Genomic DNA, 57,091 nt, shown 5'->3' with positions numbered 1-57,091 from the left:
CCAGCGTGCGGCCCCAGAGCTCCAGGACCTGCTCGACGACGCCGGTGCGGATCCCTCGGCGCTCGACGAAGTCCACGGCCTTCTCGAAGTACTCCCGCTGGACCTCCAGGGCGGAGGCCTCACGGCCGCTGGCCAGGCGCACCTTGCGCTGGCCAGTGATGTCGTGGCTGACCTCGCGGATCGCCCGGATCGGGTTCTCCAGGGTCAGGTCGCGCATCACGGTGCCCGCCTCGATCATGCGCAGAACGAGATCGGTCGCTCCGACCTTCAGCAGCATGGTCGTCTCGGACATGTTCGAGTCGCCGACGATGACATGCAGGCGGCGGTAGCGCTCGGCGTCGGCGTGCGGCTCGTCGCGGGTGTTGATGATCGGGCGCGAGCGGGTGGTGGCGGAGCTGACGCCCTCCCAGATGTGCTCGGCGCGCTGGCTGACGCAGTAGACCGCGCCGCGCGGGGTCTGCAGCACCTTGCCCGCGCCACACAGCAGCTGACGGGTCACCAGGAACGGGATGAGGATGTCCGCGAGCCGGGAGAACTCTCCGTGGCGGGCGACGAGATAGTTCTCGTGGCAGCCGTAGGAGTTTCCCGCCGAGTCGGTGTTGTTCTTGAAGAGATAGACGTCGCCCGCGATTCCCTCCTCGTGCAGGCGGCGTTCGGCGTCGACGAGCAGGCCTTCGAGAATGCGCTCGCCGGCCTTGTCGTGGGTGACCAGCTCGGTCACGTTGTCGCATTCGGGAGTTGCATATTCCGGATGCGAACCCACGTCGAGGTAGAGGCGGGCGCCGTTCCGCAGGAAGACATTGCTGCTGCGGCCCCATGAGACAACACGGCGGAAGAGGTAGCGCGCCACTTCGTCAGGTGACAGTCGGCGCTGTCCCCTGAACGTGCACGTGACGCCGTACTCGTTCTCCAGCCCGAAAATGCGGCGGTCCATGTCTGAACATTACGCCTCACGGCCTGAGCTGAAACCGGGTTCGGCAGCACCGTTTCGATCATTTTCCGATGAGCCCGGGATTGCGACCGCGATGCCCTTGCTGCGGGCGGGAACTGCCAGGACCCGCTGAGTGGTCATCAGAACCAGGAGTGCGGCAATGCCTCCGGCTCCCGCGACGGCAAAACTCCAAGAGGTTCCGCCGAGCTCGACGGCCGGGCCCGCGACGGCCGTTCCGACCGCCGCGCCGACGCCGAAGGTGGTGACGAGCCAGGAGAAGGACTCGGTGACCGTGCCGCTGGGGGCGTGCCGGTCGACGACGATGAAGGCGCAGGCGATCGCGGGTGCGAGGAAGACACCGGAGACCGCGGCAAGCACCGTCATGGCGACGACACCGGGCGTGAGCGCGAGCGGCAGATAGCCGAGGGCGAGCAGGGCGACGATGGCACGCAGCCGGCGCTCGGGGACTCCGGCCCACTGCCGCGCGCCGTACACCGTGCCGCCGATGAGGGCGCCGAGGCCCAGTGCCGCCATCAGCCAGCCGTACACCGACTCCTGACCTTGGTCGTCCGCGTACGCGATTGCGGCCACGGTGATCGAGCCGAGCGCGAGGCCGACGAAGAAGAGGGCCCCGAGGAGCGCGAGCAGCCCGGGCGAGCGCAGGGCGCCCAGCCAGTGGGCCTCGCGGGGTGCGGAGCGCCAGCCTCGGGAGGGCTCCGAGAGGACGACGGAGAGCGCGCCGAGGACGCCGATGACGTTGATGACGAGGAGGGCGGCTCCCGCCGACCAGAGCGAGACGAGCAGCGTCACCAGCAGGGGGCCGACGGTGAACATCACTTCCTGGGCGACGGCGTCCATGGCGTAGGCCCGGTGCACCCGGTCCTCGCGGCCGAGGACGCTGGGCCACAGGGCCCGCAGGCCGCCTTCGAGCGGTGGTGTGAACACGCCCGCGACCGCGACGGCCGCGTACGCGAGCGGCAGCGCGCCGATCCCGACGGCGGCCAGCAGCGCCATGCCGATGGCCGAGACGACGGCGGCGGGGAACTGGACGCGGGGCTGCCCGTGCAGGTCGACCGCCCGACCGAGGAGGGGCTGGCCTATCGCGGTGGCTATGCCGTACACGGCGGCGAGCCCGCCGGCGAGGCTGTAGCTGCCGCCCTCGGCGCGGGTGAACAGGACGATCGCCACGGGCGCGGTGGCGTTGGGCAGCCGCCCGATGAGCGTGCCGGTGAGCAGCCGCGCGGCGTGCGGCGCCTTGAGGATGTCCCGGTAGCCGGCGGTTCCCTCGGCCATGCTCTGCTCCTCTTCCCCCGGCTTTCCACGGGTCCGACCCGAGGTTTTACGTATAACGTGTTCCGTCATACGTACCATGTCGGCAGTCCGCGGGTCCACCGCGGACGCACGGCGAGCGGCAAGGGCTGAGGACGGCATCGATGGCACACGGGTTCACCCAGCCCGGCGGCGTGCGCCCCACCAGTCGGGATGTCGCCAGGGTTGCCGGGGTTTCGCAGGCCACGGTTTCCCTCGTCCTCGGTGAGAAGTGGCGCGGGCGCGTCTCCGAGCGGACCGCCGGGATGGTGCGGGACGCCGCCCGCGAGCTCGGCTACCGGCCCAATCTCGCCGCGCGGAATCTGCGGCTCGGGCGGACCAGGACCGCGCTGCTCGTGGTGCCCGCGCTCACCAATGAGTTCTTCGCCCGCGTCTACTCCGGCGCTGCGACCGTCGCCGCCGAGCACGGCTTCGGCGTGGTGCTCTACCCGTCCCCCGAGGGCGTCGGACCCGCCAAGGACCCCTTCGCCTCGGCGCGGGCCGCGCTCGACGGCGTGATCGCCTCCTCGATGGCCGCCGAGGCGCTGACCGCCATCCGCGGCACGGATCTCCCGCTCGTGATGCTCGACAGCGACCCGGCGGATCCCGGCGCGGCCGCTCACGTCAACCTCGACATCGCCGACGGCATGCGGCAGATGACGGACCATCTGCTGTCCCTCGGCCATCGCCGCTTTGTCCATCTCGCGTCGGCCATCAGCTCCTGGACCTTCGATGTACGGGCCCGGGCACTGCACGAGGCACTGCGCACCGTTCCCGGCGCGGTGGTGCGGACCGTCTCCGCGCCCCTGGAAGTCAACGGCGCGCGCGAGGCCGCCGAGCGGGCGCTGGCCGCCCCCGGACCCCGGCCCACCGCGATCATCTGCGACGACGACATCATGGGCGCCGGAGCCTGCAAGGCCGTACGCCGGGTGGGCCTGCGGGTGCCCGAGGACGTGTCCGTCACCGGCTTCGACGACCTCGCACTCGCCACCGCCGTGGAGCCCGAGCTCACCACACTCAGCCTGCCCGCGGAACGCGTGGGCGAGCGGGGCATGGCGGCCCTGCTCGCCGTTCTCGAGGGCCGCCGCCCCGAGGAGGGCGATCTCCCGGTCCGCCTGGTCGTACGCGGCTCCTCGGCCCCCGCCCGGATCGTGTGAACCCGAACGTCCGGGGTCGTGAGAACCCGTACGTATGGTCCTGACCCAGCGGCCTTGAGACCGCGCCGTCCGCCGTGGAACGATCACGATCATGATGAGTACGGCGGAGAGCCCGATCGACGCGACGCTGATCGGGACGGCCCCCGCGGCGGGCTCCGTGACACCGCTCCTGGACGGGCGGCTTTCCGTCAGGACGGACGAAGGGCTGGAGATACACGACGCGGACACCTTCCTCTCCGGCACCCTCGCACCCACCCGGAGCCTGCGCCTGCCGCCGTACTGCGCGGCGGCCCCGCTGCCCGGCGGCAGCGCGGTCGTCGCCGAGGGCAGCAGGATCCGCGCACTCGGTCCCGACGGAGCCACCCGCTGGGAGCTGTCGCACGCCCGCTGGCACGGCGCACACCGCGACCCCCGCCCGCCCGGCAGGCCCGCCGTGAGCCCGGACGGGGCCCTCGTCAGCGTCCTCGTGCCCACGCCGACCATGAACGAGCGCGCCGCGATACTGATCTGCGACAACCCGCCACGGCGCCGTTATGGCCGGGACACGCTGCTCCTGCTCGACGCGGCAACCGGCGACATCCGGGCCCGGCGCCCCATCGGAGCGGTCTCCTCGGACGTGACACAGCGGTGGCATCCGGACGGCTCACTGCTCGCCCTCTCCTGCTGGACGGCCTGGTACAGCTGGTCGACGTGGTGGATCGAGCCCCGCCACGACGGGCTGCACATCCGCGGCGGCACCACGATGCGCGAGGTGATCGACTTCCTGCCGGACCAGGGCCGGGTCCTCACCCTGCGACGCGCCGAGGGCATCGCGCACAACGACGACCGCGACGAGCTCGCCTCGCACGATGTGGCCGCCGACGACCCGGCCGGTCTTTTCGACCTCGGGGAGCTGGCGACCGACCGCGACAACGACGAGGTCGCCGGCGCGTTCCTGATCGACGCGGATCATGTCCTGGTCACCGGCCGGATCTATCTGCCCGGGCGGCCGGTCTCGATCCGTCACTGGCTGTGCGATACAGCGACGCTCCGCCCCCTGGGACGGCTGCGGTACCCGGTGGCGGTCGGGGGCGATGTGACCCCGCTCGGCGACGGAAGCTGGCTCACCCGGGACCGCGAACGCCTCCACCACTGGGCGCTCCCCTGAGCACAGAGGAACCGGACAGACGGCTGCGCCCCGGCCCGCACGGGCGGTCTGGGGCGCAGTCGCGCGTGTGGCGGAAACTCCGGCGGGGCTACTCCCCGCCCTCTTCAGTCTCCTCGGTCTCCTCCGTGTCCGACGGCGCGTCCGTCGGGGTCGACGCGGCACCGTCCGCCTCCAGCAGCCGGGCCAGCTGCCTGCCGACGATGCGCTTGAACTTCCGCTGCTGCGGTCGCGTCCGGTCCAGGACCGCGACTTCCAGGCGATCCGCGGGGATCTCCCGCTCGCTGCCGTTGGACTGGTTGGACAGGGCCTGTACCGCCAGTTTCAGCGCCTCCGCCAGCGACATCCCTTCGCGGTGACGCTGATCGAGATAGGTGCTGATCTGTTCGGCATTGCCGCCGACCGCGACCGAGCCGTGCTCGTCCACGATCGATCCGTCGTGCGGCAGGCGGTAGATCTGGTCGCCCTCGGGAGTCGCACCGACCTCGGCGACGACCAGCTCCACCTCGTACGGCTTCTCGGCCGCACTGGAGAAGATGGTGCCCAGCGTCTGGGCATAGACATTGGCGAGCCCACGGGCCGTCACATCGTCACGGTCGTAGGTGTATCCACGCAGATCGGCATAGCGCACGCCACCGATCCGCAGGTTCTCGTACTCGTTGTACTTACCGGCCGCGGCGAAGCCGATCCGGTCGTAGATCTCACTGAATTTGTGCAGCGCACGGGACGGGTTCTCGCCGACGAACACGATGCCGTCGGTGTACTGCAGCACAACGAGGCTGCGACCACGGGCGATGCCCTTGCGGGCGTATTCCGCCCGGTCGGCCATGGCCTGCTGGGGTGAGACGTAGAACGGCGTCGACACCGGTTATCCGTCCCTTTCTGTCAGTGGCATGTGTTCCGAAGAGGGGGTCATCAGAGCAGCGCGGCGCGGGGGCCGTCGGGCTGTTCGAGGCGGCGCTCCAGGATCGAGCGGGCGATCTCGGAGGACTCGGCCTCGGTGAGCTTGCGGAAGCCCTCGTCGGTGATGACCGTAACGATCGGATAGATCCGCCGGGCCACATCGGGTCCGCCGGTCGCCGAGTCGTCGTCGGCCGCGTCGTACAGCGCCTGGATGACCAGGGTGGTGGCCTGCTGCTCCGTCAGGTCCTCGCGGTAGAGCTTCTTCATGGCCCCGCGGGCGAAGATCGAGCCGGAGCCGGTGGCGGCGAATCCGTGCTCCTCGGAGCGGCCGCCCGTGACGTCGTACGAGAAGATGCGGCCCTTCTCGCGGTCGACGTCGTAGCCGGCGAAGAGAGGCACCACGGCCAGGCCCTGCATGGCCATGCCGAGGTTGCTGCGGATCATGGTGGAGAGCCGGTTCGCCTTGCCCTCCAGGGAGAGTTGGGCGCCTTCCACCTTCTCGAAGTGCTCCAGCTCCAGTTGGAACAGCTTGACCATCTCCACCGCGAGGCCGGCGGTGCCGGCGATGCCCACGGCCGAGTACTCGTCTGCCGGGAAGACCTTCTCGATGTCGCGCTGGGCGATCATGTTGCCCATGGTCGCCCGCCGGTCACCGGCCAGCACCACACCGCCGGGGAACGTCGTCGCGACGATGGTCGTGCCGTGCGGTGCCTCGATGGCACCCTGCACGGGCGGCAGGACCCGCCTTCCGGGCAGCATCTCCGGGGAGTGCTGACCAAGGAAGTCCATGAACGAAGAGGAGCCCGGTGTCAGGAAGGCAGCTGGTAGACGCCCGGTGCTACGAGTGTTGGCTTCCACGCGTTTCCTTCCACATATGCGGCTGCACGCCTTATGGCATCCGGCCGATCCTTGAACTGCCCCAGTGCGGCATTGCAGCTGAAGCACAGTACGCCTCGGACCCTACCCGTCTCGTGGTCGTGATCCACATGCTCGGCCGGAGCAGCAAGGCAGATCACGCAGACACCGCCTTGCTCGTCGATGAGTTGAGTCAACTCAGCCTCAGTAATGCCGTACTTGCGCTTCAGGTGACCCGCCCGCCCCTCGACGGCCTTGCACGCTTTGCAGCGTGTCGACAGGCCATCGGAGGCGGTCGCGTTGCGATGCCAATCGCTGTGAGGCTTCACCTCGCCACACCCGTGGCAGCGCTTGAACCCGGAGGGCACGGCAGGGTTCTTGAGCTCACGGCGCTCTTGCCGCTTCCGCTGATCCCACTGCTTCGCGTACTCACGAGCGCACGACCGGCAGGAGTCCTGCAAGCCGTCACGTCGTCCCCGGTGCCGCCCGAAGGCGTCGCGCGCCAGGAACTTCTCGCAGCGAGAGCACCACTTCAGATCCTCGCGGTCCATAGCGAGACCTACTGTCCACCCTTCTGAACGAAAGACCTCACGAAATCCTCGGCATTCTCTTCGAGGACGTCGTCAATCTCGTCCAGTACGGAGTCGACGTCGTCCGACAGCTTCTCCTGGCGCTCCTTGAGGTCCTCGGAGGCCTGCGCGTCCTGCGCCTGCTCCTCGACCTCCTCAGTGGAACGCGTCGCCTTCTGCTGTCCGCCGCCGGTGTCCTTGGTCGCCATATCCCTCACCCCGCTCGGTTTGCCCTGACGTGAGTTCGTTCGGTCAAGATCAGACCCTACAAGCAGGGTCCGACATCGGCCCCGCACTTTCCTCAACGTCCGGGGACCACCTCGATGATTCCCGGACCTGAGCCATTTCAGCCGCCGGACAGCACCCGGACCAGGTCTTCCGCGGTCCGGCACCGGTCAAGGAGCTCCTTGACGTGATTACGCGTTCCGCGTAGCGGTTCGAGGGTTGGCACCCGCTGCAGCGAGTCACGGCCGGGCAGATCGAAGATCACCGAGTCCCACGAGGCCGCGGCGACGTCGTCCGCGTACTGCTCCAGACAGCGACCGCGGAAGTACGCCCTGGTGTCCTCGGGGGGCTTTGTCCCGGCCCGTACGACGTCCGGCTCGTCCAGGAGCCGCTTCATCTTTCCGCGGGCGGCCAGCCGGTTGTACAGGCCCTTCTCGGGGCGTACGTCGGCGTACTGGAGGTCCACCAGGTGCAGCCGCGCCGCGTCCCACTCCAGGCCGTCGCGCCTGCGGTAGCCCTCCATGAGCTCCTTCTTGGCGATCCAGTCCAGTTCCCCGGCGAGGCTCATCGGGTCGTTCTCGAGCCGGTTGAGGGTGTCCTCCCAGCGGATCAGGACGTCCTTGGTCTGCTCGTCGGCGTCCGCGCCGAAGCGCTCCTCGACGTACTTGCGGGCCAGCTCGAAGTACTCCATCTGAAGCTGCACTGCGGTGAGTGTCCGGCCGCTGCGCAGCGTGACCAGCCGCTTGAGGGTCGGATCGTGCGAGACCTGGTGCAGGGTGCGCACCGGCTGCTCGACCGCCAGGTCCACCGCGATGAAGCCGTCCTCGATCATCGAAAGCACCAGGGCCGTGGTGCCCAGCTTCAGGTACGTGGAGATCTCCGACAGGTTCGCGTCGCCGATGATCACATGGAGCCTGCGATACTTCTCGGCGTCGGAGTGGGGCTCGTCCCGAGTGTTGATGATGGGCCGCTTCAGCGTGGTCTCGAGCCCGACCTCGACCTCGAAATAGTCGGCGCGCTGGCTGATCTGGAAGCCGTGTTCATGGCCGTCCTGGCCGATTCCGACCCGTCCGGCGCCGGTGACGACCTGGCGGGAGACGAAGAACGGCGTCAGGTGGCGCACGATGTCCGAGAAGGCGGTCTCCCGCTTCATCAGGTAGTTCTCGTGCGTGCCGTAGGACGCGCCCTTGTTGTCGGTGTTGTTCTTGTACAGGTGGATCGGCTGGGCGCCGGGGAGCTGGGCCGCGCGCTCGGCGGCCTCCGCCATGATCCGCTCGCCGGCCTTGTCCCACAGCACGGCGTCGCGCGGGTTGGTGACCTCGGGCGAGCTGTACTCCGGGTGCGCATGGTCGACGTACAGCCGGGCACCGTTGGTGAGGATCACATTGGCCAGGCCGATGTCCTCGTCGGTGAGCTGACTGGAGTCGGCGGCCTCGCGGGCGAGGTCGAAGCCGCGGGCGTCCCGCAGCGGATTCTCCTCCTCGAAGTCCCAGCGGGCGCGCCGCGCCCTGTGCATCGCCGCCGCGTAGGCGTTGACGATCTGGGACGAGGTGAGCATGGCATTGGCGTTCGGGTGGCCCGGGACGGAGATGCCGTACTCCGTCTCGATGCCCATTACTCGCCGTACGGTCATGCGGCCCTCCTTGCCCGGCGGCGCTCCCCTCCGGGAACGGCGCTCAAGTACCGCTGTAGCTCCGGTGCGTGTGCGGTGCCCGTCCCCGCACTGCGCGACTCGGCGGTACCGACGAGCCTAGAACGCCTCTGCGCTGGTGGGGAGATCAATTTCGTCATTGCTCCGGTATGGCTGGACCTGTCGGAAAAGCATTCGGCTGCGGATGCCCGGCCGGGCATCCGCAGCCGGTCTGCGTTCTACAGGTACTGACCGGTGTTCGCCACCGTGTCGATGGAACGTCCGGTGTCCGCGCCCTGTTTTCCGGTGACAAGGGTGCGGATGAAGACGATCCGCTCGCCCTTCTTTCCGGAGATCCGGGCCCAGTCGTCCGGGTTGGTGGTGTTCGGCAGGTCCTCGTTCTCCTTGAACTCGTCCACGCATGCCTGGAGGAGATGGGAGACCCGAAGGCCCTTCTGGTTGTGGTCGAGGAAGGCCTTGATGGCCATTTTCTTGGCCCGGTCGACGATGTTCTGAATCATCGCGCCGGAGTTGAAGTCCTTGAAGTACAGGACTTCCTTGTCGCCATTGGCGTACGTGACCTCGAGGAAGCGGTTTTCCTCGGACTCGGCGTACATCTGCTCGACGACGGACTGGATCATCGCGTGAGCGGCGGCGTCCTTGGAGCCGCTGTGCTCGGCGAGGTCGTCGGCGTGCAGCGGCAGCGAGGACGTCAGGTACTTGGCGAAGATGTCCTTCGCGGCCTCCGCGTCCGGACGCTCGATCTTGATCTTCACATCGAGTCGGCCGGGGCGCAGGATCGCGGGGTCGATCATGTCCTCGCGGTTGGAGGCGCCGATGACGATGACGTTCTCCAGGCCCTCCACGCCGTCGATCTCGGCGAGCAGCTGCGGGACGATGGTGTTCTCCACGTCCGAGCTGACGCCGGAACCACGGGTGCGGAAGAGGGATTCCATCTCGTCGAAGAAGACGATGACGGGGGTGCCCTCGCTCGCCTTCTCCCGGGCACGCTGGAAGACGAGGCGGATGTGCCGCTCGGTCTCACCGACGTACTTGTTGAGGAGCTCGGGGCCCTTGATGTTGAGGAAGTAGCTCTTCCCCGCGGGCTGGCCGGTCACCTCGGCGACCTTCTTGGCAAGGGAGTTGGCGACGGCCTTGGCGATCAGCGTCTTGCCGCATCCGGGCGGGCCGTAGAGCAGGATGCCCTTCGGCGGCCGCAGTTCGTGCTCCTTGAAGAGGTCCGGGTAGAGGTACGGAAGCTCGACCGCGTCACGGATCATCTCGATCTGGCTGCCCAGACCGCCGATCTTGGTGTAGTCGACGTCCGGGACCTCTTCGAGGACGAGCTCTTCGACCTCGCTCTTGGGGATCACTTCGTAGACGTAGCCGGAGCGGGACTCGAGCAGCAGGGCGTCGCCGGGGCGGATGGTGGTGTCCAGCAGCGTGTCCGCGAGCCTCACCACCCTTTCCTCGTCGGTGTGCCCGATCACCAGGGCGCGCTCGCCGTCCTCGAGGATCTCCTTGAGGGTGACGATGTCCCCGGCGCGCTCGAACTCCATGGCCTCGACCACGTTGAGCGCCTCGTTGAGCATGACTTCCTGGCCGCGCCGGAGCTCTTCGAGCTCGACGCTGGGACTGACGTTCACCCGGAGCTTGCGGCCCCCGGTGAAGATGTCGCACGTGCCGTCCTCGTTCGCCTGCAGGAAGACACCGAAGCCGGCCGGCGGCTGTGCGAGCCGGTCGACCTCCTCCTTGAGGGCCACGATCTGGTCGCGGGCCTCACGGAGCGTGTTGGCGAGCCGCTCATTCTGTGCGGAGACGCCGGCCAGGTTTGTCTGGAGCTCGACGATCCGCTCTTCGAGAATCCTCGTATGACGCGGAGAGTCGGCGAGCTTGCGGCGCAGGACGGCGATTTCCTGCTCGAGATAGGCAACCTGACCGGCGGGGTCTTCAGACCCCCGCCCCGGCCGGATGCCGCGGTTGATGTCGTCGTCGTGGGCTGCCACGGTCCTCACCTCCTCCAAGGGGAGCTGGACGCTTCCTGACCCTACCTGGGTGGGTGATGATTGAAACCCCTAGATCACAAAGACGGTAGAGGTGTGTCCGATCTTCACCCTTGCGCTCTCCCTCACGCCAGGGGAATACCCACCCATCAACATCGGAAAGCGGGCGGAGGTATCGTCGAAGTGTTCAACACCCGTCAGGGCTGGCGCGACTTGCTTCATTTTGCTACACCCGGCGAAGGAAACGGCAGGAGAGATGACCGTGCAGCACGAGGTCCCCACGGAAGCCGTCGGCGAGGCCCTTGAGGTCTGGATCGACCAGGACCTCTGTACCGGAGACGGGATCTGCGCGCAGTACGCCCCCGAGGTCTTCGAGCTGGACATCGACGGGCTCGCCTACGTGAAGAGCACCGACGACGAACTGCTCCAGAACCCGGGCGCCACAACGCCCGTGCCGCTGCCGTTGCTGAGCGATGTCGTGGACTCCGCGAAGGAGTGCCCGGGCGATTGCATCCATGTCCGCCGCGTTTCGGACAGGGTCGAGGTCTTCGGACCCGACGCAGAGTGACGGATCACATACCGCGTGCTGTGGGCTGGGCGGTACGGACGAACTTCCCGCCCTGCCACTGCCACTTGACCTTCTCGAGCTGGTCGGGGCAGCAGCTCGGCACGTCCGGCGAGGAGTAGCCGAGCAGGGTCGCCGTAATCGCGCCGTCACGTACAGCGAAGTCCTTGACGCTGAGCTTCTGCGCGGGCTCCACGAGGGTCGCGACGACGCGCGGGCCCGTACCCCGGCCCTGGGTCAGTACGTAGACGCCGCTCGGCGGGGTGCCGGAGCCCGCGTCGCAGCGGGCCACCGCCACGGTTTCGAGGCTGCCGTCGCCGTCCAGGTCGCCCGAGGCTTTCTTGGTCACCACGCTCTTCGCGCCGCCGCACTCCAGTGGAAGCCGCACTCCCGCCGGATCGGGCGCGGGGGCAGGCGCAGCGGCCGTTCCGGTGTTCTGCGGGCCTGCCTGGGGGGCGGCCTGGGCCGTGGGCTGCAGCAGTCCGGCGGCGGCCACGACCCCGGCCATCGCCGTCGCGGTGGCGAGCCAGTGCACCGGGCGGGCGTGCGTGTGCGCGAGGTCCGGGACGGCGGAGGTCTGCACGCGGGATGTCTCCTGGGAAGGCGGAACCGGCGGGGATTGGCCTGCATCGTGCCATACGTCACAGCGGGTGCGGAACAGCGGGGTCCGAGTGTGTAGGTCAAGAAAGTGTGTAGGTCGGGAAAGCGGTCAACACGAAGACGCCGCCGCCGAGTTCCCCAGGGTGCCTGGGGAACTCGGCGGCGGCGTCAGTACATTGTGCGGGCGTCAGCCCGATTTGGGGCGTTCCGTCAGCCCTTGTTGGGGCCTTCGTAGTCCTCGCCGTACGCGCCCTTGGCGGGGCGGCGGCGGCGCATCGGGGGCTCCACACCGTCCGCGAGACGGCGGGCCGTGACGAGGAATCCGGTGTGGCCGATCATCCGGTGGTCCGGGCGGACGGCCAGACCTTCGACGTGCCAGTTGCGGATCATCGACTCCCAGGGCTGAGGCTCGGCGAAGCAGCCGATCTCGCGGATGGACTCGACGGTGCGCGCGAGCTGGGTGGTGGTCGCGACGTAGCAGCAGAGGATGCCGCCGGGGACGAGGGCCTTGGAGACGGCCTCCAGGCACTCCCAGGGCGCGAGCATGTCCAGGATCACGCGGTCGACGTCGGCGTCCGTCAGGTTGTCCTGGAGATCGCCCACGGTGAGCTGCCAGGCCGGGTGCGGGCCGCCGAAGTAGCGCTCCACATTCTGTTGGGCGATCTCGGCGAAGTCCTGGCGGCGCTCGTAGGAGTGCAGCATGCCGTGGTCGCCGATGGCTCGCAGCAGGAAGGCGCTGAGCGAGCCGGAGCCCACGCCCGCCTCGACGACGCGGGCGCCGGCGAAGATGTCGGCGAAGGCCAGGATCTGCCCCGCGTCCTTGGGGTAGACCACGGCGGCGCCGCGGGGCATGGACAGGACATAGTCGGGGAGCAGGGGGCGCAGCGCGAGGTAGGCGACGTTTCCCGTGGTACGGACAACACTGCCCTCGGGAGCGCCGATCAGCTCGTCGTGCGGGAAGGAACCCTTGTGGGTGTGGAAATTCTTCCCGGCCTCGAGCGTGAACGTGTAGTGGCGTCCCTTGGGGTCGGTGAGCTGGACCTGGTCCCCGACCTTGAAGGGCCCGCGTCGGCGGGCGGCACCGGTCGGTTCGGACATGTGACCAGCCTACCGGCCCGGAACGGACCCGTTCACCACGGCGAGCCCCGGCGGGCCCGGCGCCCCGGAGGCGATCCGAGCCCCCAGGTCCTGTCCGGCCGATCCTGCCGGGCTCGCGTGCCCTGGCACGGCACCTCGCTGCGTTGTCGTCAGTCGCCTACGCTCCGCGTCGGCTCCATCCTCCGCCTTGCGATGCACCACGCCAGACCCCGCTCCCTGATCCGGCCTGATCGACCGGACAGGACCTAGGAAGAGGCGGGCCGGGCCATCGCGGCGACAAAGGCGCGCTCGACGTCCGCAGTGGAAAGGACGCCGTAGATCGCGCCCGACTCCTCGACCACCAGGTACTCCGTCGCCGGCGAGGCCCGGAGCTTGTCCAAAAGCGCCTCGCCGGCCAGCTCCGCCGAGACCTTCATGCCCTCGGTGAGCTCCTGGGCGAGGCCGCTGACCGCGACCCAGGGGCGGCGGTGTTCCGGGACGCCGACGATGGCCGTCTCGCGCACCAGGGCCGTCGGGTCGCCGTGGCCGTCGACGACGACCAGCGCGCGGGCGCCCGCCTCGTTGGCGCGGCGCAGGGCCTCGGAGAGCGGGGTGTCGGACTCGACCGGGACGGCGCGCCTGGTGAGCGTCCGGGCTTCGAGCTCGGGGAGGTGTTCGCGCAGCCGGGCCATGCGCAGGCTGTTGCCCGCCCCGGTCCAGATGATCGCGGCGAGGATCGCGGCGAGCAGCGCGTCCGTGACCGTCTCCATGCCGCCGATGTCCTCGGTGGCATTGCCAAGGGCGCCGGTGTGGGTGAGGAGCGGCAGGCCGATGAGGACGGCGACGGCGAGCGCCCGGCCCACCCAGGCCGCGGCGACGGTGCCCGACATCGGCTTCCCGGTGATCTTCCACACGACGGCGCGCAGCATGCGGCCGCCGTCGAGCGGCAGACCGGGCAGCAGATTGAACGCGGCGACGATCAGGTTGGAGATCATCAGCCCGGCGAGCAGCACCCCGGGGACCGTACCGGGATCGACGGCCTGCATCCCGAGGTAGAAGAGACCGGCCAGGACGAGGGAGAGCAGCGGTCCGACGAAGGCCAGGACGAACTCGCGACCGGGGGTCTCGGACTCCTTCTCGATCTCGGACACACCGCCGAAGAACTGCAGCTGGATTCGGCGTACCGGAAGTTTGAAGCGCAGCGCCGCGACGGTGTGGGCGAGTTCGTGGACCAGTACGGAGGCGTAGAAGGCGACCGCGAAGAAGAGCGAGACGAGATAGCGCGTACCGCCGAGCTCGGGGAGCACACGGTCGAGCTGACCGCCGAAGACCCAGGTGATGAGCGCGGCGACGATGAACCAGCTCGGGGCGACATAGACGGGCACACCGAAGGGACGGCCCATGAGAATGCCACCGCCGGGGCCGTCGGAACGCCGCGGCTTGCTGCCCTCGGGGTCCGTTCCTCCCGCACCGGACTGCGCCCGCTCACGCTTGCCGCTCGTGTCGTCCTCGTCCACGGGTCCCCTTTTTGTCGCGAATGTGTCGCGAATGCTTCGCTCGCTCGATCATGCTGTTTCGAGGGTCTGACGTCGATGGTATTCCGCTCGCTGTCAGTGGCGGGCCGTAGGGTCTGCGTCATGAGTACGAGTCAGCAGCCCACATCGCTGTCGCCCTCGCGTGCGAGCGACTTCATGCAGTGTCCCCTGCTGTACCGGTTCCGGGTGATCGACAAGCTGCCGGAGAAGCCCAGCGAGGCGGCTACCCGCGGGACGCTGGTGCATGCGGTGCTGGAGCGGCTCTTCGACGCCCCGGCGGCGGAGCGGACGGCTCCGCGTGCCAGGGCCCTGATCCCGGGTCAGTGGGACCGGCTGCTGGAGACGAAACCGGAGCTGGGCGAGCTGTTCGCGCAGGACGCCGAGGGCGAGCGGCTGACCCGTTGGCTCGGCGAGGCGGAGCAGTTGGTGGAGCGGTGGTTCTCGCTGGAGGACCCGACCCGCCTGGAGCCGGCCGAGCGGGAGCTGTTCGTCGAGACGGAGCTGGAGTCGGGGCTGCGGCTGCGCGGTGTCATCGACCGGGTCGATGTGGCGCCCACCGGCGAGGTCCGGATCGTCGACTACAAGACGGGCAAGGCCCCGCGCCCCGAGTACAGCGAGGGCGCGCTGTTCCAGATGAAGTTCTACGCCCTGGTGATCTGGCGGCTGAAGAACGTGGTGCCGCGCCGCCTCCAGCTCGTCTATCTGGGCAGCGGAGAGGTGCTGACGTACGACCCGGCCCCGGCGGACCTGGAGCGCGTGGAGCGCAAGCTGCTGGCGCTCTGGGACGCGATCAGGCTGGCCACCGAGACGGGCGACTGGCGGCCGCGGCCGACGAAGCTGTGCGGCTGGTGCGACCACCAGGCGGTCTGTCCGGAATTCGGCGGCACTCCCCCGGTTTATCCGCTGAGCATCTCCCCGACCGCTTCGGCAGAGGATGGTCAGGGCAGAATGGGCCCGGTCTAACTAAGGAGTACCCGTGGCTATCCGCGTCCTACTGGTCGACGACCAACCGCTGCTGCGCACCGGCTTCCGGATGATCCTGGAGGCGGAGCAGGACATCGCGGTGGTCGGCGAGGCCGGGGACGGTCTGCAGGCCCTCGACCAGGTGCGTGCGCTGCAGCCCGATGTGGTGCTGATGGACATCCGGATGCCCCGTATGGACGGCGTCGAGGCGACCCGTCAGATCACCGGTCCCGGGCGGGACGGCCCGGCGAAGGTGCTGGTGCTGACCACCTTCGACCTCGATGAGTACGTGGTGGAGGCGCTGCGGGCCGGGGCGAGCGGCTTCCTGCTGAAGGACGCGCCCGCCAATGAGCTGGTCCAGGCGATCCGGGTGGTCGCGGCGGGCGAGGCGATGCTCGCGCCGAGCATCACCCGCAGGCTTCTCGACAAGTACGCGGACCATCTGCCCTCGGGCGAGGAGCCGGTCCCGGACACGCTGCACACGCTGACCGAGCGCGAGGTGGAGGTGCTCAAGCTGGTCGCGCGGGGGCTGTCCAATGCCGAGATCGCGGCCGATCTTTTCGTCAGTGAGACCACTGTCAAGACGCATGTCGGCCATGTGCTGACGAAGCTGGGCCTGCGGGACCGGGTGCAGGCGGCGGTGTACGCGTACGAGAGCGGTCTGGTGCGCCCCGGCGCGCAGTAGTCCTCCGGACGGAGCACGCGAAAAGCGGCGGCGGGCATCGGCCCGCCGCCGCTTGTTCATGGCCCGCAGCTCACGCGGTGCCGCGGCCCAGCTCCCACAGCTGAAGGTCCGAGCTGGAGTTGACCACCCGCTCGACGCCGGTGACACCGGTCCGCGCCGCGACGTACTGCTTGCCCTGCCACAGCGGCAGGAAAGGCACGTCGTTGGCGACGATCTCCTGTATCTGCGTGAAGGCCTGGGACGCGGAGGTGCGGTCGGCGGCCTTCCGCGACTGCGGGATGAGTTCCCGCGCCTCGGTGCTCACGTACGGGGTGTTGAGGAAGTTGCCCTTGTCCAGGAACGGCGCGATGAAGCTGTCCGGGTCCGGGAAGTCGGGGAACCAGCCCATTCCGTAGACCGCGTACTCACCGCGCTTCTGGGCGGGGACGAATTTCGACCACTCGGTGCCCTCGATGGTGACGTCGAAGAGCTTGGTGGCGTTCAGCTGCTGCTTGAGCGCCTCGAACTCCTTGGCCGTACCGGCACCGTAGTGGTCGGTCGTGTAGTGGAGCTTCAGCTTCACCGGGGTGGTGATGTCGGCCTTGCGCAGCAGCTCCGCGGCCTTCTTCTGGTTCGGCTCGCCGTACTTGTTGTAGAAGGAGTTGGTGTGCGCCCCGATGCTCGCCGGGATGAGCGAGTAGAGCGGCTCGGCGGTGGAGCCGTACACCTTGCCCGCGATGTGGCCACGGTCGACGACAGCGGCCATGGCCTGGCGGACGGCCTTGTCCTTCACCGACGGGTCGTTGGTGTTGAAGGCGAGGTAGCGGATCTCCAGGCCCGGCATCTCGGTGAGCTCGATGCCTTCCTTCGGGCTCTCGGACATGCTCTTGATCTGCTCGGGCGACATCGCCCGGGTCATCATGTCGATGTCGCCGGACTCGAGCGCCTTGCCCATCGAGTCGGCGTCCGCGAAGGACCGCAGCTCAACCTTGTCGTTACGAAGCTTGATGTCACCCAAGTAGTTGGGGTTCTTGTTGAAGGTGACCTTGGCGACGTGGCCGTCCTTGGTCTCGGCCTTCATGGTGTACGGGCCGGAGCCGTCGACCTGGAAGCCCTCGCGGAGCTTCTTGCCCTCGTACTTCTCCTTGCTGACGATGGCGGCGACGGGGGTCGAGAGCTTGTACGGGAAGGTCGCGTCCGGCGTGGCGAGGTGGAAGACCACCTCGTCGCCGTTGGCCTCGATCGTGTCGATGTTCGCCAGGAGGGAGGCCACGCCACTGTCGGCGTTGATGTCCAGCACACGCTGGATGGAGAACTTCACGTCCTCGGCGGTGATGGCACTGCCGTCGGCGAACTTCAGCCCGCTGCGCAGCTTGCAGCGGTAGCTCTCGCTGACCTTGTCCGTGAAGTCGCACGACTGGGCCGCTTCGGGCACCGGTGCGCCGCCGCCGCGCGGGGCGTGCAGCAGCGTCTGGAAGGTCTGCCGCAGGACGCTCCACGAACCGGTGTCGTACGCGTAGGCGGGGTCGAGCGGCGCGGGCGCGTCGTCGGTGGCGATGAACTGGTCCGTGGTGCCCACGACAATGGCGTCGCCGCCGGCGGACCCGCCTTGTGCCCCGCCGCAGGCGACAAGCACGGGCGCGAGCAGGCCGACCAAGGCCGGCAGCACCAAAGTCTTACGGTTCATCCTGGACGTTCTCCTCATCCGGCACTGGGATACAGCGATGTCTTCGGGAGCCTCCGTCGCGGCCGCCCGTTCGGAGCGGTGCGATCGGGTCGGGGAAACAGAGCGATCGGCACTGAGTTCCCCATGACTGGGTGGCGCCGAGACACATCGATGATGCGACGAAGTTCTCGCGACGAGATTAGTCGGCAACGCCAGGAAAGCGTGACCGGGCCCGAGTTGGGGGCGTATTCGCTCAGTGATCGGTTATGCCTGTGAGTGGATGCCCCACGGTGGAATGATTCGTGCACATCTCCACCAATGCGGACACAATGGCGCGTCCCGCACCCCACGGATGGGGTGTGGAGTGGTCCGGACCAACATCACCCCGGGCACCCACAGTGACGAACGTCACGTCGTGAATTCCGCACCAACCGCGCCCGATAACCGTCCGCCCTCGTCACGGAAAAGGCACGCTCGACTGCCCAGAGTTTCCACTGCATTCGAGAAACACGGACAGTACAGGCATCAGTTCATCGCGGTGATGAGCGTGCGCAGAAAACCAAGGTCCACTTCTTCGAGCGACCGTACGACCAGGCGCCCGTCGGCCGGCGCGATCGGGTGCACGGACGGCACGGCCACCACCCGACAGCCCGCTGCCTCGGCGGAGGCGACACCGGTGGCCGTGTCCTCGATGACCGCGCATCTCGCGGGCTCGGCCCGTAGTCCGCGCGCGGCCAGCAGATAGGGGTCGGGGTGCGGCTTCGTGCGCGGCACCTCGTCGCCCGCGACCGACAGTGCGAAGTTGTGCCGGCCCAGCGAGGCGAGGACGCGGTCGATGATGCGGCGATGGGAGGCGGAGACCAGCGCGGTGGGCACATTGTGCCTGGCCAGCTCGGCGAGCAGCCGTTCGGCGCCCGGCATCATGGGCACACCGCGCCCGATCCGGTCCTCGAAGCGGTCATTGAGCAGCACGGTCAGCTCGGCGAGCGTGATGTCCGCGCCGGTCGCCTCGATGAGGTAGGCGGCACTGCGCGTCATGGGGCCGCCGACCACTACCTCCCGCCATGCCTCGTCGAGATCGTGGCCGAGGTCCGCGAAGACCTCCACCTCCGCGTCCCACCAGAAGCCTTCGGTGTCCACAAGGGTGCCGTCCATGTCGAGAAACACGGCCTGAAGGGCAGAGCCTTCCGCCGAACGGGTCAGGGACGCGGGGACCGTACTGGTCATCCGGCACACCTCCACTAGGGACGAGAAGGCCGGCCGCCTCCCAAGTGGGGAAGGCAACCGGCCTGCACTGGACCGACCAGTGTACGTCTCGGGCGGCTAACGTGCGTTGAAGTACTTCGCCTCGGGGTGGTGGATCACGATCGCGTCGGTGGACTGCTCGGGGTGGAGCTGGAACTCCTCCGAGAGCTGGACGCCGATCCGCTCGGGCTCCAGCAGCTCGGCGATCTTCGCCCGGTCCTCCAGGTCCGGGCACGCTCCGTAACCGAGCGAGAAGCGCGCACCCCGGTACTTCAGGGCGAACATGTCCTCCACATCGGCCGGGTCCTCGCCGCCGAAGCCGAGCTCGGCACGCACACGGGCGTGCCAGTACTCGGCCAGCGCCTCCGCCAACTGCACGGACAGGCCGTGCAGTTCGAGGTAGTCGCGGTACGAGTCCGACTCGAAGAGCTCTGCCGTGGCTTCACCGATCTTCGAGCCGACGGTGACGACCTGAAGCCCGACGACGTCCCGCTCGCCGGACTCCTCGGGGCGGAAGAAGTCGGCGAGGCACAGACGGCGGCCGCGGCGCTGGCGGGGGAAGGAGAAGCGGGTGCGCTCGGAGCCGTCCTCGTTCAGCAGGATCAGGTCGTCGCCCTTGGACACGCAGGGGAAGTAGCCGTAGACGACGGCCGCCTCCAGCAGGTTCCGGGTGTGCAGCTGGTCCAGCCAGCCTCGCAGCCGCGGCCGTCCCTCGGTCTCGACGAGCTCCTCGTACGTCGGTCCGTCGCCGACGCGTGCCTGCTTGAGGCCCCACTGGCCCTTGAACAGCGCGCCCTCGTCCAGCCAGGACGCGTACTCCTTGAGCTGGATGCCCTTGATCACCCGGGTGCCCCAGAACGGCGGCTCGGGGACCGGGTTGTCGATGGCGACGTCGGAGCGCACGGCGCCCTCTTCCGGGCGCTCCTCGACCACGGCGTTCGTGGTGGCGCGGACCCGGCGCTGCTTGAGCTCGGGCAGGACCGCCCCGGGGACGCCGCGCTTCACCGCGATCAGCGCGTCCATCAGGCGCAGGCCCTCGAAGGCGTCGCGCGCGTAGCGAACCTCGCCCTCGTAGATCTCATGCAGGTCCTGCTCGACATACGCCCTGGTCAGCGCGGCTCCGCCGAGGATGACCGGGTAGTCGGCGGCCATCTTGCGCTGGTTGAGCTCCTCCAGGTTCTCCTTCATGATCACCGTGGACTTCACCAGCAGGCCGGACATGCCGATCACATCGGCGCGGTGTTCCTCGGCCGCCTCCAGGATCGCCGAGACCGGCTGCTTGATGCCCAGGTTGACGACGTTGTAGCCGTTGTTGGAGAGGATGATGTCGACGAGGTTCTTGCCGATGTCGTGGACGTCGCCACGGACGGTCGCCAGGACGATGGTGCCCTTGCCCTCCGCATCGGACTTCTCCATGTGCGGTTCGAGAAAGGCGACCGCGTTCTTCATGACCTCGGCGGACTGCAGGACGAACGGCAGCTGCATCTGGCCGGAGCCGAAGAGCTCGCCGACGACCTTCATGCCGTCCAGCAGCGTCTCGTTGACGATGTCGAGGGCGGGGCGGGTCTGGAGCGCCTCGTCGAGGTCGGCCTCCAGGCCGTTCTTCTCTCCGTCGATGATGCGGCGCTTGAGGCGCTCGTCCAGCGGCAGGGCGAGGAGTTCCTCGGCCTTGCCCGCCTTCATCGACTTCATGTTGACGCCCTCGAAGAGCTCCATGAGCTTCTGCAGGGGGTCGTAGCCCTCGCTGCGGCGGTCGTAGATCAGGTCCAGGGCGACCTTGACCTGCTCCTCCTCGAGACGCGCGATGGGAAGGATCTTGGATGCGTGCACGATGGCCGAGTCGAGGCCGGCCTTGACGCACTCGTCGAGGAACACGGAGTTGAGGACGACCCTCGCGGCCGGGTTCAGGCCGAAGGAGATGTTCGACAGGCCCAGCGTGGTCTGCACATCCGGGCGGCGGCGCTTGAGCTCACGGATCGCCTCGATGGTGGCGATGCCGTCCTTGCGGGACTCCTCCTGGCCGGTGCAGATCGTGAAGGTCAGCGTGTCGATGAGGATGTCGCACTCGTGCACACCCCAGTTGCCGGTCAGATCGTCGATGAGCCGCTCGGCGATGGCGACCTTGTTCTCGACCGTACGGGCCTGGCCCTCTTCGTCGATGGTGAGCGCGATGAGTGCGGCGCCGTGCTCGGCCGCGAGCTCGGTGACCTTCGCGAACCGCGACTCGGGCCCGTCCCCGTCCTCGTAGTTGACGGAGTTCAGGACGGCGCGGCCACCCAGCTTCTCCAACCCGGCCCGAAGGACGTCGACTTCGGTGGAGTCGAGCACGATGGGGAGCGTCGACGCGGTGGCGAAACGGCCGGCCAGTTCCTCCATGTCGGCGACGCCGTCGCGGCCTACGTAGTCGACGCAGAGGTCGAGCATGTGCGCGCCCTCGCGGATCTGGTCCCTGGCCATCTCCACGCAGTCGTCCCAGCGGGCGTCCAGCATGGCCTCGCGGAACTTCTTGGACCCGTTAGCGTTCGTCCGCTCGCCGATGGCCATGAAGGAGGTGTCCTGGCGGAACGGCACGGTCTGGTAGAGGGACGCGGCGCCCGGCTCGGGGTGCGGCTCGCGGTCGGTGGGCGCGAGATCGCGTACGCGCTCGACGACCTGGCGCAGATGCTCGGGTGTCGTACCGCAGCAGCCGCCGACCAGGGAGAGGCCGTATTCGCGTACGAAGGTCTCCTGCGCGTCGGCCAGCTCGCCCGCCGACAGGGGGTAGTGCGCGCCGTTCTTGCCGAGCACCGGCAGGCCCGCGTTCGGCATGCAGGACAGCGGGATGCGGGAGTGCCGGGCGAGGTAGCGCAGGTGCTCGCTCATCTCGGCCGGGCCGGTGGCGCAGTTCAGGCCGATCATGTCGATGCCCAGCGGCTCCAGCGCGGTCAGGGCCGCGCCGATCTCCGAGCCGAGCAGCATCGTTCCCGTCGTCTCGACCGTCACGGAGCAGATGAGGGGGAGGTTGGTGCCGGTCGCCTCCAGAGCGCGGCGGGCGCCCAGGACGGCGGCCTTGGTCTGGAGCAGGTCCTGGGTCGTCTCCACCAGGAGGGCGTCGGCGCCGCCCGCGATCATGCCTTCGGCGTTCTGCTGGTAGGCGTCGCGCAGCTTCACGTACGGGGCGTGTCCCAGGGTCGGCAGCTTGGTGCCCGGTCCCATCGAGCCCAGCACCCAGCGCTGCTGCCCGGTCGACGCCGTGAACTCGTCGGCGGCCTCGCGCGCGATCCGCGCGCCGGACTCGGAGAGCTCGAAGACCCGCTCGGGGATGTCGTACTCACCGAGGGCCGCGAGGTTCGCGCCGAAGGTGTTCGTCTCGACGCAGTCGACGCCGACCTCGAAATAGGCCGAATGGACGGACCGGACGATGTCCGGGCGGGTCACATTCAGGATTTCGTTGCAGCCTTCGAGGTTCTCGAAGTCCTCGAGTGTCGGGTCCTGGGCCTGGAGCATCGTGCCCATCGCCCCGTCGGCTACGACCACTCGGGTGGCGAGCGCTTCGCGAAGGGCGTCGATTCGGGTCCGGCTGTCAGCGGAAGGGGTCGGCAGCGAGGCCATGGATGTGCTCCCTGGGATGCGACGGCTGTCGGCTTTGCGCCCTCCGGTGGAAGGCGCACGGAGCCAGCCTAGCCGTGCCTGGCGAAACAGGGCGTGGCCGTCCCACGGGACGGGACAGCATCATGTCCTCGCCGCACCAGATGGCCTTTCGGCCGCGAAGGATTCACTCTGTGGTGACCAAGGTCGGCATCGACCGATAGTGTTCAGCATTGTCGAACCGCAGTGAGAAGGGCCGAGCGATGGCGAAAAACATCCAGTCACTCGAGCGGGCGGCGGCGATGCTGCGACTGCTCGCGGGCGGGGAACGCCGACTGGGCCTGTCGGACATCGCTTCCTCGCTCGATCTTGCCAAGGGCACCGCCCATGGCATTCTGCGCACGCTGCAGGCCGAGGGCTTCGTCGAACAGGACCCGGCATCCGGCCGCTACCAGCTGGGGGCCGAGCTGCTCAGGCTCGGCAACAGCTATCTGGACGTCCACGAGCTGCGCGCCCGCGCTCTGGTCTGGACGGACGACCTGGCGCGGTCCAGCGGCGAGAGCGTCCATCTCGGGGTGCTGCACCAGCACGGCGTGCTCATCGTGCACCACGTCTTCAGGCCCGACGACAGCCGCCAGGTGCTGGAGGTGGGGGCCATGCAGCCGCTGCACTCCACCGCGCTGGGCAAGGTGCTCACGGCGTTCGACCCGGTGGCCCACACCGAGGTCATGGAGGTGGAGCGCAAGAGCTTCACCCCGCGGACGGTGACCGGCGTGGAGGAGTTCGAGCTGGTGCTCGACCACACCCGGGCGCGGGGCTGGGCGGCCGATGTGGAAGAGACCTGGGAGGGCGTGGCCGCTGTGGCCGCCCCCATCCACGACCGGCGCCGGATGCCGGTAGGGGCGGTCGCCATCACTGGTGCGGTCGAACGGGTCTGCAGCGCGGGCGAGTTGCGGTCGGAGCTGGTCGCGGCTGTACGGGACTGCGCACGCTCCGTTTCGCGCGACCTCGGCGCCGGGCGATTCTGACCGTTCTGTCGCATCATCGATAACGATCCGATTTTCGGCCACACAACCCTTGACGTCGTGTTAACCCTGGGGCAAAACTGCCGTGCATCGGTCGGCATTGCCGAACACCTACCGGCAATACACGCTAGAGTGTGGCAACGCCAAGCCGAGAAACGCCCTCACCTGAGGGCGCGGACCACCGGAGGGACCCGGGGTTCGCCTTCCCCCGAAGGACAAAGGAGTCGCGGGTGTCCAACTCCGACATCTTCATCGGCGAGATCATTGGTACCGCCGTACTCATCCTGCTCGGCGGCGGCGTGGTCGCCGCAGTCGTACTCAAGCGCTCGAAGGCGCAGAACGCCGGCTGGCTGGCGATCACCTTCGGGTGGGGCTTCGCGGTCATGATCGCGGTCTACATGACGGGCACACTGTCCGGCGCCCACCTGAACCCGGCCGTCACCGTCGGCATCGCGATCAAGGACAACGACTGGAGCAACGTTCCGGTCTACATCGCCGGACAGATGGTCGGCGCCATGCTCGGTGCCGCCCTGGTCTGGATCGCGTACTACGGGCAGTTCCGGGCCCACCTCACGGACCCGGAGATCATCTCCGCGCCTCCGCACGAGGAAGGCCTGGTCAGCGAAGAGGCCGCGCCGAAGGCCGGCCCGGTGCTCGGCGTCTTCTCCACCGGACCCGAGGTCCGCGTGGTGTGGCAGAACCTGGCCACCGAGATCATCGGCACCACTGTGCTCGTCCTCGCGGTGCTCACACAGGGCCTCAACGACAGCGGCAAGGGTCTGGGCGTCATCGGCGGACTGATCGTCGCGCTCACCGTCGTCGGCATCGGCCTCTCGCTCGGCGGCCCGACGGGCTACGCCATCAACCCCGCCCGCGACCTGGGCCCGCGTATCGTGCACGCCCTGCTTCCGCTGCCCAACAAGGGCGGCTCGGACTGGGGCTACGCCTGGATCCCCGTCGTCGGACCGCTGGCCGGCGGAGCCCTCGCGGCGGGTATCTACAACCTCGCGTTCGCCTAAGCCCTCCCTTCGATCTCGCAGGAGCACCCCGTGACCGACGCACACACCACCGGCCCGTTCATCGCGGCCATCGACCAGGGCACCACCTCCAGCCGCTGCATCGTCTTCGACACCGACGGCCGCATCGTCTCCGTCGACCAGAAGGAGCACGAGCAGATCTTCCCGAAGCCGGGCTGGGTGGAGCACAACGCCGCCGAGATCTGGACCAACGTCCAGGAGGTTGTCGACAGCGCCGTCGCGAAGGCGGGCATCACCTCCGCCGACGTCAAGGCCATCGGCATCACCAACCAGCGTGAGACCACCGTCCTGTGGGACAAGAACACCGGCGAGCCGGTGCACAACGCTCTCGTCTGGCAGGACACCCGTACCGACGCGCTCTGCAAGGAGCTCGGCCGCAACGTGGGCCAGGACCGCTTCCGGCGCGAGACGGGCCTTCCCCTCGCCTCGTACTTCGCCGGACCGAAGATCCGCTGGCTGCTCGACAACGTGGAGGGCCTGCGCGAGCGCGCCGAGCGCGGCGAGATCCTCTTCGGCACGATGGACTCCTGGGTCATCTGGAACCTGACCGGCGGCGTCGACGGCGGCCACCACGTCACCGACGTCACCAACGCCTCACGCACCATGCTGATGAACCTGCACACCCTCGACTGGGACGAGAAGATCCTCCAGTCGATGGACGTCCCGGCCGCGGTGCTGCCGGAGATCCGTTCCTCCGCAGAGGTGTACGGAGTCGCCAAGGGCGGCGCCCTCGCCGGTGTGCCGGTCGCCTCGGCGCTCGGTGACCAGCAGGCGGCGCTGTTCGGCCAGACCTGTTTCTCCGAGGGCGAGGCCAAGTCCACGTACGGCACCGGCACCTTCATGCTGATGAACACCGGTCACGAGCCGGTCAACTCGTACAACGGACTGCTGACGACCGTCGGTTACCGGATCGGCGACCAGCCCCCCGTGTACGCGCTGGAGGGTTCCATCGCCGTCACCGGTTCGCTGGTGCAGTGGATGCGCGACCAGATGGGCCTGATCAGCACCGCCGCGGAGATCGAGACCCTCGCGCTGAGTGTCGAGGACAACGGCGGCGCCTACTTCGTACCGGCCTTCTCCGGCCTGTTCGCCCCGTACTGGCGCGACGACGCCCGCGGTGTGATCGCCGGCCTGACCCGCTACGTCACCAAGGCGCACATCGCGCGTGCCGTGCTCGAGGCCACCGCCTGGCAGACCCGCGAGATCAGTGACGCCATGACCAAGGACTCCGGCGTCGAGCTGACCGCGCTCAAGGTCGACGGCGGCATGACCTCCAACAACCTGCTGATGCAGACCCTCTCGGACTTCCTGGACGCACCGGTGGTGCGCCCGATGGTCGCCGAGACGACCTGCCTCGGCGCTGCCTACGCCGCCGGTCTTGCCGTCGGCTACTGGCCGGACACCGACGCGCTGCGCGCCAACTGGCGCCGGGCCGCCGAGTGGACCCCCCACATGGAAGCGGCCCAACGGGACCGCGAGTACAAGAGCTGGCTCAAGGCCGTCGAGCGGACCATGGGCTGGCTCGAAGACGACGCTGACGAGGAGTAATTCGAGATGACCACCCTGCGATGCGTCCCTGCCCTGGGGACGCACCCGGCCGGCTCCCTTCCGAGCCGCGCCGAGACTCGGGAGCAGCTTTCCAAGGCGACATACGACCTCCTGGTGATCGGCGGCGGCATCCTGGGCATCTCCACCGCCTGGCATGCGGCGCAGTCCGGGCTGCGGGTGGCTCTGGTGGACGCCGGCGACTTCGCCGGCGCCACCTCCTCCGCCTCCTCCAAACTCCTCCACGGCGGTCTGCGCTATCTGCAGACCGGCGCGGTGAAGCTGGTCGCGGAGAACCACTTCGAACGACGCGCGGTCTCCCGCCAGGTGGCTCCCCACCTGGCGAACCCGCTCACCTTCTATCTGCCGGTCTACAAGGGCGGACCGCACGGCGCGGCGAAGCTCGGCGCGGGCGTCTTCGCCTACTCCGCGCTCTCCGCGTTCGGTGACGGCGTCGGCCATGTCATCAGCGCATCCAAGGCGCAGCGTGACGTTCCCGAGCTGCGTACGGAGAACCTGAAGGCCGTTGCCGTGTACGGCGACGACCAGATGAACGACTCCCGGATGGCGCTGATGACCGTCCGCGCGGCCGTCGCGTCCGGCGCCACCGTGCTCAACCACGCCGAGGTCACCGGGCTGCGCTTCACCAAGGGCCGGGTCACGGGCGCGGAGCTCAAGGACCGCATGGACGGCACCGAGTTCGGCGTCAGCGCGCGTCTCGTACTCAATGCCACCGGGCCGTGGGTCGACCACCTGCGCACGATGGAGGACCCGAACGCGGCCCCGTCCATCCGGCTGTCCAAGGGCGCGCACCTGGTGCTCAAGCGCACCTCGCCCTGGAAGGCCGCGCTCGCGACCCCGATAGACAAGTACCGCATCACCTTCGCCCTCCCCTGGGAGGACATGCTGCTGCTCGGCACGACGGACGAGGAGTACGAGGGCGATCCGGCGGATGTCGCGGTCAACGACAAGGACGTCACGCAGATCCTGGACGAGGCAGCGTTCTCCATCCGCGACCAGCAGCTGTCCCGCGATCTGATCACGTACTCCTTCGCGGGTCTGCGGGTGCTCCCGGGCGGTCCCGGCAACACCTCCAAGGCCAAGCGCGAGACGGTCGTCACCGAGGGCCGCGGCGGCATGCTGTCGGTGGCCGGCGGCAAGTGGACGACCTTCCGCCACATCGGCCGTACGGTGATGAACAAGCTGGCCGCCCTGCCCGGGCAGCCGCTGGCCGACGACATGGAGCCGATCTCGCGGCTGCCGAAGAAGGTCCCGCTGCCCGGTATCGCCAACCCGAACGCGGTGGCGCACCGGCTGCTGGTCGACGGTGGCACGCCGGGCCCGCGGATGGCCGCGGACACCGCGCGCCACCTGGCCACGCACTACGGCTCGCTCTCCTTCGACATCGCGCGGCTCGCCAACGACGACCCGGCGCTGGCCGAGCGCATCCACCCGGACGCTCCGGAGATCTGGGCGCAGGTCGTGTACGCGCGTGACCACGAGTGGGCCGAGACGGCCGACGATGTGCTGCGTCGTCGTACGACGCTGACGATCAGGGGTCTCGCGACGGACGAGATCCGGAGCAAGGTCGAGGATCTGCTCGGCAAGTAGCGCAGGTTGGTAAGGGGCGGTCGCAAGGGCGGCCGCCCCTTACGCATGCCTCCTGGGGGACGCATAATGGGGCCCGATACATCGGATGTATGGAGGTCGCCCATGGCCGTGACCGACGAGGCCATCGAGAAGATCAAGGGAATGATCGTCTCGGGTGCGCTGCGGCCCGGCGACCGCCTCCCCAAAGAGAGCGAACTCGCCGCCGAGCTGGGCCTGTCCCGTAATTCACTGCGCGAGGCGGTGCGCGCGCTGTCACTGATCCGCATCCTCGATGTGCGGCAGGGCGACGGCACGTATGTCACCAGCCTGGACCCGCAGTTGCTGCTCGAGGCGCTGAGCTTCGTCGTGGACTTCCACCGGGACGACACGGTGCTGGAGTTCCTGGCCGTACGCCGCATCCTGGAGCCCGCTGCCACGGCGATGGCCGCGACGCGGATCAGCGAGAGCGAACTGGACGTACTGAGCGCGCGGTTGGACGCGCTCGGTCCGCAGCCCTCGGTGGAGGAGCTCGTCGCCGCCGACCTCGAATTCCACCGGGACATCGTCCAGTCGTCGGGCAATTCGGTGCTCTGCTCCCTGCTGGACGGCCTCTCAGGTCCGACCACCCGGGCCCGCGTGTGGCGCGGCCTGACCCAGGAGGACGCGGTCAGCCGCACGCTCCACGAGCACCGGGCGATTCTGTCGGCGCTGCGGGACCGGGACGGAGAGGCGGCGAGGTCGTGGGCGACGGTGCACATCGCAAGCGTGGAGCAGTGGCTGAGGTCCACGCTGTAGCGCCTGCGGCGGGCTTTCACCCCACCCACCCCGCCCCTTCCCGTAACCGGGGGCGCTGCCCGGACCCCCGCGCCTCAAACTCCCCCAGACTTCGTCCGGGGGGACCCCCACGGGGCTGGATTGTGCGGCGGGGCCGCACATTCAGCCCGTCCGGCGTTTGAGGACATGCGGCCGGAGGTCGCATACGGGGGTCCAGGGGGCGAAGCCCCCTTGGTTACGGGAAGGGGCGGGGTGGGGAACAAGCCCCGCGCAGCGGCACGCTCAGTTCGGCGGGCGCAGGCGCAGGCCCTGCATTCCGCCGTCGACCGCGAGGGCCGTGCCCGTGACGGCGGCCGCGGCAGGACTGGCGAGATACACGATGGCCGCGGCGACCTCGTCCGCCGCGACCAGCCGTCCGGTGGGCTGGCGGGCTTCCAGCGCGGCGCGTTCGGCGGCGGGGTCGTCGGCCTGGTCGAGCAGGCGGCCGATCCACGGGGTGTCGGCGGTGCCGGGGTTGACGCAATTGACGCGGATTCCCTCGCGCACATGGTCGGCGGCCATGGCGAGTGTGAGGGAGAGGACGGCTCCCTTGCTCGCGCTGTAGAGCGCGCGCTGGGGCAGTCCCGCGGTGGCAGCGATGGAGCAGGTGTGGGTGATGGAGACATGGCCCGGGCGGCCGGCGGCCGCCCGGCGCAGATGCGGCAGGGCGTGCCGGGCGACGCGCACCATGCCGAGGACATTGATGTCGAGGACGCGCTGCCATTCCTCGTCGTCGTTGTCGGCGACGGTTCCGATGGCGCCGACACCGGCGTTGGAGACGAGGGTGTGCAGCGCGCCGAACTCCGTGACCGCCCGGTCGACCGCGACCCGTACGGCCTCGTCGTCGGTGACGTCGGCCTTGAGGGCGAGGACACCGTCGGGCGCTCCCGCGGTCTCCCGGTCGAGTACGGCGACCCGCGCCCCGCGGCTGAGCAGCAGCCTCGCCACGGCGGCCCCGATGCCCGATGCCCCGCCGGTCAACACCGCGGACAGTGACTCAAAGTCCCTCGGCTGCCTCATGAGTTGACCTCCTCTGTGGCGCGTCGTGCCTCCCAGACAGCCCCGTGCGGATAGGTGTGGGCTGCGATCGACTCGGGCAGCATGCGGGCGGAGAAGCCCGGGGCGCGCGGGGCGACATAGCGTCCGGAGTCGATCACGGCGGGGTCGGTGAAGTGCTCGTGCAGGTGGTCGACGTACTCGATGACGCGGTCCTCCCAGCTGGCGGAGACGGCGACGTAGTCGAACATGGCCAGATGCTGGACGAGTTCGCACAGTCCTACCCCGCCGGCGTGCGGGCAGACGGGGACCTGGTACTTGGCGGCGAGCAGCAGGACGGCGAGGTTCTCGTTGACGCCGGCGACGCGGGCGGCGTCGATCTGGACGAAGTCGACGGCCCCTGCCTGGAGCAGCTGTTTGAACACGACGCGGTTGGCGGCATGTTCGCCGGTGGCGACCTTGACGGGCTGGCCCGCCCGTACGGCGGCGTGGCCGAGGATGTCGTCGGGGCTGGTCGGCTCCTCGATCCAGTGCGGTTCGTACGGCGCGAGCGCGGTCATCCAGCGCACCGCGTCGCCGACGTCCCAGCGCTGGTTGGCGTCCACGGCGATACGTATGGACGGTCCGACGGCGGCGCGGGCGAGCTTCATGCGCCGGATGTCGTCGTCGATGTCCCCGCCGACCTTCAGCTTGATCTGGCCGAATCCGTCGGCGACGGCCTCCTTGGCGAGTCGGACGAGCTTCTCGTCACAGTAGCCGAGCCAGCCCGGCGATGTGGTGTACGCGGGGTAGCCCTCCTCGCGCAGCCGCGCGGCCCGTTCGGCCCTGCCCGGTTCGGCCGCCCGGAGGATGGCCAGGGCTTCGTCGCGGGTGAGGACATCGGTGAGATAGCGGAAGTCGACGAGCGAGACGAGCTCTTCGGGGCTCATCGAGGCGAGGAACTCCCAGACGGGCTGTCCCGCGCGCTTGGCCGCCAGGTCCCAGGCGGCGTTGACGACCGCGCCGGCCGCCATGTGCATCACGCCCTTCTCCGGGCCGAGCCAGCGCAGCTGCGAGTCATGGGTCAGCGCGATATGGAGCGCGGCCAGGTCGGCTGCCGTCCGGGGGGCCGGGCGTCCGACGACAAAGGGGCGCAGCGCCTCGATGGCGGCGGCGGTGACGTCGTTGCCGCGCCCGATGGTGAAGCAGAAGCCGTGTCCCTCGGCCCCGTCGGTCGCGCGCATCACCACATAGGCGGCGGAGTAGTCGGGGTCGGGGTTCATCGCGTCGGAGCCGTCGAGCTGTTCCGAGGTGGGGAAGCGGATGTCGTGAACCTCGAACTCCGTGACGGTCTGCCTCATACACGCACCCCCGTCGGGTAGAACATCGGACCTCTGTCGGTCATCCGATGTATAGCGCCGCTCACGCGCCACCGTCCAGGTCCGGAACCACATTTCTCGTGCACAGCTCGGATGAATCGAGGGGTGAGTACGAGGGTTCTCCGACGTATGCCCTATAGAGCGGAAGTTCACCCTGCCGTGCACGGGGGCTGCGGCCGGGCACCAGGTAAGCCGTAAGGTTGGGGCGTAGACAAGGGAACTTCGGAAGGGAGGCACTGGGTGATCGAGCTCGAGGGGGTACCCGAGCTGATCGACCCGGTCATGGTGGCCGCGTTCGAGGGCTGGAACGACGCCGGCGACGCCGCCTCCACCGCGGTCGCACACCTGGACCGGGAGTGGAAGGGCGAGGTGTTCGCGGCGCTCGACGCCGAGGACTACTACGACTTCCAGGTCAACCGTCCCACGGTGTGGCTGGACGGCGGGGTACGGAAGATCACCTGGCCCACCACCCGGCTCTCCGTGGTCCGCATCGGCGGCGACAAGCCGCGCGACCTGGTGCTCGTGCGCGGCATCGAGCCGTCCATGCGCTGGCGCTCGTTCTGCAACGAGATTCTGGGCTTCGCCCATGAGCTGGGCGTCGAGATGGTGGTGATTCTGGGCGCGCTGCTCGGCGACACCCCGCACACCAGGCCGGTGCCGGTCAGCGGGATCACCTCGGACCCGGACCTGGCCAGGACCATGGATCTGGAGGAGACCAGATACGAGGGTCCGACCGGGATCGTCGGCATTCTCCAGGAGGCCTGCACCCACGCGGGTGTTCCGGCGGTGAGCCTGTGGGCCGCGGTGCCGCACTATGTGTCGCAGCCGCCCAATCCCAAGGCGACACTGGCGCTGCTCAACCGTCTGGAGGATCTGATCGGTCTGCGGATCCCGCTTGGCGAACTGGCCGAGGACGCCCGGGCGTGGCAGCTCGGCGTGGACCAACTGGCCGCCGAGGACAGCGAAGTTGCGGAGTACGTCCAGACGCTGGAGGAGGCGCGGGACACCGCGGAGCTTCCCGAGGCCACGGGCGAGGCGATCGCCCGGGAATTCGAACGGTATCTGCGGCGACGCGACGGCGGTCCGGGGCATGCGACCGACGGCGGCGAGGGCAGTTCGTATCTGCGCGACACCTCCAGCGGGCGCACCCGTCCGCCGATGCCGCCCCGTGCGGAGCCCGATGCCGACGCGGACGGCGATACCGGCGACGAGGACGATTCGTCGAAGGACTGAGTACGGCAATGAGGCACGGATACGAGAAGCGGGGCGGCACCTCACCGGTGCCGCCCCGCTCTCGTACGGTGCTCAGACCTGATCCACCGCTACGGCGTCGTACGTCGTGTCGGGTGTGGGCTCCGCATCGAAGCGGGCGTTGGGCAGATAGATCCGGTCGCCCCAGGCGGCCGCCGTGGTGGGGATCTTGAAGCGCGGATCGGTGATGCGCGCGATCGCCGTGCCTCGGGTGCCCGACTCGTTGAGCCGCAGCACGTCGATGGCGTTCTGCTGCTGTTGTACGACATAGAGCGTGCGGCCGAGCAGCAACAGGCCGTCCCCGTTGGGGAGTTTGGTGTCGCCGATGTCGACGCCGCCGGCGACCCCGGTGCGCGGGTCGACGCGCATCAGACCGCCGCCGCCGGCAAAGGCGTTGACCAACAGCAGCGCGCTGCGGTCCGGTGTGCGCTCGATGCCGTTGGCCGTGAAGCTCGGGCCCTGCTGCCAGTCGCCGGTCAGCGGGACGGTGGTCACCGCGTCTCCCGGCTCGCCGTGCCGGTCCAGTGGAAGCCGGTAGATCTGCGGTGCGAACGAATCCGTGAACCAGGCGGCGCCCGGCGTGAGGATCACGTCGTTGACGAAGGTGGAGTCCGAGCCGACGGTAAAGGTCTTCAGCAGCTTCCCCGAGCGGACATCGGCGACCCGGATCTCCCGGCTCGCGCCGCCGCTGAGGAACAGCAGGCGCTCGCGCCGGTCGATTTTCAGTCCGATCACGGGGTGAGCGGCGCCGCCGCCCTGGCTGATGACGCGTCCACGGCCCGTGGCCAGGCTCGCTCGGTAGATGTCGCCGTTCGCTATCGATCCGAAACAGGCAGAGGGACTCTTTCCGATGGTGATGCCCTCGGGTTGAAAGCCATTCGGCAACGGGAATTGGGTGGGCCATCGCGCCCCGGTGGATTCGGCCGCGCGCGCCACCCCTTCCAGAGGGGCGAGCAGAGCCGCGCCGCCGAGGGCGGCGACCGCCCCGAGAACTCTTCGACGTGCTAAGGGACCGTTCATTTGAGCGTCCTTCCGACACATGTTCCACAGACGCTCTCACCCCAGCACACACCAGGCGACCCTGCAGTGTTTGGCCGAATTGCGGCGTGACATCGGCTTCAAGCCGAAATGCACGGGCTGCCCAACCAGCTTGAATTCAAACGTATTTCGCGCAACGGGGTGGACGTACCGCGGTGTCGGTAGCAGGGTGGCCACCGGCAGCACGGAGCACAGCCACGGAGCACGCACCCGGCACAGACACGGAGCACGCACCCGAAGGGAGCGGTCACCGCGATGACCGATCAGGCACTCCCAGGTCAGGGCCCCGGAACGACGGGCCCTGGACCCGACGGAGCTGGATTCACCTATCAAGGAGCCGAGCCGGAGCTGATCGTCGTCGCCCGGGCCGAGGCCCGGCTGCGCGCCGGCACGGACCGCGTACGGTCGGCCTCCGGGGCGGACATCTCCGCCCTCAACATGTTCCTCAGCGACGAACAGCTCGCCCTGGAGCCGCTGTTCGGCAATGAGGAGCGGACCCGGTCCGCCCTGCCATCGCCGCCCGCCGGGCCCGCCGGACGGGGCACGATGCCGGACCTCTCGCTCTTCTATCGCGTACGGGGCGGGGGCGACCGGGCCCTGGAGCTGACCGCCCGGCTGGCGGCCCTCCCCGAGATCGAGACGGCGTACGTCAAGCCCGGCGCCGTGCCCGCGCGAACGGCACCAACGGGCCCGCCGGCACCTGCCGTCCTGACGGAAGAAGCCAAGCGGCTCAAGGAGGGCGCGCCCGCGACCCCCGACTACACCGGCCGCCAGGGCTATCTGCGGCCCGCGCCCGAAGGAGTGGACGCGTACTGGTCCTGGCAGCGTCCCGGCGGCTCGGGACAGGGTGTCACCGTCGTCGATGTCGAGGGCGCCTGGCAGCTGGGCCACGAGGACCTGGCGGACAGGCTCGCGGGCATCGTCGTCGGCAATCCGGTCCAGGATGTCGCCTGGCGCAACCACGGCACGGCGGTCCTCGGCGTCATCGGTGGCGACCGCGACGAGAAGGGCATCACCGGGATCGCGCCGGAGGCGGTGACCGCGGCCGCCTCGTTCCAGGGCACCGGCTCGGCGGCGGCCATCCACGCGGCGGCCGAACGGCTCTCCCCCGGCGACATCCTGCTCGTCGAACTCCACCGGCCGGGACCGCGGTTCGACTTCGAGGAGCGCGACGACCAGCGCGGCTACATCGCGCTGGAGTGGTGGCCGGACGACTGCGCGGCGATCCGCTGGGCGAGCGAGAAGGGCGTCCTGGTCGTCGAGGCCGCGGGCAACGGCGCCGAGAGCCTGGACGACGCGCTGTACGAGCGCAGGCCCGACGAGTTCCCCGAGTGGTGGCGCAACCCCTTCAACCCGTCGAACCAGTCGTCCGGGGCGATCCTCGTCGGAGCGGGCGCTCCCCCGCCCGGGACGCACGGCCGCGACCACGGTCCCGACCGCTCGCGGCTGGCGTTCTCCAACTACGGGGCGCGTATCGACGCCCAGGGCTGGGGCCGCGAGGTCACCACGACCGGCGGTTTCTGGGACCGGGCGGGTGATCTCCAGGGCGGCGCCGAGGAGATCGCCTGGTACACCGACACCTTCTCGGGCACCTCGTCCGCATCGCCGGTCGTGGTCGGCGCCCTGGCCTGCCTGCAGGGCATCCTCAGGGCGGCACAGCTCGCCGCGATGAACCCCGAGCAGGCGCGCGACGTCCTGCGCAGGACCGGTTCGGCGCAGCAGGACGCCCCGGGACGGCCCGCCTCGCAGCGGATCGGCAACCGCCCCGACATCAAGGCCGCCGTCACCCACCTGATCCCGGCCTCGGTCGGCTCGGGCCGGGCGGAGCGGTACTGGGACGAGCTGATGCCGTATCCCCGTGAACTTCCGCCGCGCATGAGGCTGTTCGTGGCCGGCGCGTGGCGCAACCTCAACCACCCCGCCCCCGACATCCGCCAGGCGGTCCATGCCGCCTTCGCGGGGGGACGGCCGGACGTTCGCGTCTGGTACTCGGACGACGAGGTCGTGGGCCTGGTCGTCGCTGGATGAACCGCCGGATCAACCGCCGGATCAACCGCCGGATCAACCGCCGGAGCAACTGCCGGAGGAAATCGAAAGGGAAGGTGAACATCGCATGAGCACCACCCCGCAGATGAACCCCAGCACCATGAGCCAGCAGTACGGGCAGCAGCAGTACGCGCAGCAGGGCGCGAGCACGGCACCGCCCCAGATGGGCCAGAGCCAGCAGAGCCACATCCCGCTCGCACAGGAGATGCAGCAGCTCAGCCAGCAGCAGCCCTACCAGCAGCTGCTCCAGCAGCTGGCCGGGCAGCAACACCAGCAGCCGCTGGTGCTGCCGGGCGCGGTCGACAGCCAGGCCATCACGAGCGGTATCGCGACGAAGTTCTGGGACGTCGTGACCCCGCTGCCCGGCCAGCCGTCGATCCTCTACCTGTTCATCAACAACGGCTGGCGCCGTCTGGTCAACCCCAACGCGGTGACGCATGACGAGGTCCAGGAGGCCTTCGCCTTCGGGCAGCAGGTCATCGGGATCTACGAGTCGACGAACGACGTCATCCAGGCCGTCATCGTGAACAAGCAGTAGCGGCAACTCCCGCACAGAGGGCGCCGGGTGGGCAAGGGACCACCCGGCGCCCGATCATGCTCCGGCCACGTACCTATGCGCAGCTGAAACGGGCCGCCGCCCAGTCGCCGTGGTCGCCGGTCTTCGAGCCGTTCGTGTCGGTGACCTTCAGCCGCACATGCCGCGCCCCGCCGAGTGGCACATCGACCGGTACGGTCGCCGACGCGCCCGTCACCTTGGGCGAGGTCCACAGCACCTTGCCGTCCGCCTCGACCGAGAAGGCCACCTCCCCATAGCCGTTGATCTCGTCGTCGATGCCGACGTCGGCGGTCAGCGCGGTGCAGCGCCCGCCGAGATAGACCTCGATGTCGGAGTCGGCGTGGGCGCCGATTCCCTTCTCGTACGTCTTTCCCGCCAGGGTCAGCGCGTGCCCGTCGGCCGCGCCCGACTCGCCGTTGCTGCGGTCGCGTTCGGCGGGACCGTAGCCGTTGGCCGCGGTGAGCCAGAGAAGATCGCTCGCCCATGCGTCCGCGACCGGCGGCTGCGGCACCACCCCAACGGCGAACCGCTGGAGTGACGTGCGGTCGGCTCCCGCCGCCCGATGGCGTGCGAGCGCGGTCAGCGTCGCCTCGCCGGGCGTGGCGTCCTTGGCCGGAGTGACAGCCACCTGGACGCGCTTGGTGGTCCCTGCCGGGATACGGTCCACGGCCTGGGCCGGGCTCATCTGCCAGCCCGCCGGGGCGTTCAGCGAGACCTGGACCGCGGTGGCGTCCCGGGTACCCGCCGTGACATCGACGGCGAGGGTGCCCGCGACGCCCGCGCCGAGCTCCTGACCGGCCGGGACGGCGACGGCCGCGGCGGCTCCGGCCACGGCGCCGCCGACGGCGCTGGTGTCCTTCAGCTCAAGACCGAAGCTCCGGTCGGTGCGCAGGGACGGCGTCTTGACGTTCACCACTCCGCCGCGGTCGTCCTGGTCGTACCACCAGCCCTGCGCGGCCTTCTCGTACGCCGCCTTCGAGCTCAGCCTCGGCAGCGCGCGGCCGTCGAGTGCGACCCTGCTGGGCGCGTCGCCGGTGTGCACGCTGAAGCGGTATGGGCGCGTGGCCTGCTTGCCCGTGAACTGCCCCTGGCTCGCGCCGATCCGGACGGTCACATCGCCGGCTCCGCTGCTCGGCGCGTCCACGTCGGCGCGCTGGGTGGCGTACTTCCCCGCGCGGTGCTCGCGGGTGACGCCGTCGTCCTCGTACATCGTGAAGGACGAGCGCCCCTGCGGGTAGATGTCCCAGGCCAGCGGGGAATCGGCGGTGCGGTCCGCGTACGAGCGGATGCCCGGCCACATCGGGACAGCCGCCCCCGCTTTCACGAAGAGCGGCAGTGTGTCGAGCGGCGCGCTGTAGCCGTCGACGGTGACGGGGCCTTCGTAGGTCCGTCCGCTCCAGTAGTCGATCCAGGTGCCCTTGGGCAGATAGATCCCGTCCCGCTTGACGGCGTCCTGGTGGACGGGCGCGACCAGGAAGTCCTCACCGCTCAGGAACTCGTACTTGGCCGCGTCCGTGGCCGCCTTGGGGTCGTCCGGGTACTCCAGGGCGAGCGGCCTGGCCAGTCCCACGCCCGTGCTCGTCGCCTCGTGCGCGTAGGAGTAGATGTACGGGAGCAGGGACTCGTGCAGCTTGAGATAGCCGCGGTTGACGGAGGTGTACGGCTCGCCGTACCGGAAGGGCTGCTTATCGTGTGCCGCCCAGCCGTCCATGGTCATCGTGACCGGCAGGAACATCTTCCACTGCAGATCGCGGGTGTACGTCTTGGGGCTGCCGCCGAAGATCCCGTCCACGTCGCCCGTGGTGTACGCGAGACCGGACATGCTCGCGCCCGCGTAGGTCGGGATCTGCCAGCGGATGTACTCCCAGCTGCCCGACTGGTCGCCGGACCACTGCACTCCGCAGCGCTGCGCTCCCGACCAGCTCTCCGGCGCCCAGGTGAAGCCGCGGGCGTCGCTGTTGTCCTCGATCCCCTTGTGCGCGTCCTTGCAGCCGTCGAGCGCGAACTTGTAGCCGTCGCCGACCCAGGCGACATCGAGTTTGGCGACGCGCTGGCCCGCCTTGACCTGCTCGGCGAGCTTGCCGATGCCGTCCTCGGTCCACAGGCCCATCTGCGTCTTGCGGTCCCGGAGGCCATGGCCGGTCTCCGCCAGGTTCTCGTAGCCGCACCCGTAGCCGTCGTTGACGAGCATCCAGCCGTTGGGCATGTCGTTCTGGACGTAGCCGTCGGCGACCTTGAGGGCGTCGAGGGTGTGGCGCTCGCCGCGGTTGGCATTGTGCAAGTAGCAGTCGGCGTCGCCGATTTCGAGGCCGTAGACGGGCGGCATGAAGGGCTTGCCGGTCAGCCTCGTGTACTGGCCGATGACGTCCTTGGCGCTCGGGCCCGCGAAGTAGTAGGCGTCGAAGCGCTGTTCCTTGGCGGTGGCCGTCACCGGGTCGTCGAAGGCGTACGTATTGGGCGCGTACGTGTTGCGGTAGACGCCGTAACCGGCCGAAGAGAGGTAGAACGGCACGGAGTTGGGGTGCCCGCCGTCATTCCAGTTGTAGTCGACGCCGACCTCGACTCTCTTGCCGCGGTGGGAGGTGTTGCCGCGGCCGTTCTGCATTCCGGCACCGTAGTACTGCTCGTCGGCGCCGCGGGCCAGGGTCTGGGTGGTCCTGTCCTGGTTCCAGGTCAGGCCCTTGGTCTCGGCCCAGAGCCGGGTGCCGTCGGCCCGGTGGAGAGCGAAGCGGAGGGGCGACTTGTACGCCCGCAGTGTGACCTTGGAGGTGCTGAGTTCGTACCGGTCGCCTCTGTCGCGCCAGGTGGTCGCGGGCGGAGCGCCCTGAGGCAGAACGATGTCCGTGCCGGTGGGGTCCGTGAAAGCGCCGTCCGGGGCGAGTTCGATACGGAACGTCTCGGCGGAGACGAAGCTGACGCGGGCGGTGGCGCGGCCGGCGGTCAGCCGGAAGACGGCTCCGTCGTGAGCGAACCCGGTGACGTCACCGACCGTCGTGTCGGCCGGTTCGGCCTGTGCGCCCGTGACCTGCGGCACGAGGGCGGCGAACAGGCCGAGGAGCGCGGCAACGACCGCTGATCTGAAGCGTTTTGGGGATCTCATGGCGCTGTGTGTAACGCGTTGCCGCGTACATGACCATGGACTTGTGTCCGGCCGCTCCTGGACTTATCGAAGCCCGGGAGCGGCCGGAGCGGGTCTACAGGGCTACGCCCAGCAGGGCGTCGACACCGCGCGAGACGAGGCCGGGCGCGCCCTCGTCCGTACCGCCTTCGGACTGCTGGAGCGCGGCCCAGCGGTCGACGGCGGCGAGCGCGGCGGGGGCGTCGAGGTCGTTCGCGAGGGCGTCGCGGATCTCCTCTACGAGCGCGTCGGCGGACGGCCCGTCGGGCCGGGACACGGCCGCGCGCCAGCGGCCGAGCCGCTCCACGGCGTCCCGGAGCACGTCGTCGGTCCACTCCCAGTCGGCCCGGTAGTGGTGCGAGAGGAGCGCGAGGCGTATCGCGGCGGGGTCCACGCCGTCACGGCGCAGCTTGGAGACGAAGACCAGGTTGCCCTTGGACTTCGACATCTTCTCGCCGTTCAGGGCGACCATGCCCGCGTGGACGTACGACGTGGCGAAGGGGTACTCGCCGGTGAGCGCCTGGGCGTGCGACGCGCCCATCTCGTGGTGCGGGAAGGCGAGATCGGATCCGCCGCCCTGCACGTCGAAGCCCATGCCCAGGTGGTCAAGGGCGATGGCCACGCACTCGATGTGCCAGCCGGGGCGCCCGCGGCCGAGGCTGCCGCCGTCCCAACTCGGCTCGCCCTCGCGGGCGGCCATCCAGAGCATCGGGTCGAGCGGGTTCTTCTTGCCGGGGCGCTCGGGGTCGCCGCCGCGCTCGGCGGACAGCGCCTTCATGACGTCGGCGTCGTAGTGGGACACCCCACCGAAGTGCGGGTCGGACTCGACCGAGAAGTACACGTCGCCTTCGAGCTCGTACGCGGCGCCGGCGTCCCGAAGACGCTCGACGAGCGGCACGATGCCGGGTATGGCCTCGACGGCGCCGATGTAGTGCTGGGGCGGAAGCATCCGCAGGGCGGTCATGTCCTCGCGGAAGAGCGCGGTCTCGCGCTCGGCCAGCTCGGTCCAGTCGTGCCCGTCGCGGATGGCGCGCTCGAGGAGCGGGTCGTCGACGTCCGTCACGTTCTGGACGTACTGAACCTGCCGCTTGTTGTCGAGCCACACACGCTGAACGAGGTCGAACGCGTTGTAGGTCGCCGCGTGACCCATGTGGGTCGCGTCGTACGGAGTGATGCCGCAGACGTAGATACGGGCGACGGGACCGGGGTCGAGGGTCACAGGACCACCGGTCGCGGTGTCGTGGATCCGGAGGTCGCGGCCCTTGCCAGGCAGGGCGGGGACCTCAGAAGCGGGCCAGGCATGCATGACACGAGCCTAACCGGACGGCGGTTCCACATACGACCGGGAGTCGGGTCGGGGTTCCCCGGCACCTTTCGGTGCGGGGCGCGGGGTTGCCCGGAGCGGTATCGGTGACCGTCTGGCGCCCGCGCCGGGGTTGCCCAGTGCCGCGGGGTGGCCGTCCGGCGGTGCGGGGCGCGGGGTTGCCCGGTGCCGTGGGCGCGCCGTTTGGGGTCCGCTCCGGGGTAGAGCCGGGACTGCATGATCTACGGCGCGCTTCTGGCGTGCTGTGCGGTGCGGGCGACCCGCGCCACACATCACGCTCCACGTCCCGACTCCACCCGCGCCGCGGCCCCCTTGCCCGGTGCCGCTTGTCAGTCCCCCGGCGACGCGAGGCGGGAGGGGGTGGGTTTCGCGCCGCGAAGTCGCGCGCCGGGAGGCGTTCAGCTCGCGCCGCGAAGCTGGCGCCTCCCGGGGGTGTGGGGGCGTCAGCCCCCACGTTCCCCCTCCTGCCCGGTTGGGGGGCTGGGGGCTTGCCCCCAGTTTCGGGAAGGGGCGGGGTGGGGGAACAAGCCCCCGCGCCCCGAAACCGGCGCCCCGACGTTCCCCTTCCCTCTGGGGACCTGCGGCCCTGCGCCGCGAAGCCGGCGCCCGCGGCGCGGGGCGCGGGGCGGCAGCCCCGCCTCCTCAGGGGTCCGGGGCGCAGCCCCGGTTCGGGAAGGGGCGGGGTGGGGGAACAACCCCCCGCCTCACACCGGAGGCCACGGAATCGCCGGCCACTCCCCCGACGGCACCGGATGCCTCCCCGCCCCCCTCAGCGCGTCCACCCGCCCCCTCAGCGCCTCCACCTCCGCCGCCGTCAGCAGTTGCGCCAGACGGGTGGCCAGCGGCCCGTCGGCCGACAGGGAGTCCGACAGGGACACCAGTGCCGACAGCGTGTCCGCCGGGAGCGGATCCCCCGCCCACCCCCACAGCAGCGTCCGCAGTTTGTCGTCCACGTTGAAAGTGACCCCGTGGTCGATCGCGTACAGATGGCCGTCCGCCGTCGGCAGCAGATGCCCGCCCTTGCGGTCGCCGTTGTTGATCACCGCGTCCAGCACGGCCAGGCGCCGAAGCCGTTCGTCGTCCGCGTGGACCAGCAGCGCCGTACGCCCCTCGCCCACCTCCGCGAAGCCGACCGCCTTCCAGCCCTCGCCCGGCTCCTCGTCCTCGACCAGGGCGAGGAGGGACTGTTCGGGGTCGGCCTCGATCCAGAGCTGGACCATGCCCTGGCCGTACGGGCCGTCCCGCAGGACCGTCGGCGGGACCAGGCTCCACCCCGTTGCCTCGGAGACCTCGTACGCCGCGACCTCGCGCTGCGCGAGCGTCCCGTCGGGGAAGTCCCACAGCGGCCGCTCCCCGGCGACCGGCTTGTACACGCAGTGGGCCTCTTCGCCCTCGTACGAGACGGAGCAGTACAGCACCGCGTTGGACGCCTCGCGGACCCGTCCGCGCACCTTGAGCTCACCCTTGACGAGGAGATCGAGTGCCGTCAGACTCCGCGGCGGTATCCGTTCTGGCGCGGGCATACGTGTCCTTCCGGATCGAGCGGCAGGCTGCACAGCGGGCACGGCGGCCGGCCGGCGTTGACCACGTCCAGCGCGCGTTTGGCGAAGGCCCTGGCCTGCGAACCGCTCAGCCGGACGCGCAGCATCGGCGGGCCGTTCTCCTCGTCCTGGAGCAGCCGCTCCTCGGCCTCGGCGAGGTCCTCCTCGGAGTCCGCGTCCAGCTCGACGAGCGCCTGCGCCTCGACGATCATGCGCTGTTCCTCGCCGTCCCAGGCCAGCGCCATCGTGCCGACCCGGAACTCCTCCTCGACCGGAGCGTCCAGCGGCGCCGTGTCCGAGACGTCGGCGGGCGCTACGGCCGGCACCGGCGCATTGCCCCCGGTCCGGCGTACCACTTCGTCCAGCAACTCGTCGATCCGCTCGGCGAGCGCGGCCACCTGGGTCTTCTCCAGGGCCACGCTGGTGACGCGCCCTGCGGCCGAAGCCTGCAGGAAGAACGTACGGCGTCCAGGCAGCCCGACCGTACCGGCCACGAACCGGTCCGGCGGGTCGTAGAGGAACACCTGACGGGACACGTTCTGTCTCCCTCTGGACGATTGCGGACGGTTGTCGAGCAGGCATACGGGTTTTCGGCCCGTCCACCCTACTGCGCGGATCGATCACGGGGCGCCCGCGCCGCCCCCGACGACTCCGGCCCCGCCACCGCCGTTCCCGCGCGGCACCAGCGAGCCGAAGTCCCCGGTGTCACCGAGGCGCAGGAGAAACGGGCGGGTGCGTGTGTACCGGATCGCGGAGACGGAACACGGCTCCACATGAATCCGCTGGAACAGGTCGAGATGCATGCCCAGCGCGTCCGCCACCAGGGACTTGATGAGGTCGCCGTGCGAGCACATCACATACACCGCGTCCTCGCCGTGCGCGGCCTCCACGCGCGCGTTCCAGTCGCGTACGGCGTCGACGGCCCGCGCCTGCATCGCCCTCATCGACTCTCCGCCGGGAAACTGCGCCGCCGACGGGTGCTGCTGCACGACCTCCATCAGCGGCTCGTCGGCGAGCTCGGCGAGCTTGCGGCCGGACCAGTCGCCGTAGTGGCACTCGCCGATCCGCTCGTCGGTCTGCAGCTCCAGTCCGGGGCGGGCGTCGAGGAGGGGCCGCAGTGTCTGCACACAGCGCTCCAGCGGGCTGCTGACGGCCGCGGCGAGCGCCACATCGGCGAGGCGTCCGGGCAGCTCGGCGGCCTGCGCGGCGCCGCGCTGGTCGAGGAAGACGCCGGGGGTCCAGCCGGCGAGCACCCCCGCGGTGTTGGCGGTGGAGCGTCCGTGGCGTACGAGGATCAGCGTGGCCATGCCCGTCAGCCTAGGCCGACCTGTGCCAAGGGGTGCGCCTGGGCCGTGTGCGGGGAAGAATGCCTTCGTGATCGTGGACTGCGCCATCTATCGCGCGGGGCGCCGAACACCGGGCCCGGCCGACTTCTCCGATGCCCTGGCCGAGGCGCGGGCCACGGGGGACGCCTTCCTCTGGATCGGTCTGTACGAGCCGACGGAGAAGGAGTTCGACCACGTCTCGGCGGAGTTCGGGCTGCATCCGCTGGCGGTGGAGGACGCACTGGACGCCCACCAGCGGCCCAAGCTCGAGGTGTACGACGATTCGCTGTTCGTGGTCCTCAAGCCGGTGGTGTACGCGCCGGAGAGCGGCGCCGTCACGACGGACGAGCTGATGGTCTTCATCGGTGACTCGTTCGTGGTGACCGTGCGGCACGGCGAGAGCTCGCCGTTGCATGCCGTACGGCTGCGTCTGGAGGCCGAGCCGGAGGTTCTCAAGCACGGTCCGACGGCTGTGCTGTACGCGATCAGCGACGCGATCGTCGACCACTACATCGATGTCGTCGCCGAGCTCCAGGTGGACCTGGAGGAATTGGAGACCGAGGTCTTCGCGCCGGTCGGCGGCGGCGCGCGCAACAGCGCGGTGCGGATCTACACCTTCAAGCGGCAGGTGCTGGAGTTCCGCCGGGCCGCCGCGCCGCTGGCGGCTCCGATGGCTCGTCTCGCGAGCGCGGGCGTGCCGTTCGTCCACCAGCACTCGCAGCCGTTCTTCCGGGACGTGAATGACCATCTGACGCGGGCGAACGAGCAGGTGGAGGGGCTGGACCGGCTTCTGTCGGACGTCCTGTCCGCCCATCTCGCGCAGATGGGCGTGCGGCAGAACGACGACATGCGCAAGATCTCGGCGTGGGCGGCCATGGTCGCGGTCCCCACGATGGTCGCGGGGATCTACGGCATGAACTTCGACCACATGCCCGAGCTGAGGTGGGTGTGGGCGTATCCGGTGGTCGTGGTGCTGATGGCCGGTGCGGTGTACGGGTTGTTCCGGCTGTTCAAGCGCCGGGGCTGGCTGTAGGTCGTCAGAAGGCGGGGGCGGCTGTCGGCGGACCGTCGAGCGCGCCCCGGCGGGCCGGCATCCGCAGGCTGACCATCCGGTGCCAGCCGCCGAAGCGTTCGTAGCCGTACATCGCGTGGATCCCCGCGGCCAGTGCGGCGGACTTGGTCCTGGGCCAGTGCAGCACGCGTCCCATGTGGCCCATCACCGCGAGGCTCACATCGCGGTAGACCTGGATCTCGGCGAGGGCGCTCTCGCGCAGGACCTGCTGAATGGTGCGGCCGTGACCCGCGGCGGCCAGACGCAGCAACTCCTCGTGGCAGTACGCCAGATGGTTGTCCTCGTCGTTGCAGATCATGGTTATGGCCTTGCCCACCTCGGGGTGGTCGCCGAAGTACTTCACCAGCATGTCCATCTGGTCTGCGGCCCGCTGTTCGGTGACCCGGCTGTGCGAGAGGTAGACGACGATATCCGCCTCGGTCAGCGTCTGGTCGCGGCGCAGCTTCTCGTGGGTGAGTCCGATGCCCCGCTGCTCGAGCAGCATCGTGTAGTCGGTCCCGGGCGGGACGGGCACCGGCTGAAGATTCCGCTTCTTGAGCAGGGCGTTGAAGAGTCTGCCGTGCTTGTCCTCGTCGGCGCCGTGCCGGGTGATCTTGGGTGCGAGGGCACGCATGCTCTCGGGTACGAGGGCGGCGATACGGCCGTTCTCCCAGCCGCCCTGCGCCTCGCCGCTGGCGGCGATCGAGCAGAAGAGCTGGAATGCGTCGTCGCTGTCGACGATTTCCTGAAAAAGACTTCGGGCCGAAAGCATCACTGCACCTCCCAGAAGATGTCCGCAAATAAAGAGTCAAATGCGGTACGGGAGGCGAGGCAACAGATAAGTCGCACAACTCCGCCGAACGGACGACAGCGGTACGCGACACGAAGGGGGGCTTCGGGGAGTAACCCTGAGGGCCTGTCGGGCGTTGTGCTGCATGACGGCCGTGGCGGGGAAGACCCCCCGAGCCCCCACCACGGCCGCGGACCTCTTCTCGACGGCGACGCCGGCATTGCTCGGCTTTGCTCGGCCCCAGGGGGCCGACCGTGCTACGACAGGCCTGCGCGCTCCAGCGCTTCCGTACCCGCCCGCAGGGCGGTCAGGCGCTCGTCGAGCGTGAAGCCGGCCGGTGCGAGGGTCAGCGTCGTGACCCCGGCCGCCGCGTACGCCTGCATCCGCTCCGCGATCCGCTCCACCGGGCCCAGCAGCGTCGTCTGGTCGATCAGCTGGTGCGGGACCGCCGTGGCCGCGCCCGCCTTGTCGCCGGACAGGTACTTGTCCTGGATCTCGGCCGCTTCCTTCTCGTAACCCATACGCTGCGCAAGCTGGTTGTAGAAGTTCTGCTTGCGGCTGCCCATGCCGCCGACGTACAGCGCGGTGTACGGACGGAACATGTCGGCCAGACCGCCTACGTCATCACCGACCGCGAGCGGCAGCGTCGGGCAGACGTCGAAGCCCTCCATGGTCAGCCCGGCCTTCTCGCGGCCCGCCCGAAGGTACTTGATCGCGGTGTCCTCAAGGTGGTCCGCGGACGGGAAGATCAGCAGCGCGCCGTCCGCGATCTCGCCCGTCTGCTCCAGGTTCTTGGGACCGATCGCGGCGATGTAGAGCGGAATATGCTCACGCTGGGGGTGCACGGTGAGCTTGATCGGCTTGCCCGGTCCGTCCGGCAGCGGAAGCGTCCAGTGCTCGCCCTCGTACGACAGGCGCTCGCGGGACATCGCCCTGCGGACGATCTCGACGTACTCACGGGTGCGGGAGAGCGGCTTGTCGAACTTGATGCCGTACCAGCCCTCGGAGACCTGCGGACCCGAGACGCCGAGGCCGAGACGGAAGCGGCCGCCGGAGAGGGAGTCGAGGGTGGCCGCGGTCATCGCGGTCATGGCGGGCTGGCGGGCCGGGATCTGCATGATGGCCGAGCCGACGTCGATGCGCTCGGTCTGCGCGGCGACCCAGGTGAGCACGGTGGGGGCGTCGGAGCCGTATGCCTCGGCGGCCCAGCAGACGTCGTAGCCGAGCTGGTCGGCCTCCTTGGCGACCGCGAGATTGTCGCTGTCCATCCCCGCGCCCCAGTAGCCGAGGTTGATGCCGAGCCGCATAACCGCTCCCTCTTACTGATCAGTAACGTCCCTGTTCCGGGGACTCTAGCGCGGGTTCGGGCGATCCGGCAGAGGGACGTTGTCCACAGGCTCTCTCAGGGTGGGCCGATGGCCAGTAATCTCGCGCCCATGGAGCAGAGGCATCTCGGCCGTACCGGCCTGCGCGTGTCCCGGATCGGGCTCGGCACCCTGACATGGGGGCGTGACACCGACGAGCATGACGCTGCCGACCAGTTGAAGGCGTTCTGGGAGGCGGGCGGCACGCTGGTCGACACGGCCGATGTGTACGGCGGCGGGGATGCCGAGTATCTGCTGGGGCAGCTCGTCGAGCGGCTCGTGCCGAGGCGCGATCTGGTCATCGCGACCAAGGCGGGCAGCGTGCCGGATCCGGACCGGCGCTTCGACGGCTCGCGCGGGCATCTCCTCGCCGCTCTGGACGCCTCACTGGAGCGCCTCGGTACGGACTATGTGGATCTGTGGCAGGTCCACGCCTTCGATCCGGAAACACCGCTGGAGGAGACGCTCCAGGCGCTGGACATCGCGGTGAGCAGCGGGCGTGCGCGCTATGCGGGCGTGTCGAACTTCTGTGGCTGGCAGCTGGCGAAGGCGGCGACCTGGCAGCTTGCGTCGCCCGGGGTGCGCACGCGACTTGCGAGTACGCAGATGGAGTACTCCTTGCTGCAGCGGGGCATCGAGCGGGAGGTGCTGCCCGCGGCGCTGGACCTGGGGGTCGGCCTGCTGCCGTCGTCGCCGCTCGGCCGCGGGGTACTGACGGGGAAGTACCGGCATGCGACTCCGGCGGATTCGCGGGGCGCTTCGGAGCAGTTGGCGCCGTTCGTGGAGCCGTATCTCGACGAGGCGGCGAGCAGCATCGTGGACGCGGTGGCCACCGCGGCGGACGGGCTTGCGGCGACGACGCTCCAGGTGGCGCTGGCGTGGGTGCGGGACCGGCCGGGAGTGGTGGCGCCGATCGTCGGCGCGCGCAATGCGCAGCAGCTCACGGCCGCGTTGTCAGTGGAGGCGCTTAGTCTTCCTGACGAGATCTGCCAGGCGCTCGACGATGTGTCGGCGCCCGTGCACCGCTATCCCGACCAGGACTGGAGCACGCTGTGACCGAGCCGGACGCGCCCGAGGCCGCGGACGCCACTGAGGCTGTTGACGCCCCTGCGGCCGCGGACGCCATCGAGGCCCCGGACGCCGCCGACGGTGACGCCGCTGAGGCCGCCGCACCCGAGGAAGGCACGGCGGACACCGCCGCCGGTGACGCCGGGAAGGCCGCCGAGCTGTCCGAGGCCGAGGCCGAGCTTGCCGCGCAGCGGGAGTTGCGGGCCAGGATCGAGCAGCGCAAGGCCGAGAAGGCGGCTCCCATCGAGGCCGGCACCAAGCTGAGCGGGACGGCCGCCGATCTGCTCGCTGCGGTGCGGGCCGTGGAGAGCGGCGAGAAGTCGGGCACCGCTTTCTTCGACTCTCCCCCTCGCTCCGCTGGGGGGACCCCCACCGCACCCGCGCCGAGGCGACCCGCCCCCGCGGCTGCCGAGCCGGTGCGGCCGCGGGTTCCCGAGCCCTCCGGGGCACCCGGGGCGGCCCCGCCGGAGACCGTCGACGGCGTGCGGTCCGTACTCGTCGAGGGCGGCGCGCCCGAGGCGCTGGCGGGGCAGGTCGCACAGGCGCTCGGGGAACAGGCCGCGGACATCCTGCGCGCGGATCCCTGGCGGCTGCTGTCGGTGGCCGGTGTGCGGCCGGAACAGGCCGACGGTTTCGCCCGGGCGCTGCTCGGCGCCGAGTGCGGCCCCGGGGACGAGCGCCGCACGACGGCCCTGGTGGGCTGGCAGTTGGAGCGCGCGGCGCTGCAGGGTCACACCGCGCTCGAGTCGTCGGCCGTGCGCGGTGCGCTGGCCGAGCGGTCGGTGCCGGATCCGGACGAGGCCTTGCAGCAGGCCATCGCGGAGGGCGCCGTGCTGGTCTTCCAGGACGGCGTCGAGGAGATCGAGCAGGCCGGGGACGAGTCGGAGTCCGAACAGCCTGCCGTGCCGGTGCTGCTGGGCCTCGACCGTTACGCACTCGCCGAGGAGAGCCTCGCGGACGGCCTGGCGCGGCTGGCGAAGACCGGCGCCGACGCCCGATGGGAGGCGGCGCAGCCGACCGAGCTGATCCGCGCGGTCGCGGCGAGCGGTCTGGTTCTGCACACCGGAGGTGAGGCGGCGCGCGCCGAGCCGGTCGCGCTGGCCGGGGCCGCCGCAGAGCTGGGGCTGCGCGCGGTGATCGCGGTCCACAGCGAGAACGGCAGCAGGCGGCTCGGCAGCGACGCGGTCACGTTCGCCGGGCTGATCTCGGGTTCGGAGGGACCGGGCAGGGACGCGGACGGGGCCTTCGCACTCGACCTCCTGGTGGCGTTGGACGCACCGCAGCTCGATGTGGAGACCGCCGCGATGCTGGTCGAGTCGATGCCGGACGGGAGCCGTCTGGTGCTGAGCGGCGATCCCGGTGTGCTGTGGTCGGCGGGCGCGGGCCGGGTGTTCGCCGATGTGCTGGCGGCCGGGGTGTGCCCACAGATCGCATCACGCACGCCGGATCCGGGCCCGATCGGGGAGCTGGTCTCGGGCATCGGGATCGGCGAGCTGAACCAGGTGGAGGCGCCCGGCAAGGAGGTCGTCATCGTCCCGGTGCGCGACGCGGGCGAGGCGGTCCACCGTACGGTCCAGCTCGTCGCCGACTCGGTGCCCCGGGCCATCGGGGTGCCGACCGAGCAGACCCAGGTCATCACCGTCGGGCACGGCGGCTCCGCGGGCACCCGCGCGCTCAACGCGGCCCTCAAGGAGCGACTGAACCCCGGTCCCGGCCGGTTCGGCGGCTTCGACCCGGGCGACCGAGTGGCCTACGCCCCGGCGCTCGGCCGGACGCTTCCCGGCACCGTCGTCTCGGCGGACGCGGACGGCCTGCACCTGGACTGCGAGGGCACGCCCGTCGTCGTACCGAAGGAGCGGGTCGAGTCGGGCGTGCGCCACGGCTGGGCGCTCACCGCGCACCAGGCAGCCGGGATGCGCTGGCCCGCGGCGGTGGTCGTGCTGCCGGGCGACGCGGCGCAGGGGCTGAGCCGACCGTGGGTCTACACCGCGTTCAGCCGCGGCGAGCGTCATCTGTCGGTGGTGCACGGCGTGGACCAGGCGCTGCCGCGTGCGGTGGCGGAGATCCCGTCCCAGGACCGTACGACCCGGCTGCGGCCGCTGCTCGAAGGTCTGCTCGCCCCGGAACCGAATCCCTAGGCACATCCGGCTCCGAACCCGTAGGCAGAAAAACGCGGGGCGCCCGCCGCTGGGAAGCGACGGGGCCCGCGTTGAAGATCAAACCGGCCGGTCCGCTCAGGACTCCGACTCGTCGAGATCGTCCAGCCCCTCGCCCAGCTCGTCCTCGTCGAAGACCGAGCTGACGTCGAAGCGGCACACGACCCGCTGCGGGTCCGCCTGGTCGAAGGGCGTGCTCAGCCACTCCCCCGGCTCCGGAAGATCGTCCGCGGCCGACACCCACAGCGTGGAGTCGCCCTCCTCCAGGCCGAACTCCTTGTGCCGGGAAGCGATTTCATCCGGTTCGTACTCGCCGAAGAGCACACCGAGCGCCGCGTGCACGCTCGTGCCGACCAACGGCGCGTCCTCCGAGCGGTCCTCCTCGGGGTCCAGATCGGCGATGCGCTGTGCCTGTGCGAGCAGCCGCTGTGGCTCGACCACCGCGTAGTCCCGGCGGATCAGCACGCTGAGCGCGTTCGGCTCCTCGGGGCCCGCGTACGGCGGAAGCGAGTCGTCCGCGCCCGGGATCTCGAAGGGCGTCACCTCGTCATAGCGGTCGTAGAGGCGTTCGTCGTACGCCTCCGCCGCCGCGGCAAGGATGTTGAACGCGTCGTAAACGGCCGGGTCGTCCTCACCCGAGCGGTTCTCGACCGCCGCGAGGTGACGGTCCAGTGCGGCTTTGACCGCCTCGGCGGCGGCACGTACCTCGGCAGCGGTGGGCTGCGCAGCATCAGACATAGTGCAGACGCTATCCGTACTGGGGCTCTGCCCGCACAATAGATGCGATGCCGGAATACGAATTTGTCGACGTGTACGTGCCGCGCGGGGTCTCCCGCAAGGAAGCGACCCGTCTGCTGACCGACCACGCCGAGTACGGACACTGGGAGTTGGACCGACTGAGTCTGCACCGGGACGGCAGCCGCAGGGTGCGGCTGCGCCGGCGCATCATTCGTCAGGTGCGCGCCACCTGGTGAGCGAGTGAGTGCAGCGGAGCGGGCCTCGCGACCGCGGGACCCGCTCCGTTTCATGCACCTTCGTACTGCTTCTTACCGCTTCACCTCACGGTGACCGCGTGGTTACGCGGAAGCGCGGGCACGACGGTAGAGCACCGTTCCCGCCAGCAGCAGACCCGCACCCGCCGGGGCCAGCAGGCCGATCGGACTGGATCCGGTGTGCGCGAGCTGGCCGGTGGTGACGGGGTGGTCGACGTTCCGCGTGCCGGGGGTGTTCGGCACGGCCGGGGTGACCGGAGTTGCGGGAGTGACCGGCTGCGGAGTGGAGGGCGTCGCGGGCACACCCGGGACTGCCGGGGTGGTGGGCTCACCGGGGGTTGCCGGCTCCTCCGGGTTCCCTGGCTCGTTGGGGACGGAGGGCGGCGTGTTGGTCTCGTCGCCACCGCCGTTGTCGCATTCGTTGCCGAACGCCGGGTTGAGCACCGCGCCGGCATCGACCGTGTTCCCGCAGACGTTCACGGGTACATCGAGCGGGACCTGGACGGTGTTGCCCGAGGCGACGCCGGGCGAATTGCTGGTCGCCCCCTCGGTGTGGGCTCCGCCGGTCGAGGCGTCGTCGGACCCGTTGCCGCTGTCGCTCGCGCAGCCGTTGCCGAACGTGGGGTTCAGCAGCGCGATGACATTGACCGTGTTCCCGCACACATTGACGGGCACGTGAACCGGGACCTGGACCGCATTCCCGGACGCGACGCCCGGAGAATTCGATGCGCTCCCGTACGCGCCGGCATCCGCCTGCGCATAACCGCCACCGAGGGCGAGTACCCCGCCCGCAGCCGCGACGGTGATCAGACCCTTGCGAGAGAGTTGTCGCATAGGTTGTTCCCTGCTTTCCGCTTCAGGAAGTCCCGGACGTCGTGCCCGGGGCTGGAATGCCCGACGGCCCCGGAGTGCATGGGACGCACTCCGGGACCGCCCGAGTTCAAACCCAAGCCCTTTTGGGCCGAGTCACAACGTCAGTCGTTGACGCAGGTGTTGCCGAAGGTGGGGTTCAGCAGCCCGATCACGGAGACCGTGTTGCCGCACGCGTTCACCGGCACGTGGACGGGCACCTGCAGGACGTTTCCGGAGAGCACGCCGGGGGAGTTCACGGCGGCACCCTGGGCACCCGCGTCGGCCATGGCCACACCCGCACCCGCGAGCACCAGACCGCCAGTGACAGCCGCAGCAGCGACGACCTTCTTGATCATTATTCCTCCTTGTTGGCAATGCGATCCCAGCCGCGGACCGCATCACCTGTAACGAGGAGGAGACGGGTGGGCTACGAGCCCATGCTTCCTTTCACTCTTTTCAGTCAAGTGCGCACGCATTGACGATTATTGGAGTTTCGTTTCAGCGGATTTCACCCACAGCGACTCAGCACCCGTCCAGGAATCGGTCAAGCACCCGCACACCGAACTTCAGACCGTCGACGGGCACTCGCTCGTCGACCCCGTGGAACATTCCCGCGAAGTCCAGCTCCGGAGGCAGCTTGAGCGGCGCGAAGCCGAAGCAGCGGATACCGAGATCGTCGAAGGACTTGGCGTCGGTGCCGCCGGAGAGCATGTACGGAACGGCACGGGCGATGGGGTCCTCGGCCTTGAGCGCGATCTGCATCGCGTCCACGAGGTCCCCGTCGAAGCTGGTCTCCAGCGCCTTGTCGCCGTGCACGTCCTCCCGCTTGACCCGCGGGCCGAGCAGCCGGTCGAGGTCGGCCAGGAACTCCTCCTCGTACCCCGGCAGGAAGCGCCCGTCGACGTGTGCGGTCGCCTGCCCGGGGATGACGTTCACCTTGTAACCCGCGCCCAGCATGGTGGGGGCCGCGGAGTTGCGCAGCGTCGCGCCGATCATCTTCGCGATGCCGCCGAGCTTGGCGAGCGTCGCGTCCATGTCCTCCGGGTCGAGCGGCGTACCGAGCGCGTCGGAGAGCTCGTCCAGGAAGGACCGTACGGTCTTGGTCATCCTGACCGGCCACCTGTGCCGTCCGAGCCGGCCGACGGCCTCGCAGAGCTCGGTGATGGCGTTGTCGTTGTTGGTCATCGAGCCGTGCCCCGCCGTGCCCTCGACGGTGAGGCGCATCCAGTGCATGCCCTTCTGCGCGGTCTCGACGAGATAGAGCCGCAGATTCTCGTTCACGGTGAAGGAGAAGCCACCGACCTCGCCGATGGCCTCGGTGACTCCCTCGAAGAGGTCCGGGTGCTTGTCGACGAGATACCGCGCGCCGTATGTGCCGCCCGCCTCCTCGTCCGCGAGGAAGGCCAGCACCACATCGCGCGGGGGCTTGCGGCCGCTGCGCAGCCTGTCCCGTACGACGGCGAGGGTCATCGCGTCCATGTCCTTCATGTCGACCGCCCCGCGGCCCCAGACGCAGTCGTCGGCGATCTCGCCGGAGAAGGGGTCGTGGGTCCAGTCGTGGGCGTTCGCCGGTACGACGTCGAGGTGACCGTGGATGAGCAGCGCGGGCCGCGACGGGTCTTCGCCCTCGATCCGGGCGACCGTGGAGGCGCGCCCCTTGTGGGACTCGATGATCCTGGGTTCGAGTCCGACCTCGGCGAGCTTCTCCGCGACGTACTCGGCCGCACCCCGCTCCCCCGGCCCCGAATGGTCGCCGTAGTTGCTGGTGTCGATGCGGATCAGCTCACGACAGAGGTCCACGACCTCGTCCTCGCCCGAGACGGTACGGGCCGTGTTCGACTCGCTCACGCTGATTCCTCCCACTGTCGCTGCTGGTGGTTCCCCCTCATCCTCCCGCGAGCGGGCCCGGACCCCAAGGCGGCAGTCCGCCGTCATGCGCCCTTCACAAGGACCGGCTCGTGATCGGGCACCTCCGAATGTTTGCTATGGTTTTCCACGTCGGAACGGCCCAGGGCCGCGAGACAGACACCTTGTCCGGGTGGCGGAATGGCAGACGCGCTAGCTTGAGGTGCTAGTGCCCTTTATCGGGCGTGGGGGTTCAAGTCCCCCCTCGGACACCACCAAGATCCCCACGGAATCCCGTGGGGATCTTCGCGTTCTGCCTGTTCGCGAGGCGCTGCGCATACAGTCGTCTCGGTGAGACGCAGACACAAGGCCCCGGCCGCGCCGCTCCCCCAGCGCGACGGCATCGATCCGGTACGGCTACGGCTGCCCGCCGATCCCGACGGTGCGTGGAAGACGGTGTACGACCATCTCCTCGCCCGGTACGCCGATGCCATCGGGGCCGACAGGGTCGACGCCCTCCTCCGGGAGGGGCGCATCGTCTCCACGGACGGCCCGGTCGCCGCCGACGAGCCGTACACCGCCGGGCGCTATCTCTGGTTCCACCGCGAGTTCGCGCCCGAGGAGCGCGTGCCCTTCGAGGTCGGGATCGTCCACCGCGACGAGCGTCTGGTGATCGCCGACAAGCCGCACTTCCTGGCCACCACCCCGCGCGGCAGGCACATCACCGAGACGGCGCTCGCGCGGCTGCGACGCGATCTCGGTCTGCCCGAGCTGCAGCCCGCGCACCGGCTCGACCGGCTGACCGCGGGGCTCGCACTCTTCGTCGTACGGCCCGGGGACCGCGGGGCGTACCAGACGCTGTTCCGCGACCGGCGGGTGCGCAAGGAGTACGAGGCGATCGCGCCGTACGACCCGGCCCTCACCCTGCCCGTGACCGTACGCAGCAGGATCGTGAAGGAGCGCGGGGTGATGGCGGCGCGCGAGGAGCCCGGCGAGCCGAACAGCGAGAGCCGGATCGAGCTGCTCGATCACCGGCGCGGGCTCGGCCGGTACCGGCTGCTGCCGGCCACCGGCCGCACCCATCAGCTGCGGGTCCATATGAACAGCCTCGGGCTGCCGCTCCTGAACGACCCGGTCTATCCGGTCGTCCAGGAGCCGGGGCCCGACGACTACTCCCGGCCGCTGCAACTCCTCGCGAAGGTGCTGGAGTTCACCGATCCGGTGACGGGAGGGCCGTACCGCTTCGAGAGCCGCCTGTGCCTGACGCAGTGGCCCGTGCCCGCAGCGGAGCCGCCCACTTGATGCAGCCCCCTCCCCGGACGGGGGGCCGCTACCTCAAGGCGTCCTGGCGCTCCGCGGCGATCGCGCGCACCCGGCCGCGGACGACGAACCAGCCGCCGACCAGCGCCGCCGCGATCAGCGGCAGCAACATCACGGTCGTACGGCCGACGCCGCCGCCCCACCACATCAGGAAGGCCACGCCGGCCAGGAAGAACAGCGTGACGATCTGGGTGTACGGGGCCCAGGGCAGCCGGTAGGAGGGGCGGGTGACCCGGCCGTCCTGGGCGCGGTGCCAGAACAGCAGCGAGCAGAGCATGATCATGCCCCAGGTGCCGAGGATGCCGATCGAGGCGAGGTTCAGAACGATCTCGAAGGCCTCGTCGGGCACCTTGTAGTTGAGCGCGACGCCCAGCACACCGAAGCCCGCGGTCAGCAGGATGCCGCCGTAGGGCACCTGGCCCTTGTTCATCCGGCCGGTGAACTTGGGCGCGGAGCCCGACAGCGCCATGGAGCGCAGGATGCGACCGGTGGAGTACAGGCCGGAGTTCAGGCTGGACAGGGCGGCGGTCAGCACCACGAGGTTCATGACGCCGGCCGTGCCGGGGACACCGAGCTTTTCCATGACGGTGACGAACGGGCTCTGGTCACCGGAGTACGCCGTGTACGGGAGGAGCAGCGCGAGCAGCACCACCGAGCCCACGTAGAACAGGCCCACGCGCCACATGATCGAGTTGATCGCCTTGGGCATGATCTTCTCGGGGCTCTCGGTCTCGCCGGCCGCGACGCCGCACAGCTCGACGGAGGCGTACGCGAAGACGACGCCCTGGATGACCAGCAGCATCGGCAGCATGCCCGTCGGGAAGATGCCGCCGTTGTCGCTGACGGTGGAGAAGCCGGGGGTGTGGCCGTCGACCGGGTGCTGGGTGACCACCAGGAAGATGCCGACCAGCATGAAGGCGACGAGCGCGGCGACCTTGATGATCGCGAACCAGAACTCCATCTCGCCGAAGTACTTCACCGAGATGAGGTTGGCGGTGAGGACGACGGCGAGCGCGATCAGCGCGAGGACCCACTGCGGGACGTCGCTGAACATGGCCCAGAAGTGGGCGTAGGTGGCAGCCGCGGTGATGTCGGCGACCGCGGTGGTCGACCAGTTGAGGAAGTAGAGCCAGCCTGCCGCGAAGGCGCCCTTCTCGCCCATGAACTCACGGGCGTACGAGACGAAGGCACCGGAGGACGGGCGGTAGAGGACCAGCTCGCCGAGCGCGCGGACGACGAAGAAGGCGAAGACGCCGCAGACCGCGTAGGCGATGGCGAGGGAGGGGCCGGCATCCGCCATCCGGCCGCCCGCTCCGAGGAACAGGCCGGTGCCTATCGCTCCACCGATCGCGATCATGTTGATGTGGCGGGACTTGAGGTCCTTGCTGTAGCCGGCGTCTCCTGCGTCGACGTGGGGGGTGTTCTTCGCCGGTGCCCCGGCGGCGAGCGTTTCGGCCGCAGTGGTGCGGTCACTCATGGAGGGGTTCGCCTTCGTGAGGGGATATGGGCGGTCCCGGCCGTGGCCGGTGGGGGGCGTCACCGTGCCATGGCCCGACGGCACATATTCAGGGCAACCCTGGGATTTTGACAGTGGCCAAGGTCACGCAGATATAGATCTGAGGTGTTTCAGAGGTTACGGCGCAGTAAAGCAAGGTCATCGAGGGACGCGTCAATCGGGCGTCACACCCCCGCCAAGCCTTCGGGGTGCGAGTATGTCCAGCTCCGCGAGCGCCCCGACGGCGATCCGGCGGGAGATTTCTACTCGTCCTCGAGCCACAGCGGGTGCTCCCGCTTCGCCCACGGGCGCTCGACCGAGCCCGTACGCATACCCCTGCGTGCCTCGGGATCGGCGAGCGCCATGCCGATGTGTCCGGCCAGCACGATGCCGACGGCCAGTGACAGCCAGTCGTGCACGAACGTCGCGCTCGTACGCCACACCAGCGGCGTCAGATGCGTGAACCACATCAGCAGCCCGGTCGCCAGCATCACGAGCACCGCGCCCGCGATCCACGCCGCGTACACCTTCTGCCCGGCGTTGAACTTGCCCGCCGGACGCGACGAGGGCCTGCGATCACGCCTCCGGGCAGCGCGCAGCCAGGTCCTGTCGTGCGGCCCGAAGCGGTTCAGCCTGCGCAGATCGGCTCTGAAGGCGGGCGAGGCGAGACCCAGCAGGAAGGGCGCGGGCAGCAGGATCCCGGACCACTCATGAACGGTGACCACCAGATAGCGGCGCCCCACGAGCTCGGCGATCTGCGGTACGTACAGGGCCGCCGCGGTCGCCACGCACAGCAGCATCAGCCCGGCGGTCGTACGGTGCACCCAGCGCTCGGCCCGGCTGAACCGCTTGACGCGGGCGCGCCGTTCAGACGGTGGGGGTGTCACTGCGGCCATTGGACCGGCCGACCCAGGCGTCGACGTCATATCCCCGCTCCTCCCAGTAGCCGGGCCGGACGCGGGAGGTGACGGTGATCCCGGAGAGCCAT

General features: G+C 69.5%; 49 protein-coding genes and 1 tRNA gene (2 of these 50 cut by a window edge). 19 read left to right on the top strand and 31 right to left on the bottom strand.

Features of this window, described 5'->3' with window-relative positions; all coding sequences use genetic code 11:
* On the bottom strand, nt 1-934 hold the 5' portion of the coding sequence (gene pafA, locus OG905_RS32675) for a Pup--protein ligase (protein ID WP_328679841.1). The gene continues 428 nt to the left of window position 1, outside the view; the window shows 934 of its 1,362 coding nt (coding positions 1-934); the start codon lies at nt 932-934; its stop codon lies off the left edge, out of view.
* A 9-nt stretch (nt 935-943) separates the two neighbouring features.
* Nucleotides 944-2,224 carry an MFS transporter gene (locus OG905_RS32670; protein ID WP_328679840.1) on the bottom strand — a complete coding sequence of 427 codons (1,281 nt, stop codon included), beginning with the start codon at nt 2,222-2,224 and terminating at the stop codon, nt 944-946.
* A gap of 140 nt (nt 2,225-2,364) precedes the next feature.
* On the opposite strand from OG905_RS32670, the gene OG905_RS32665 reads away from it, so the two are divergent.
* The gene (locus tag OG905_RS32665) at nt 2,365-3,396 is read left to right on the top strand and encodes a LacI family DNA-binding transcriptional regulator (protein ID WP_328679839.1); all 1,032 of its coding nucleotides are present in this window, start codon (nt 2,365-2,367) and stop codon (nt 3,394-3,396) included.
* 91 nt (nt 3,397-3,487) lie between these two features.
* Nucleotides 3,488-4,543, top strand: a complete 1,056-nt coding sequence (locus tag OG905_RS32660; protein WP_328679838.1) for a hypothetical protein — start codon at nt 3,488-3,490, stop codon at nt 4,541-4,543.
* Between the two features lie 88 nt (nt 4,544-4,631).
* Here OG905_RS32660 and prcA read toward each other — a convergent pair whose 3' ends face one another.
* The 6 genes from prcA to arc all read right to left on the bottom strand — a co-directional run bounded on the left by prcA (nt 4,632) and on the right by arc (nt 10,728).
* Nucleotides 4,632-5,405, bottom strand: a complete 774-nt coding sequence (gene prcA / locus OG905_RS32655) for a proteasome subunit alpha (RefSeq protein ID WP_328679836.1) — start codon at nt 5,403-5,405, stop codon at nt 4,632-4,634.
* A 50-nt stretch (nt 5,406-5,455) separates the two neighbouring features.
* The gene (gene prcB, locus OG905_RS32650; RefSeq protein WP_328679834.1) at nt 5,456-6,301 is read right to left on the bottom strand and encodes a proteasome subunit beta; all 846 of its coding nucleotides are present in this window, start codon (nt 6,299-6,301) and stop codon (nt 5,456-5,458) included.
* Nucleotides 6,253-6,849, bottom strand: coding sequence for an endonuclease VII domain-containing protein (locus tag OG905_RS32645; protein WP_328679832.1), 597 nt, complete (start codon nt 6,847-6,849; stop codon nt 6,253-6,255). The genes prcB and OG905_RS32645 overlap by 49 nt, the downstream gene beginning before the upstream one ends.
* A gap of 8 nt (nt 6,850-6,857) precedes the next feature.
* On the bottom strand, nt 6,858-7,076 hold the full coding sequence (locus OG905_RS32640; protein WP_016325855.1) for a ubiquitin-like protein Pup: 219 nt from the start codon (nt 7,074-7,076) through the stop codon (nt 6,858-6,860).
* Between the two features lie 137 nt (nt 7,077-7,213).
* Nucleotides 7,214-8,725: a depupylase/deamidase Dop gene (dop, locus tag OG905_RS32635; protein ID WP_328679807.1), complete on the bottom strand. Its 1,512-nt coding sequence runs from the start codon at nt 8,723-8,725 to the stop codon at nt 7,214-7,216.
* A 236-nt stretch (nt 8,726-8,961) separates the two neighbouring features.
* Complete coding sequence (gene arc, locus OG905_RS32630) at nt 8,962-10,728, bottom strand: proteasome ATPase (protein ID WP_328679805.1); 1,767 nt, start codon at nt 10,726-10,728, stop codon at nt 8,962-8,964.
* Between the two features lie 253 nt (nt 10,729-10,981).
* Between arc and OG905_RS32625 the strand changes: the two genes are divergently transcribed.
* Complete coding sequence (locus tag OG905_RS32625; protein WP_266478286.1) at nt 10,982-11,293, top strand: ferredoxin; 312 nt, start codon at nt 10,982-10,984, stop codon at nt 11,291-11,293.
* Between the two features lie 4 nt (nt 11,294-11,297).
* Here OG905_RS32625 and OG905_RS32620 read toward each other — a convergent pair whose 3' ends face one another.
* The 3 genes from OG905_RS32620 to OG905_RS32610 all read right to left on the bottom strand — a co-directional run bounded on the left by OG905_RS32620 (nt 11,298) and on the right by OG905_RS32610 (nt 14,484).
* A complete protein-coding gene (locus OG905_RS32620; protein ID WP_328679801.1) occupies nt 11,298-11,873 on the bottom strand; it encodes a hypothetical protein in 576 nt (191 codons plus the stop codon).
* 227 nt (nt 11,874-12,100) lie between these two features.
* Nucleotides 12,101-12,988: a tRNA (adenine-N1)-methyltransferase gene (locus OG905_RS32615; protein WP_328402519.1), complete on the bottom strand. Its 888-nt coding sequence runs from the start codon at nt 12,986-12,988 to the stop codon at nt 12,101-12,103.
* 245 nt (nt 12,989-13,233) lie between these two features.
* Complete coding sequence (locus tag OG905_RS32610) at nt 13,234-14,484, bottom strand: site-2 protease family protein (protein WP_328679796.1); 1,251 nt, start codon at nt 14,482-14,484, stop codon at nt 13,234-13,236.
* A 120-nt stretch (nt 14,485-14,604) separates the two neighbouring features.
* Between OG905_RS32610 and OG905_RS32605 the strand changes: the two genes are divergently transcribed.
* Nucleotides 14,605-15,465, top strand: coding sequence for a RecB family exonuclease (locus OG905_RS32605; RefSeq protein WP_328679794.1), 861 nt, complete (start codon nt 14,605-14,607; stop codon nt 15,463-15,465).
* Nucleotides 15,466-15,478: 13 nt separating this feature from the next.
* Nucleotides 15,479-16,150 carry a response regulator gene (locus OG905_RS32600; RefSeq protein WP_142216181.1) on the top strand — a complete coding sequence of 224 codons (672 nt, stop codon included), beginning with the start codon at nt 15,479-15,481 and terminating at the stop codon, nt 16,148-16,150.
* Nucleotides 16,151-16,220: 70 nt separating this feature from the next.
* Here OG905_RS32600 and OG905_RS32595 read toward each other — a convergent pair whose 3' ends face one another.
* From OG905_RS32595 to metH, 3 genes are all read right to left on the bottom strand, one after another.
* Nucleotides 16,221-17,816, bottom strand: coding sequence for an ABC transporter substrate-binding protein (locus OG905_RS32595; protein WP_328679792.1), 1,596 nt, complete (start codon nt 17,814-17,816; stop codon nt 16,221-16,223).
* 504 nt (nt 17,817-18,320) lie between these two features.
* Complete coding sequence (locus tag OG905_RS32590) at nt 18,321-19,022, bottom strand: HAD family hydrolase (protein ID WP_328679790.1); 702 nt, start codon at nt 19,020-19,022, stop codon at nt 18,321-18,323.
* A 96-nt stretch (nt 19,023-19,118) separates the two neighbouring features.
* On the bottom strand, nt 19,119-22,631 hold the full coding sequence (gene metH, locus OG905_RS32585) for a methionine synthase (protein WP_328679788.1): 3,513 nt from the start codon (nt 22,629-22,631) through the stop codon (nt 19,119-19,121).
* Nucleotides 22,632-22,870: 239 nt separating this feature from the next.
* Between metH and OG905_RS32580 the strand changes: the two genes are divergently transcribed.
* The 5 genes from OG905_RS32580 (at nt 22,871) to OG905_RS32560 (ending at nt 28,599) form a co-directional block, all read left to right on the top strand.
* Complete coding sequence (locus OG905_RS32580; protein ID WP_328679786.1) at nt 22,871-23,635, top strand: IclR family transcriptional regulator; 765 nt, start codon at nt 22,871-22,873, stop codon at nt 23,633-23,635.
* 227 nt (nt 23,636-23,862) lie between these two features.
* Nucleotides 23,863-24,651, top strand: a complete 789-nt coding sequence (locus OG905_RS32575) for an MIP/aquaporin family protein (RefSeq protein WP_328679784.1) — start codon at nt 23,863-23,865, stop codon at nt 24,649-24,651.
* 30 nt (nt 24,652-24,681) lie between these two features.
* Entirely contained in the window at nt 24,682-26,217 is a 1,536-nt protein-coding gene (gene glpK / locus OG905_RS32570) for a glycerol kinase GlpK (RefSeq protein WP_328679782.1), read from the top strand.
* Between the two features lie 6 nt (nt 26,218-26,223).
* A complete protein-coding gene (locus tag OG905_RS32565) occupies nt 26,224-27,825 on the top strand; it encodes a glycerol-3-phosphate dehydrogenase/oxidase (RefSeq protein ID WP_328679780.1) in 1,602 nt (533 codons plus the stop codon).
* 102 nt (nt 27,826-27,927) lie between these two features.
* Nucleotides 27,928-28,599: a FadR/GntR family transcriptional regulator gene (locus tag OG905_RS32560; protein WP_328679779.1), complete on the top strand. Its 672-nt coding sequence runs from the start codon at nt 27,928-27,930 to the stop codon at nt 28,597-28,599.
* 261 nt (nt 28,600-28,860) lie between these two features.
* Here the strand turns inward: OG905_RS32560 and OG905_RS32555 are convergent, their stop codons facing one another.
* Nucleotides 28,861-29,637 (bottom strand): SDR family NAD(P)-dependent oxidoreductase, encoded by a 777-nt coding sequence (locus OG905_RS32555; protein ID WP_328679777.1) that lies wholly within the window; start codon nt 29,635-29,637, stop codon nt 28,861-28,863.
* Nucleotides 29,634-30,953 carry an enolase C-terminal domain-like protein gene (locus tag OG905_RS32550; RefSeq protein WP_328679775.1) on the bottom strand — a complete coding sequence of 440 codons (1,320 nt, stop codon included), beginning with the start codon at nt 30,951-30,953 and terminating at the stop codon, nt 29,634-29,636. The genes OG905_RS32555 and OG905_RS32550 overlap by 4 nt, the downstream gene beginning before the upstream one ends.
* A 258-nt stretch (nt 30,954-31,211) precedes the next feature.
* Here OG905_RS32550 and OG905_RS32545 point away from each other — a divergent pair, with 258 nt between their 5' ends.
* Nucleotides 31,212-32,204 (top strand): PAC2 family protein, encoded by a 993-nt coding sequence (locus OG905_RS32545; RefSeq protein WP_328679773.1) that lies wholly within the window; start codon nt 31,212-31,214, stop codon nt 32,202-32,204.
* Between the two features lie 72 nt (nt 32,205-32,276).
* On the opposite strand, the gene OG905_RS32540 is transcribed toward OG905_RS32545, so the two are convergent.
* A complete protein-coding gene (locus OG905_RS32540) occupies nt 32,277-33,242 on the bottom strand; it encodes a superoxide dismutase (RefSeq protein ID WP_328679772.1) in 966 nt (321 codons plus the stop codon).
* Between the two features lie 273 nt (nt 33,243-33,515).
* Between OG905_RS32540 and OG905_RS32535 the strand changes: the two genes are divergently transcribed.
* Entirely contained in the window at nt 33,516-35,288 is a 1,773-nt protein-coding gene (locus OG905_RS32535) for a S8 family peptidase (protein ID WP_328679770.1), read from the top strand.
* A gap of 85 nt (nt 35,289-35,373) precedes the next feature.
* Complete coding sequence (locus tag OG905_RS32530) at nt 35,374-35,844, top strand: hypothetical protein (protein WP_328679767.1); 471 nt, start codon at nt 35,374-35,376, stop codon at nt 35,842-35,844.
* 73 nt (nt 35,845-35,917) lie between these two features.
* Here the strand turns inward: OG905_RS32530 and OG905_RS32525 are convergent, their stop codons facing one another.
* From OG905_RS32525 to OG905_RS32505, 5 genes are all read right to left on the bottom strand, one after another.
* Nucleotides 35,918-38,962, bottom strand: coding sequence for an NPCBM/NEW2 domain-containing protein (locus OG905_RS32525; protein WP_328679766.1), 3,045 nt, complete (start codon nt 38,960-38,962; stop codon nt 35,918-35,920).
* A gap of 94 nt (nt 38,963-39,056) precedes the next feature.
* On the bottom strand, nt 39,057-40,286 hold the full coding sequence (gene mshC, locus OG905_RS32520; RefSeq protein ID WP_328679763.1) for a cysteine--1-D-myo-inosityl 2-amino-2-deoxy-alpha-D-glucopyranoside ligase: 1,230 nt from the start codon (nt 40,284-40,286) through the stop codon (nt 39,057-39,059).
* 722 nt (nt 40,287-41,008) lie between these two features.
* Nucleotides 41,009-41,827 (bottom strand): SCO1664 family protein, encoded by an 819-nt coding sequence (locus OG905_RS32515; RefSeq protein ID WP_328679761.1) that lies wholly within the window; start codon nt 41,825-41,827, stop codon nt 41,009-41,011.
* On the bottom strand, nt 41,791-42,381 hold the full coding sequence (locus OG905_RS32510; protein WP_328679760.1) for a DUF3090 domain-containing protein: 591 nt from the start codon (nt 42,379-42,381) through the stop codon (nt 41,791-41,793). Before OG905_RS32510 ends, OG905_RS32515 begins: the two co-directional genes overlap by 37 nt.
* Before the next feature lie 84 nt (nt 42,382-42,465).
* Nucleotides 42,466-43,152: a histidine phosphatase family protein gene (locus OG905_RS32505; protein WP_328679758.1), complete on the bottom strand. Its 687-nt coding sequence runs from the start codon at nt 43,150-43,152 to the stop codon at nt 42,466-42,468.
* A 67-nt stretch (nt 43,153-43,219) separates the two neighbouring features.
* Between OG905_RS32505 and corA the strand changes: the two genes are divergently transcribed.
* Nucleotides 43,220-44,203, top strand: a complete 984-nt coding sequence (gene corA, locus OG905_RS32500) for a magnesium/cobalt transporter CorA (protein ID WP_328679756.1) — start codon at nt 43,220-43,222, stop codon at nt 44,201-44,203.
* Between the two features lie 4 nt (nt 44,204-44,207).
* Here the strand turns inward: corA and OG905_RS32495 are convergent, their stop codons facing one another.
* Together OG905_RS32495 and OG905_RS32490 are read right to left on the bottom strand one after the other, a co-directional pair.
* Nucleotides 44,208-44,993: a ferritin-like domain-containing protein gene (locus OG905_RS32495; protein WP_328679754.1), complete on the bottom strand. Its 786-nt coding sequence runs from the start codon at nt 44,991-44,993 to the stop codon at nt 44,208-44,210.
* 275 nt (nt 44,994-45,268) lie between these two features.
* The gene (locus OG905_RS32490; protein ID WP_328679752.1) at nt 45,269-46,318 is read right to left on the bottom strand and encodes an LLM class F420-dependent oxidoreductase; all 1,050 of its coding nucleotides are present in this window, start codon (nt 46,316-46,318) and stop codon (nt 45,269-45,271) included.
* A gap of 129 nt (nt 46,319-46,447) precedes the next feature.
* Between OG905_RS32490 and OG905_RS32485 the strand changes: the two genes are divergently transcribed.
* Together OG905_RS32485 and OG905_RS32480 are read left to right on the top strand one after the other, a co-directional pair.
* Entirely contained in the window at nt 46,448-47,431 is a 984-nt protein-coding gene (locus tag OG905_RS32485) for an aldo/keto reductase (protein WP_328679749.1), read from the top strand.
* Nucleotides 47,362-49,581, top strand: a complete 2,220-nt coding sequence (locus OG905_RS32480; RefSeq protein WP_443044102.1) for a helix-hairpin-helix domain-containing protein — start codon at nt 47,362-47,364, stop codon at nt 49,579-49,581. The genes OG905_RS32485 and OG905_RS32480 overlap by 70 nt, the downstream gene beginning before the upstream one ends.
* Before the next feature lie 96 nt (nt 49,582-49,677).
* Here OG905_RS32480 and OG905_RS32475 read toward each other — a convergent pair whose 3' ends face one another.
* Complete coding sequence (locus tag OG905_RS32475; protein ID WP_328679745.1) at nt 49,678-50,337, bottom strand: hypothetical protein; 660 nt, start codon at nt 50,335-50,337, stop codon at nt 49,678-49,680.
* A 47-nt stretch (nt 50,338-50,384) separates the two neighbouring features.
* On the opposite strand from OG905_RS32475, the gene OG905_RS32470 reads away from it, so the two are divergent.
* Nucleotides 50,385-50,573, top strand: a complete 189-nt coding sequence (locus OG905_RS32470; RefSeq protein WP_005319466.1) for a DUF5703 family protein — start codon at nt 50,385-50,387, stop codon at nt 50,571-50,573.
* Between the two features lie 102 nt (nt 50,574-50,675).
* Here OG905_RS32470 and OG905_RS32465 read toward each other — a convergent pair whose 3' ends face one another.
* From OG905_RS32465 to OG905_RS32455, 3 genes are all read right to left on the bottom strand, one after another.
* Nucleotides 50,676-51,425 (bottom strand): chaplin, encoded by a 750-nt coding sequence (locus OG905_RS32465; RefSeq protein WP_328679728.1) that lies wholly within the window; start codon nt 51,423-51,425, stop codon nt 50,676-50,678.
* A 140-nt stretch (nt 51,426-51,565) separates the two neighbouring features.
* Nucleotides 51,566-51,799 carry a chaplin gene (locus OG905_RS32460; RefSeq protein WP_328679727.1) on the bottom strand — a complete coding sequence of 78 codons (234 nt, stop codon included), beginning with the start codon at nt 51,797-51,799 and terminating at the stop codon, nt 51,566-51,568.
* Nucleotides 51,800-51,965: 166 nt separating this feature from the next.
* A complete protein-coding gene (locus OG905_RS32455) occupies nt 51,966-53,291 on the bottom strand; it encodes a M20/M25/M40 family metallo-hydrolase (protein ID WP_328679725.1) in 1,326 nt (441 codons plus the stop codon).
* Between the two features lie 184 nt (nt 53,292-53,475).
* Here OG905_RS32455 and OG905_RS32450 point away from each other — a divergent pair.
* Together OG905_RS32450 and OG905_RS32445 are read left to right on the top strand one after the other, a co-directional pair.
* Nucleotides 53,476-53,563: transfer RNA gene (locus tag OG905_RS32450), tRNA-Leu, on the top strand.
* Nucleotides 53,564-53,639: 76 nt separating this feature from the next.
* The gene (locus OG905_RS32445) at nt 53,640-54,590 is read left to right on the top strand and encodes an RluA family pseudouridine synthase (RefSeq protein ID WP_328679723.1); all 951 of its coding nucleotides are present in this window, start codon (nt 53,640-53,642) and stop codon (nt 54,588-54,590) included.
* A gap of 28 nt (nt 54,591-54,618) precedes the next feature.
* Here the strand turns inward: OG905_RS32445 and OG905_RS32440 are convergent, their stop codons facing one another.
* From OG905_RS32440 to OG905_RS32430, 3 genes are all read right to left on the bottom strand, one after another.
* The gene (locus tag OG905_RS32440; RefSeq protein ID WP_328679722.1) at nt 54,619-56,085 is read right to left on the bottom strand and encodes an amino acid permease; all 1,467 of its coding nucleotides are present in this window, start codon (nt 56,083-56,085) and stop codon (nt 54,619-54,621) included.
* A gap of 281 nt (nt 56,086-56,366) precedes the next feature.
* On the bottom strand, nt 56,367-56,999 hold the full coding sequence (locus tag OG905_RS32435; RefSeq protein WP_328679719.1) for a cytochrome b/b6 domain-containing protein: 633 nt from the start codon (nt 56,997-56,999) through the stop codon (nt 56,367-56,369).
* Nucleotides 56,971-57,091, bottom strand: the 3' end of a protein-coding gene (locus OG905_RS32430) for a molybdopterin-dependent oxidoreductase (RefSeq protein WP_328682727.1). The gene runs 545 nt beyond the window's last position; the window shows 121 of its 666 coding nt (coding positions 546-666); the start codon falls outside the window, past its right edge; it ends in the stop codon at nt 56,971-56,973. The genes OG905_RS32435 and OG905_RS32430 overlap by 29 nt, the downstream gene beginning before the upstream one ends.

Source organism: Streptomyces sp. NBC_00322 (assembly GCF_036147535.1).
GTDB lineage: Bacteria > Actinomycetota > Actinomycetes > Streptomycetales > Streptomycetaceae > Streptomyces.
The sequence above is the reverse complement of the archived record's forward strand: the minus strand, read 5'-3'. Positions and strand labels throughout refer to the sequence as shown.

Excerpts from the sequence above, each read along its gene's own strand:
- OG905_RS32505 (WP_328679758.1), bottom strand. The coding sequence starts at position 43,152 with ATGGCCACGCTGATCCTCGTACGCCACGGACGCTCCACCGCCAACACC.
- metH (WP_328679788.1), bottom strand. The coding sequence starts at position 22,631 with ATGGCCTCGCTGCCGACCCCTTCCGCTGACAGCCGGACCCGAATCGAC.
- OG905_RS32470 (WP_005319466.1), top strand. The coding sequence starts at position 50,385 with ATGCCGGAATACGAATTTGTCGACGTGTACGTGCCGCGCGGGGTCTCC.
- OG905_RS32435 (WP_328679719.1), bottom strand. The coding sequence starts at position 56,999 with ATGGCCGCAGTGACACCCCCACCGTCTGAACGGCGCGCCCGCGTCAAG.
- OG905_RS32460 (WP_328679727.1), bottom strand. The coding sequence starts at position 51,799 with ATGATCAAGAAGGTCGTCGCTGCTGCGGCTGTCACTGGCGGTCTGGTG.
- OG905_RS32540 (WP_328679772.1), bottom strand. The coding sequence starts at position 33,242 with ATGAACGGTCCCTTAGCACGTCGAAGAGTTCTCGGGGCGGTCGCCGCC.
- OG905_RS32665 (WP_328679839.1), top strand. The coding sequence starts at position 2,365 with ATGGCACACGGGTTCACCCAGCCCGGCGGCGTGCGCCCCACCAGTCGG.
- OG905_RS32465 (WP_328679728.1), bottom strand. The coding sequence starts at position 51,425 with ATGCGACAACTCTCTCGCAAGGGTCTGATCACCGTCGCGGCTGCGGGC.
- OG905_RS32495 (WP_328679754.1), bottom strand. The coding sequence starts at position 44,993 with ATGCTTTCGGCCCGAAGTCTTTTTCAGGAAATCGTCGACAGCGACGAC.
- OG905_RS32595 (WP_328679792.1), bottom strand. The coding sequence starts at position 17,816 with ATGAACCGTAAGACTTTGGTGCTGCCGGCCTTGGTCGGCCTGCTCGCG.
- OG905_RS32490 (WP_328679752.1), bottom strand. The coding sequence starts at position 46,318 with ATGCGGCTCGGCATCAACCTCGGCTACTGGGGCGCGGGGATGGACAGC.
- OG905_RS32660 (WP_328679838.1), top strand. The coding sequence starts at position 3,488 with ATGATGAGTACGGCGGAGAGCCCGATCGACGCGACGCTGATCGGGACG.
- OG905_RS32605 (WP_328679794.1), top strand. The coding sequence starts at position 14,605 with ATGAGTACGAGTCAGCAGCCCACATCGCTGTCGCCCTCGCGTGCGAGC.
- OG905_RS32645 (WP_328679832.1), bottom strand. The coding sequence starts at position 6,849 with ATGGACCGCGAGGATCTGAAGTGGTGCTCTCGCTGCGAGAAGTTCCTG.
- OG905_RS32670 (WP_328679840.1), bottom strand. The coding sequence starts at position 2,224 with ATGGCCGAGGGAACCGCCGGCTACCGGGACATCCTCAAGGCGCCGCAC.
- mshC (WP_328679763.1), bottom strand. The coding sequence starts at position 40,286 with ATGCATGCCTGGCCCGCTTCTGAGGTCCCCGCCCTGCCTGGCAAGGGC.
- OG905_RS32535 (WP_328679770.1), top strand. The coding sequence starts at position 33,516 with ATGACCGATCAGGCACTCCCAGGTCAGGGCCCCGGAACGACGGGCCCT.
- OG905_RS32485 (WP_328679749.1), top strand. The coding sequence starts at position 46,448 with ATGGAGCAGAGGCATCTCGGCCGTACCGGCCTGCGCGTGTCCCGGATC.
- OG905_RS32475 (WP_328679745.1), bottom strand. The coding sequence starts at position 50,337 with ATGTCTGATGCTGCGCAGCCCACCGCTGCCGAGGTACGTGCCGCCGCC.
- OG905_RS32550 (WP_328679775.1), bottom strand. The coding sequence starts at position 30,953 with ATGAGGCAGACCGTCACGGAGTTCGAGGTTCACGACATCCGCTTCCCC.
- OG905_RS32580 (WP_328679786.1), top strand. The coding sequence starts at position 22,871 with ATGGCGAAAAACATCCAGTCACTCGAGCGGGCGGCGGCGATGCTGCGA.
- dop (WP_328679807.1), bottom strand. The coding sequence starts at position 8,725 with ATGACCGTACGGCGAGTAATGGGCATCGAGACGGAGTACGGCATCTCC.
- OG905_RS32555 (WP_328679777.1), bottom strand. The coding sequence starts at position 29,637 with ATGAGGCAGCCGAGGGACTTTGAGTCACTGTCCGCGGTGTTGACCGGC.
- OG905_RS32565 (WP_328679780.1), top strand. The coding sequence starts at position 26,224 with ATGACCACCCTGCGATGCGTCCCTGCCCTGGGGACGCACCCGGCCGGC.
- OG905_RS32615 (WP_328402519.1), bottom strand. The coding sequence starts at position 12,988 with ATGTCCGAACCGACCGGTGCCGCCCGCCGACGCGGGCCCTTCAAGGTC.
- OG905_RS32530 (WP_328679767.1), top strand. The coding sequence starts at position 35,374 with ATGAGCACCACCCCGCAGATGAACCCCAGCACCATGAGCCAGCAGTAC.
- OG905_RS32515 (WP_328679761.1), bottom strand. The coding sequence starts at position 41,827 with ATGCCCGCGCCAGAACGGATACCGCCGCGGAGTCTGACGGCACTCGAT.
- OG905_RS32525 (WP_328679766.1), bottom strand. The coding sequence starts at position 38,962 with ATGAGATCCCCAAAACGCTTCAGATCAGCGGTCGTTGCCGCGCTCCTC.
- OG905_RS32590 (WP_328679790.1), bottom strand. The coding sequence starts at position 19,022 with ATGACCAGTACGGTCCCCGCGTCCCTGACCCGTTCGGCGGAAGGCTCT.
- OG905_RS32560 (WP_328679779.1), top strand. The coding sequence starts at position 27,928 with ATGGCCGTGACCGACGAGGCCATCGAGAAGATCAAGGGAATGATCGTC.
- OG905_RS32640 (WP_016325855.1), bottom strand. The coding sequence starts at position 7,076 with ATGGCGACCAAGGACACCGGCGGCGGACAGCAGAAGGCGACGCGTTCC.
- OG905_RS32625 (WP_266478286.1), top strand. The coding sequence starts at position 10,982 with ATGACCGTGCAGCACGAGGTCCCCACGGAAGCCGTCGGCGAGGCCCTT.
- OG905_RS32440 (WP_328679722.1), bottom strand. The coding sequence starts at position 56,085 with ATGAGTGACCGCACCACTGCGGCCGAAACGCTCGCCGCCGGGGCACCG.